This window comes from Pseudomonas sp. (assembly GCF_048269965.1).
Taxonomy (GTDB): Bacteria; Pseudomonadota; Gammaproteobacteria; order Pseudomonadales; family Pseudomonadaceae; genus Aquipseudomonas.
In genome coordinates, this window is sequence record NZ_JBLWTV010000003.1 from 1 (window position 1) to 55,692 (window position 55,692).

51 protein-coding genes and 4 pseudogenes (1 of these 55 only partly in view) are annotated in these 55,692 nt (G+C 62.4%); 30 read left to right on the plus strand and 25 right to left on the minus strand.

The window, feature by feature from the left end:
• The 6 genes and pseudogenes from ACN0X6_RS04140 to moaA form a co-directional block, all read left to right on the plus strand.
• Nucleotides 1–1,982 (plus strand): nitrate reductase subunit alpha (locus ACN0X6_RS04140; RefSeq protein ID WP_417702347.1); only part of this gene is annotated, 1,982 nt, incomplete at its 5' end.
• Nucleotides 1,983–1,993: 11 nt separating this feature from the next.
• Nucleotides 1,994–3,532, plus strand: a complete 1,539-nt coding sequence (narH, locus tag ACN0X6_RS04145) for a nitrate reductase subunit beta (RefSeq protein ID WP_280052275.1) — start codon at nt 1,994–1,996, stop codon at nt 3,530–3,532.
• A 2-nt stretch (nt 3,533–3,534) separates the two neighbouring features.
• Entirely contained in the window at nt 3,535–4,290 is a 756-nt protein-coding gene (gene narJ, locus ACN0X6_RS04150; RefSeq protein ID WP_280052276.1) for a nitrate reductase molybdenum cofactor assembly chaperone, read from the plus strand.
• Nucleotides 4,283–4,978 (plus strand): respiratory nitrate reductase subunit gamma, encoded by a 696-nt coding sequence (gene narI / locus ACN0X6_RS04155; RefSeq protein ID WP_280052277.1) that lies wholly within the window; start codon nt 4,283–4,285, stop codon nt 4,976–4,978. Before narJ ends, narI begins: the two co-directional genes overlap by 8 nt.
• Before the next feature lie 178 nt (nt 4,979–5,156).
• On the plus strand, nt 5,157–6,125 hold the full coding sequence (locus tag ACN0X6_RS04160) for a peptidylprolyl isomerase (RefSeq protein WP_417702350.1): 969 nt from the start codon (nt 5,157–5,159) through the stop codon (nt 6,123–6,125).
• 25 nt (nt 6,126–6,150) lie between these two features.
• Nucleotides 6,151–7,138 (plus strand): annotated as a pseudogene (moaA, locus tag ACN0X6_RS04165) (GTP 3',8-cyclase MoaA).
• A gap of 78 nt (nt 7,139–7,216) precedes the next feature.
• Here the strand turns inward: moaA and hemN are convergent.
• Nucleotides 7,217–8,602, minus strand: a complete 1,386-nt coding sequence (gene hemN / locus ACN0X6_RS04170) for an oxygen-independent coproporphyrinogen III oxidase (RefSeq protein WP_417702352.1) — start codon at nt 8,600–8,602, stop codon at nt 7,217–7,219.
• Nucleotides 8,603–8,804: 202 nt separating this feature from the next.
• Between hemN and ACN0X6_RS04175 the strand changes: the two are divergent.
• A pseudogene (locus tag ACN0X6_RS04175) lies at nt 8,805–11,006 on the plus strand (ribonucleoside triphosphate reductase).
• 68 nt (nt 11,007–11,074) lie between these two features.
• Nucleotides 11,075–11,797 (plus strand): anaerobic ribonucleoside-triphosphate reductase activating protein, encoded by a 723-nt coding sequence (locus ACN0X6_RS04180; protein ID WP_417702354.1) that lies wholly within the window; start codon nt 11,075–11,077, stop codon nt 11,795–11,797.
• Nucleotide 11,798: 1 nt separating this feature from the next.
• Here the strand turns inward: ACN0X6_RS04180 and ACN0X6_RS04185 are convergent, their stop codons facing one another.
• Genes ACN0X6_RS04185 through ACN0X6_RS04200 form a run of 4 tightly spaced genes read right to left on the minus strand, consistent with a single transcriptional unit; the run spans nt 11,799 to nt 14,910 of the window.
• Nucleotides 11,799–13,166 carry a 4Fe-4S binding protein gene (locus ACN0X6_RS04185; protein WP_417702356.1) on the minus strand — a complete coding sequence of 456 codons (1,368 nt, stop codon included), beginning with the start codon at nt 13,164–13,166 and terminating at the stop codon, nt 11,799–11,801.
• Nucleotides 13,163–14,011, minus strand: coding sequence for an FTR1 family iron permease (locus ACN0X6_RS04190; RefSeq protein WP_417702358.1), 849 nt, complete (start codon nt 14,009–14,011; stop codon nt 13,163–13,165). The genes ACN0X6_RS04185 and ACN0X6_RS04190 overlap by 4 nt, the downstream gene beginning before the upstream one ends.
• 9 nt (nt 14,012–14,020) lie before the next feature.
• Entirely contained in the window at nt 14,021–14,341 is a 321-nt protein-coding gene (locus tag ACN0X6_RS04195) for a cupredoxin domain-containing protein (protein ID WP_417702360.1), read from the minus strand.
• A 32-nt stretch (nt 14,342–14,373) separates the two neighbouring features.
• Nucleotides 14,374–14,910: an iron transporter gene (locus ACN0X6_RS04200; RefSeq protein ID WP_417702362.1), complete on the minus strand. Its 537-nt coding sequence runs from the start codon at nt 14,908–14,910 to the stop codon at nt 14,374–14,376.
• Between the two features lie 176 nt (nt 14,911–15,086).
• On the opposite strand from ACN0X6_RS04200, the gene ACN0X6_RS04205 reads away from it, so the two are divergent.
• The 5 genes from ACN0X6_RS04205 (at nt 15,087) to ACN0X6_RS04225 (ending at nt 19,098) form a co-directional block, all read left to right on the plus strand.
• The gene (locus tag ACN0X6_RS04205) at nt 15,087–15,287 is read left to right on the plus strand and encodes a hypothetical protein (RefSeq protein WP_417702364.1); all 201 of its coding nucleotides are present in this window, start codon (nt 15,087–15,089) and stop codon (nt 15,285–15,287) included.
• A gap of 202 nt (nt 15,288–15,489) precedes the next feature.
• The gene (gene mobA / locus ACN0X6_RS04210) at nt 15,490–16,107 is read left to right on the plus strand and encodes a molybdenum cofactor guanylyltransferase MobA (RefSeq protein WP_417702366.1); all 618 of its coding nucleotides are present in this window, start codon (nt 15,490–15,492) and stop codon (nt 16,105–16,107) included.
• Nucleotides 16,091–17,275 carry an NnrS family protein gene (locus ACN0X6_RS04215; RefSeq protein WP_417702368.1) on the plus strand — a complete coding sequence of 395 codons (1,185 nt, stop codon included), beginning with the start codon at nt 16,091–16,093 and terminating at the stop codon, nt 17,273–17,275. The genes mobA and ACN0X6_RS04215 overlap by 17 nt, the downstream gene beginning before the upstream one ends.
• Before the next feature lie 9 nt (nt 17,276–17,284).
• Nucleotides 17,285–17,725 carry a CopD family copper resistance protein gene (locus ACN0X6_RS04220; RefSeq protein WP_417702370.1) on the plus strand — a complete coding sequence of 147 codons (441 nt, stop codon included), beginning with the start codon at nt 17,285–17,287 and terminating at the stop codon, nt 17,723–17,725.
• A gap of 128 nt (nt 17,726–17,853) precedes the next feature.
• Nucleotides 17,854–19,098, plus strand: coding sequence for an acyl-CoA dehydrogenase family protein (locus tag ACN0X6_RS04225; RefSeq protein ID WP_280052289.1), 1,245 nt, complete (start codon nt 17,854–17,856; stop codon nt 19,096–19,098).
• A gap of 3 nt (nt 19,099–19,101) precedes the next feature.
• Here ACN0X6_RS04225 and ACN0X6_RS04230 read toward each other — a convergent pair whose 3' ends face one another.
• The 3 genes from ACN0X6_RS04230 to ytfE form a co-directional block, all read right to left on the minus strand.
• The gene (locus tag ACN0X6_RS04230; RefSeq protein WP_280052290.1) at nt 19,102–19,449 is read right to left on the minus strand and encodes a hypothetical protein; all 348 of its coding nucleotides are present in this window, start codon (nt 19,447–19,449) and stop codon (nt 19,102–19,104) included.
• 105 nt (nt 19,450–19,554) lie between these two features.
• A complete protein-coding gene (locus ACN0X6_RS04235) occupies nt 19,555–21,834 on the minus strand; it encodes a nitric-oxide reductase large subunit (protein ID WP_417702373.1) in 2,280 nt (759 codons plus the stop codon).
• Nucleotides 21,827–22,510, minus strand: coding sequence for an iron-sulfur cluster repair protein YtfE (ytfE, locus tag ACN0X6_RS04240; RefSeq protein ID WP_417702375.1), 684 nt, complete (start codon nt 22,508–22,510; stop codon nt 21,827–21,829). The genes ACN0X6_RS04235 and ytfE overlap by 8 nt, the downstream gene beginning before the upstream one ends.
• A 138-nt stretch (nt 22,511–22,648) precedes the next feature.
• Here ytfE and norR point away from each other — a divergent pair, with 138 nt between their 5' ends.
• The 5 genes from norR to ACN0X6_RS04265 all read left to right on the plus strand — a co-directional run bounded on the left by norR (nt 22,649) and on the right by ACN0X6_RS04265 (nt 26,097).
• Complete coding sequence (gene norR / locus ACN0X6_RS04245; RefSeq protein WP_417702377.1) at nt 22,649–24,178, plus strand: nitric oxide reductase transcriptional regulator NorR; 1,530 nt, start codon at nt 22,649–22,651, stop codon at nt 24,176–24,178.
• Nucleotides 24,179–24,192: 14 nt separating this feature from the next.
• A complete protein-coding gene (gene moaC, locus ACN0X6_RS04250; protein WP_417702379.1) occupies nt 24,193–24,660 on the plus strand; it encodes a cyclic pyranopterin monophosphate synthase MoaC in 468 nt (155 codons plus the stop codon).
• 66 nt (nt 24,661–24,726) lie between these two features.
• Nucleotides 24,727–25,380, plus strand: coding sequence for a pyridoxamine 5'-phosphate oxidase (gene pdxH / locus ACN0X6_RS04255; protein WP_280052295.1), 654 nt, complete (start codon nt 24,727–24,729; stop codon nt 25,378–25,380).
• 20 nt (nt 25,381–25,400) lie between these two features.
• Nucleotides 25,401–25,649: a molybdopterin converting factor subunit 1 gene (gene moaD, locus ACN0X6_RS04260; protein ID WP_280052296.1), complete on the plus strand. Its 249-nt coding sequence runs from the start codon at nt 25,401–25,403 to the stop codon at nt 25,647–25,649.
• 1 nt (nt 25,650) lies between these two features.
• Complete coding sequence (locus ACN0X6_RS04265; RefSeq protein ID WP_280052297.1) at nt 25,651–26,097, plus strand: molybdenum cofactor biosynthesis protein MoaE; 447 nt, start codon at nt 25,651–25,653, stop codon at nt 26,095–26,097.
• 2 nt (nt 26,098–26,099) lie between these two features.
• Here ACN0X6_RS04265 and ACN0X6_RS04270 read toward each other — a convergent pair whose 3' ends face one another.
• Nucleotides 26,100–26,321, minus strand: a complete 222-nt coding sequence (locus tag ACN0X6_RS04270; RefSeq protein WP_280052314.1) for a DUF3079 domain-containing protein — start codon at nt 26,319–26,321, stop codon at nt 26,100–26,102.
• A 174-nt stretch (nt 26,322–26,495) separates the two neighbouring features.
• Between ACN0X6_RS04270 and moaB the strand changes: the two genes are divergently transcribed.
• The 6 genes from moaB (at nt 26,496) to ACN0X6_RS04300 (ending at nt 33,248) form a co-directional block, all read left to right on the plus strand.
• On the plus strand, nt 26,496–27,050 hold the full coding sequence (gene moaB / locus ACN0X6_RS04275) for a molybdenum cofactor biosynthesis protein B (protein WP_280052298.1): 555 nt from the start codon (nt 26,496–26,498) through the stop codon (nt 27,048–27,050).
• Nucleotides 27,047–28,279, plus strand: a complete 1,233-nt coding sequence (gene glp / locus ACN0X6_RS04280) for a gephyrin-like molybdotransferase Glp (RefSeq protein WP_417702383.1) — start codon at nt 27,047–27,049, stop codon at nt 28,277–28,279. Before moaB ends, glp begins: the two co-directional genes overlap by 4 nt.
• Nucleotides 28,280–28,356: 77 nt before the next feature.
• Nucleotides 28,357–29,346 (plus strand): ubiquinone anaerobic biosynthesis protein UbiU, encoded by a 990-nt coding sequence (ubiU, locus tag ACN0X6_RS04285; RefSeq protein WP_280052300.1) that lies wholly within the window; start codon nt 28,357–28,359, stop codon nt 29,344–29,346.
• A gap of 7 nt (nt 29,347–29,353) precedes the next feature.
• A complete protein-coding gene (locus ACN0X6_RS04290; protein ID WP_280052301.1) occupies nt 29,354–30,241 on the plus strand; it encodes a U32 family peptidase in 888 nt (295 codons plus the stop codon).
• On the plus strand, nt 30,238–30,699 hold the full coding sequence (gene ubiT, locus ACN0X6_RS04295) for a ubiquinone anaerobic biosynthesis accessory factor UbiT (RefSeq protein ID WP_417702386.1): 462 nt from the start codon (nt 30,238–30,240) through the stop codon (nt 30,697–30,699). Before ACN0X6_RS04290 ends, ubiT begins: the two co-directional genes overlap by 4 nt.
• A gap of 587 nt (nt 30,700–31,286) precedes the next feature.
• The gene (locus tag ACN0X6_RS04300) at nt 31,287–33,248 is read left to right on the plus strand and encodes a methyl-accepting chemotaxis protein (protein ID WP_417702388.1); all 1,962 of its coding nucleotides are present in this window, start codon (nt 31,287–31,289) and stop codon (nt 33,246–33,248) included.
• A 337-nt stretch (nt 33,249–33,585) separates the two neighbouring features.
• Here the strand turns inward: ACN0X6_RS04300 and radC are convergent, their stop codons facing one another.
• The 3 genes from radC to ACN0X6_RS04315 all read right to left on the minus strand — a co-directional run bounded on the left by radC (nt 33,586) and on the right by ACN0X6_RS04315 (nt 35,197).
• Nucleotides 33,586–34,092 (minus strand): RadC family protein, encoded by a 507-nt coding sequence (radC, locus tag ACN0X6_RS04305; protein WP_417702724.1) that lies wholly within the window; start codon nt 34,090–34,092, stop codon nt 33,586–33,588.
• A 491-nt stretch (nt 34,093–34,583) separates the two neighbouring features.
• Nucleotides 34,584–34,931: a LasR-specific antiactivator QslA gene (locus ACN0X6_RS04310; RefSeq protein ID WP_417702390.1), complete on the minus strand. Its 348-nt coding sequence runs from the start codon at nt 34,929–34,931 to the stop codon at nt 34,584–34,586.
• The gene (locus ACN0X6_RS04315) at nt 34,928–35,197 is read right to left on the minus strand and encodes a hypothetical protein (RefSeq protein WP_037002022.1); all 270 of its coding nucleotides are present in this window, start codon (nt 35,195–35,197) and stop codon (nt 34,928–34,930) included. Before ACN0X6_RS04315 ends, ACN0X6_RS04310 begins: the two co-directional genes overlap by 4 nt.
• Before the next feature lie 509 nt (nt 35,198–35,706).
• Between ACN0X6_RS04315 and ACN0X6_RS04320 the strand changes: the two genes are divergently transcribed.
• Together ACN0X6_RS04320 and ACN0X6_RS04325 are read left to right on the plus strand one after the other, a co-directional pair.
• The gene (locus ACN0X6_RS04320; RefSeq protein WP_417702393.1) at nt 35,707–36,003 is read left to right on the plus strand and encodes a hypothetical protein; all 297 of its coding nucleotides are present in this window, start codon (nt 35,707–35,709) and stop codon (nt 36,001–36,003) included.
• 47 nt (nt 36,004–36,050) lie between these two features.
• Nucleotides 36,051–36,446, plus strand: coding sequence for a DUF4280 domain-containing protein (locus ACN0X6_RS04325; RefSeq protein ID WP_417702394.1), 396 nt, complete (start codon nt 36,051–36,053; stop codon nt 36,444–36,446).
• On the opposite strand, the gene ACN0X6_RS04330 is transcribed toward ACN0X6_RS04325, so the two are convergent.
• From ACN0X6_RS04330 to tssB, 13 genes and pseudogenes are all read right to left on the minus strand, one after another.
• A complete protein-coding gene (locus ACN0X6_RS04330) occupies nt 36,447–36,989 on the minus strand; it encodes a toxin-antitoxin system YwqK family antitoxin (RefSeq protein WP_417702396.1) in 543 nt (180 codons plus the stop codon).
• 7 nt (nt 36,990–36,996) lie between these two features.
• The gene (gene tssI / locus ACN0X6_RS04335) at nt 36,997–39,003 is read right to left on the minus strand and encodes a type VI secretion system tip protein TssI/VgrG (protein ID WP_417702398.1); all 2,007 of its coding nucleotides are present in this window, start codon (nt 39,001–39,003) and stop codon (nt 36,997–36,999) included.
• Between the two features lie 61 nt (nt 39,004–39,064).
• The gene (locus ACN0X6_RS04340; RefSeq protein ID WP_417702400.1) at nt 39,065–40,249 is read right to left on the minus strand and encodes a Bd3614 family nucleic acid deaminase; all 1,185 of its coding nucleotides are present in this window, start codon (nt 40,247–40,249) and stop codon (nt 39,065–39,067) included.
• Nucleotides 40,250–40,324: 75 nt separating this feature from the next.
• Nucleotides 40,325–40,426, minus strand: a pseudogene (locus ACN0X6_RS04345) (hypothetical protein); the annotation flags it as partial.
• A 477-nt stretch (nt 40,427–40,903) separates the two neighbouring features.
• Nucleotides 40,904–40,999, minus strand: a pseudogene (locus tag ACN0X6_RS04350) (hypothetical protein); the annotation flags it as partial.
• A 101-nt stretch (nt 41,000–41,100) separates the two neighbouring features.
• Nucleotides 41,101–41,895, minus strand: a complete 795-nt coding sequence (locus ACN0X6_RS04355) for a hypothetical protein (RefSeq protein ID WP_417702402.1) — start codon at nt 41,893–41,895, stop codon at nt 41,101–41,103.
• A 41-nt stretch (nt 41,896–41,936) separates the two neighbouring features.
• Complete coding sequence (gene tssH, locus ACN0X6_RS04360) at nt 41,937–44,486, minus strand: type VI secretion system ATPase TssH (RefSeq protein ID WP_417702404.1); 2,550 nt, start codon at nt 44,484–44,486, stop codon at nt 41,937–41,939.
• Entirely contained in the window at nt 44,486–45,505 is a 1,020-nt protein-coding gene (gene tssG, locus ACN0X6_RS04365; protein WP_417702406.1) for a type VI secretion system baseplate subunit TssG, read from the minus strand. The genes tssH and tssG overlap by 1 nt, the downstream gene beginning before the upstream one ends.
• The gene (gene tssF / locus ACN0X6_RS04370; RefSeq protein ID WP_417702408.1) at nt 45,469–47,256 is read right to left on the minus strand and encodes a type VI secretion system baseplate subunit TssF; all 1,788 of its coding nucleotides are present in this window, start codon (nt 47,254–47,256) and stop codon (nt 45,469–45,471) included. The genes tssG and tssF overlap by 37 nt, the downstream gene beginning before the upstream one ends.
• Nucleotides 47,240–47,680, minus strand: coding sequence for a type VI secretion system baseplate subunit TssE (gene tssE, locus ACN0X6_RS04375; RefSeq protein ID WP_417702410.1), 441 nt, complete (start codon nt 47,678–47,680; stop codon nt 47,240–47,242). Before tssE ends, tssF begins: the two co-directional genes overlap by 17 nt.
• A gap of 20 nt (nt 47,681–47,700) precedes the next feature.
• Nucleotides 47,701–48,204 carry an Hcp family type VI secretion system effector gene (locus ACN0X6_RS04380; RefSeq protein ID WP_017676971.1) on the minus strand — a complete coding sequence of 168 codons (504 nt, stop codon included), beginning with the start codon at nt 48,202–48,204 and terminating at the stop codon, nt 47,701–47,703.
• Between the two features lie 82 nt (nt 48,205–48,286).
• The gene (gene tssC, locus ACN0X6_RS04385; RefSeq protein WP_417702412.1) at nt 48,287–49,765 is read right to left on the minus strand and encodes a type VI secretion system contractile sheath large subunit; all 1,479 of its coding nucleotides are present in this window, start codon (nt 49,763–49,765) and stop codon (nt 48,287–48,289) included.
• A gap of 29 nt (nt 49,766–49,794) precedes the next feature.
• Nucleotides 49,795–50,388: a type VI secretion system contractile sheath small subunit gene (gene tssB, locus ACN0X6_RS04390; protein WP_417702414.1), complete on the minus strand. Its 594-nt coding sequence runs from the start codon at nt 50,386–50,388 to the stop codon at nt 49,795–49,797.
• A 209-nt stretch (nt 50,389–50,597) separates the two neighbouring features.
• Between tssB and ACN0X6_RS04395 the strand changes: the two genes are divergently transcribed.
• The 4 genes in view from ACN0X6_RS04395 to ACN0X6_RS04410 are tightly spaced (at most 53 nt apart) and all read left to right on the plus strand, a layout consistent with a single transcriptional unit that may run on beyond the window.
• Nucleotides 50,598–51,065 carry a type VI secretion protein gene (locus tag ACN0X6_RS04395; protein ID WP_247723538.1) on the plus strand — a complete coding sequence of 156 codons (468 nt, stop codon included), beginning with the start codon at nt 50,598–50,600 and terminating at the stop codon, nt 51,063–51,065.
• Nucleotides 51,066–51,118: 53 nt separating this feature from the next.
• Nucleotides 51,119–52,444, plus strand: coding sequence for a type VI secretion system baseplate subunit TssK (gene tssK / locus ACN0X6_RS04400; RefSeq protein ID WP_417702417.1), 1,326 nt, complete (start codon nt 51,119–51,121; stop codon nt 52,442–52,444).
• A gap of 30 nt (nt 52,445–52,474) precedes the next feature.
• Nucleotides 52,475–53,245: a DotU family type IV/VI secretion system protein gene (locus ACN0X6_RS04405; protein ID WP_417702419.1), complete on the plus strand. Its 771-nt coding sequence runs from the start codon at nt 52,475–52,477 to the stop codon at nt 53,243–53,245.
• Nucleotides 53,242–55,692, plus strand: partial view of a type VI secretion system protein gene (locus tag ACN0X6_RS04410; RefSeq protein ID WP_417702421.1) — the 5' portion only. The gene runs 1,374 nt beyond the window's last position; only the first 2,451 of its 3,825 coding nucleotides appear in the window; its start codon is at nt 53,242–53,244; its stop codon lies beyond the right edge, outside the window. Before ACN0X6_RS04405 ends, ACN0X6_RS04410 begins: the two co-directional genes overlap by 4 nt.

The window sequence follows — 55,692 nt, forward strand, 5'->3', positions numbered from 1 at the left end:
CGCTGGCCTTCGGCCTCGACTGGCACCGTCCGCCACGCCAGATGAACGGCACCAGCTTCTTCTACAACCACAGCTCGCAGTGGCGCCACGAGAAGATGAGCATTCACGAAGTGCTCTCGCCGCTGGCCGACAAGTCGCAGTTCCCCGAGCACATGCTCGACTACAACATCCGCGCCGAACGTGCTGGCTGGCTACCGAGCGCGCCGCAGCTCAACCGTAACCCGCTGCAAGTCTGCCGCGATGCAGAGGCGGCGGGCATGTCGACGGTTGACTACGTCACCCAGTCGCTCAAGGACGGTTCGCTGAAGTTTGCCTGCGAGCAGCCGGACAACCCGGATAACTTCCCTCGCAACATGTTCATCTGGCGCTCCAACCTGCTCGGCAGCTCGGGCAAGGGCCACGAGTACATGCTCAAGTACCTGTTGGGTACCAAGAACGGCGTGATGAACGAGGACCTCGGCAAGCGCGATGGCTTCAAGCCGCTCGAAGCCGAATGGCAGGACGACGGCGCCATCGGCAAGCTCGACCTGGTCACTACCCTCGACTTTCGCATGTCCTCGACCTGCGTGTATTCCGACATCGTTCTGCCGACCGCGACCTGGTACGAGAAGGACGACATGAATACCTCGGACATGCACCCCTTCATCCACCCGCTGTCGGCAGCCATCGACCCGGCCTGGGAAGCACGTTCGGACTGGGAGATCTATAAAGGCATCGCCAAAGCCTTCTCGAAGATGTCCGAAGGGCAGCTGGGTGTGGAGAAGGATCTGGTCACTATGCCGCTCTTGCACGACAGCCCCGGCGAGCTGGCCCAGCCGTTTGGCGGCACCGACTGGAAAACTGCCGGTGTCGATCCGCAGCCGGGCAAGAACTGCCCGAACATGACTGTGGTCGAGCGCGACTATCCGGCCACCTACAAGAAGTTCACCTCCCTTGGCCCGCTGCTCGACAAGCTTGGTAACGGTGGTAAGGGCATCAACTGGAATACCCAGGATGAAGTCGATTTCCTTGGCGAGCTGAACTACAAGGTGCGCGACGAGGGCGTGAGCAAAGGGCGTCCGCAGATCGAGTCGGCCATAGACGCCGCCGAGGTCATCCTCAGCCTGGCGCCGGAAACCAACGGCCACGTAGCGGTGAAGGCCTGGGCCGCGCTGTCGGAATTCACCGGCCGCGACCACAGCCACCTGGCGCTGCCCAAGGAGCACGAGGCAATTCGCTTTCGTGACATCCAGGCGCAGCCGCGCAAGATCATCTCCAGTCCGACTTGGTCAGGCCTGGAAGACGAGCATGTGTCGTACAACGCCGGCTACACCAACGTCCACGAGTTCATCCCATGGCGCACCATCACCGGTCGTCAGCAGTTCTTCCAGGACCATCCGTGGATGCAGGCTTTCGGCGAGCAACTGATGAGCTATCGGCCGCCGATCAACACCCGCACCATCGATTACGTGAAGGGTAAGAGGAGCAACGGCAACCCCGAGATCGTCCTCAACTGGATCACCCCGCACCAGAAGTGGGGCATTCACAGCACCTACTCGGACAACCTGATCATGCTCACCCTGAGCCGTGGCGGCCCGATCGTGTGGATGTCCGAAGTCGATGCCAAGAAGGCCGGTATTGAAGACAACGACTGGATCGAGTGCTTCAACGCCAACGGCGCTCTGACCGCTCGAGCGGTGGTCAGCCAGCGCGTGATGGAAGGCATGGTGATGATGTACCACGCCCAAGAGCGCATCGTGAACGTGCCCGGCGCAGAGAGCACCAAGAACCGCGGCGGCCACCACAACTCGGTGACCCGCGTGGTGCTCAAACCCACCCATATGATTGGCGGCTACGCCCAGCAGGCGTACGGCTTCAACTACTACGGCACCGTGGGTTGCAACCGTGACGAATTCGTCGTGGTGCGCAAGATGGCCAAGGTCGACTGGCTCGATGGCCCGAATGGTAACGACCTTCCGCAACCCCTGCCGCAAGATATCTGAGGAATAAGGCCATGAAGATTCGTTCACAAGTGGGCATGGTCCTGAACCTGGACAAATGCATCGGCTGCCACACCTGCTCGATCACATGCAAGAACGTCTGGACTAGCCGTGAAGGCATGGAATACGCCTGGTTCAACAACGTCGAGACCAAACCCGGTATCGGCTACCCCAAGGAGTGGGAGAACCAGGAGAAATGGAAAGGCGGGTGGGTACGCAACAAGGATGGTTCGATCAACCCCAAGATCGGCGGCAAGTTCCGTGTGTTGGCGAATATCTTCTCCAACCCGGACCTGCCCTCGATTGACGACTACTACGAGCCGTTCGACTTCGACTACCAGCACCTGCACACCGCGCCCCTGGGTAACCACCAGCCTGTGGCCCGCCCTCGTTCGTTGATCTCCGGCCAGCGCATGGAGAAGATCGAGTGGGGCCCGAACTGGGAGGAGATTTTAGGCACCGAGTTCGCCAAGCGGCGCAAGGACAAGAACTTCGACAAGGTGCAGGCCGATATCTACGGCGAGTACGAGAACACCTTCATGATGTACCTGCCGCGCCTGTGCGAGCACTGCCTCAACCCGGCGTGCGCGGCCTCCTGCCCGAGCGGCGCGATCTACAAGCGCGAAGAGGATGGCATCGTCCTGATCGATCAAGAGAAGTGCCGCGGCTGGCGTATGTGCATCAGCGGCTGCCCGTACAAGAAGATTTACTTCAACTGGAAGAGCGGTAAATCCGAGAAATGCATCTTCTGCTACCCGCGCATCGAGGCCGGCATGCCCACCGTGTGCTCGGAAACCTGCGTGGGCCGAATTCGCTACCTTGGCGTGCTGCTGTATGACGCCGACCGCATCCACGAGGTTGCCAGCACCCCGAGCGAGCAGGATTTGTACCAGAAGCAGTTGGAGATCTTCCTCGACCCGAACGATCCCAAGGTGATCGAGCAGGCGCTGAAGGACGGCGTACCGCTGTCGGTGATCGAGGCCGCGCAGAAGTCACCTGTGTACAAGCTGGCGGTGGACTGGCAGCTGGCCCTGCCGCTGCACCCGGAATACCGCACCCTGCCGATGGTCTGGTACGTGCCGCCGCTGTCGCCGATCCAGAACGCCGCCGCCAAGGGCAGCGTGAGCATGGACGGTGTGCTGCCGGACGTAGACAGCCTGCGCATTCCGGTGCGCTACCTGGCCAACCTGCTCACCGCCGGTGACGAGCAGCCGGTCAAGCTGGCCCTCAAGCGCCTGCTGGCGATGCGTGCCTACAAGCGCGCCGAGCAGGTCGACGGCGTGCAGGACCTCAAGGTGCTGGAGTCGGTCGGCCTCTCCGTGGCGCAGTGCGAGGACATGTACCGCTACCTGGCCATCGCCAACTACGAGGATCGCTACGTGATTCCGTCGGCGCACCGCGAGGAGGCCATGAGCGATGCCTTCGCCGAGCGTTCCGGCTGTGGCTTCAGCTTCGGCAGCGGCTGCAGTGGCTCGTCGGACACCAACATGTTCGGCGCCAAGAAGGCCAACAAGCGCGACATCCTCAAGACCGTGCAGATCTGGGAGGAATGACCATGCAGATTCTCAAGGTGATTTCCCTGTTGCTCGACTACCCCGAGGAGGCGCTGCGTAGTGCCCACAAGGAGCTGGATGAGGCCATCTGCAATGCTCGCGAGATTAGCCCGGACCAGCGCGGCTCGCTGCTGCGCCTGCTCGACGAGCTGGCCAGTGACGAGCTGATGGATGTGCAGGAGCGCTACACCGAGCTTTTTGACCGTGGCCGCGCCCTGTCGCTGCTGCTGTTTGAGCACGTGCATGGCGAGTCGCGCGATCGCGGCCAGGCCATGGTCGACCTGATGGCGCAGTACGAAGCCGCCGGGTTCGCCATCGGCGTGCGCGAGCTGCCCGACTACATCCCGCTTTACCTGGAATACCTGGCCAGCCGCGAGGACCTCGAGGCCCGAGAGGGCCTGGCCGACGTGGCGCACCTGCTGGCCCTGCTGGCGGCGCGCCTGGAGGAACGCGAGAGCCCTTACGCCGCATGCTTCCGCGCGCTGCTGCAGATCGCCGGCGAACAACCGGCGGTGGCGGTGGCCGAGGTGCGCGAGCAGGTGGCCGGCGAGGTGCGCGACGACAGCCTGGAAGCGCTGGACAAGCTGTGGGAGGAGGAGGCCGTGGATTTCCTCAAGGCAGAGCAGCAGGACCGCTGCCCGAGCCAGACCACGCTGCCGGGCAAGGCTCGCGAAGAGGTGCCGGTGCCGCTGCACTGGATCGATTTCAAGCAGGACGGGGCGGCCAGCGCGCCGGCCCAGGAGGTGCACAATGGCTAATCTGAACTTCCTCGCCTTCGGCGTGTATCCCTATATCGCCCTGGCGATCTGCCTGATCGGCAGCTGGGCGCGTTTCGATCTGTCGCAGTACAGCTGGAAGGCTGGTTCCAGCCAGATCTTCAACCGTACCCCGGCCGAACACCGCTACATGCGCATTGCCAGCAACCTGTTCCATGTCGGCGTGCTGTTCGTGCTGGCCGGCCACTTCGTCGGCCTGCTGACCCCGGCCTCGGTCTATCACCATGTGATCAGCACAGAGCACAAGCAGTTGCTGGCGATGGTCTCCGGCGGCTTCTTCGGCGGCCTGTGCCTGATCGGCCTGCTGATGCTGCTCAAGCGCCGCCTGAGCGACGCACGGGTCCGCGCCAGCTCCAGCTGCTCGGACATTCTGGTGCTGGTGCTGCTGCTGGTGCAACTGCTGCTGGGCCTGGGCACCATCTATGCATCGACCCACCACATGGACGGTTCGGTGATGGTGATGCTGGCCGACTGGGCGCAGTACACCGTCACCCTGCAGCCGCAGTTGGCCGCCGAGGCCATCGCGCCGGTGAGCCTGGTGTACAAGCTGCACGTGTTCCTCGGCTTGAGCCTGTTCGTGCTGTTCCCCTTCACCCGCCTGGTGCACATCGTCAGCGCACCGGTTTGGTATCTGGGACGGCGCTACCAGATCGTGCGTCAGAAGGCCTGAGGGAGCTTTTGGATTAGCTGCGCGTCGGCCGGTCGATCCAGACTTGAAGATTGTCGAGTGTTTGATTGCGTAGCCCGGATAGGCGCCAGCGCCATACGGGAGCGGACAGCATGAAGAGCTGGGTGGGTGGCGCCGTCAGCGGCGTACCCACCGCCAAACGAATGGGTGGAGGTGTGACATGGGTTGTGGATGCGGTGGTAACGGCAACGGAAGCGGCGGCTGCGCCGGTGGCGCCAGCCAGGTGGTGGTGCCCGAGCCGGCACAGGCCGGTGTGCAGGCGTTCGAACCGGTCGTCGAGCAGGCTCCGGCCGCGGACGACGAAGGCGAGGATGAGCCTTCACTGGAACTGATCGCCAGCAGCGAGCAGGAGTGGCCGCGGATCAAGGTCAATGGCGTCGGCATCGCGCCCGAGGCGATCGCCCAGGAGCTGCAGTACCACCCGGCGAACACCCGCCAGGAAGCCATCTTCCTGGCCAGCCAGGCGCTGGTGCTCCGCGAGCTGCTGCAGCAGCGGATCAACGCGCTGGATATCCGGGTGCGCGCGGCCCCGGGCGAGAGCGAGGAGGAGGCCGCCACCCGCACCCTGATAGAGCGCGAGGTGGCGCTGCCGCATGCCGACGAGACGACCTGTCGCGCCTACTTCGAGCGCAATCGCTCGCGCTATGCCAGCGCGCCGCTGCTGGCGGCCCGGCACATCCTGCTGGCCTGTCCGGCCGACGATGCCGAGGAGCGCAGCCGCGTGCGTGACCAGGCCCAGGCGCTGATCGCCGAGCTGCAGGCGCAGCCCGAGCGTTTCGCCGAGCTGGCCATGGCGCACTCGGTCTGCCCCTCCAAGGAACAGGGCGGGGCGCTGGGGCAGATTAGCCAGGGCCAGACGGTGCCCGAGTTCGAGCGCCAGCTGTTCCGTCTGCCGATCGGTTTGGCCGGACAGCCGCTGGAGAGCCGCTACGGTTTCCATGTGGCGCAGGTGGAACAGCGCATCGAGGGGCAGCCGCTGCCTTTCGAAACGGTGGAGAAAAGCATCTGTGCCGAACTGGATCAGCGTGTCTGGCAGGTGGCCGTGGCGCAGTATCTGAAGAACCTGATCGGCGAGGCGGACATTCAGGGCATCCTGCTCGAAGGCGCCGACAGCCCGCTGTTGCAGTAAACCGGCCAAGTGCCTGGAGAGTACCATGAGCAGCCTGCTGCAGGACGGCTTTGGCCGCAGCATCGATTACCTGCGCCTGTCGATCACCGACCGTTGCGATTTCCGCTGCGTCTACTGCATGGCCGAGGACATGACCTTCCTGCCGCGCCAGCAGGTGCTGACGCTGGAGGAACTGGAGCGCATCGCGCGGATCTTCGTCGCCCAGGGCGTACGCAAGATCCGTCTCACCGGCGGCGAGCCGCTGGTGCGCCCCGGCGTGGTCGGCCTGTGCCAGCGCATCGCTGCGCTGCCGGGCCTGCGCGAGCTGGTGATGACCACCAACGGCTCACAGCTGCACAAGCTGGCCAGGCCGCTGGCCGAGGCGGGGGTCAAACGCCTCAATATCAGCCTGGACAGCCTGCGCCCCGAGCGCTTCCGCGCTATCACCCGCACTGGTGAACTAAACCAGGTGCTGTCCGGTATCGAGGCTGCGCAGGCGGTCGGCTTCGCCAACCTCAAGCTGAACGTGGTGGTGATGCACGGGCGCAATGCCGACGAAGTGACGGACCTGGTCGACTTCGCGCTGAGCCGTGGGCTGGATATCAGCTTTATCGAGGAGATGCCGCTGGGGCAGGTGGGGCGTGAGCGCGGCGAGAGTTACTGCTCCAGCGACTGGGTTCGCGAGCGCATCGCTGAGCGCCACTGTGCTCGACAGCGCCGAGCACAGTGGCGGGCCGGCACGCTACGTGCGTGTCAAGGATTTCCCCGACAGCCGCATCGGCTTCATCTCGCCGCACAGCCACAACTTCTGCGCGACCTGCAACCGTGTGCGGGTCACGGTCGAGGGGCGCCTGTTGCTGTGCCTGGGCCACGAACATTCCCTCGATTTGCGCGGCCTACTGCGTCGCCACCCATGCGACAACGAGCCGGTGCTGGCGGCCGTTCGTCAAGGCTTGTTACGCAAACCGTTGCGCCACGAGTTCGATACCGGCGAGGTGCAGATCCTGCGCTTCATGAACGCCACCGGCGGCTGAATAACTCCCTCTGGCCCGTATCCTGGGCCTTCACCACTTGCCCGACAGGAGACTCCTGCCGTGGCGGGTGGTTTTTTACTAAACGGTGCGTGAGAAACGCCCGCTCTGGCCCTCACCAAGATAGGCATCGAATGCCATCGCCACGCTGCGCAGCATTAGTTGCCCGCAGGGCAGCAACACCAGCGCATCGTCATGGATCTGCAGCAGATCGTCGGCCAGGTGTTCCTCTAGCTTGGCCAGCGCCTCGGCGAAGTAGTCGAGGAAGCGGATGCCGTGGCGCGCCTCAATTCCCGCGAACTCGACCCGGCCACGGCACATCAATGCGGTGATCACCTCACGCCGCAGCAAGTCGTCGGCGTTCAGGTGGTAGCCACGGTGCACTGGCAGCAGGCCCTGATCGATGCGCGCGTAGTACTGAGAAAGCTCCTTGACGTTCTGGCTGTAGCTGTCGCTCACCTTGCCGATCGACGACACCCCGAAACCGATCAGGTCGCAGTCGGCATGGGTGGAGTAGCCTTGGAAGTTGCGCTGCAGCGTACCTGCCTCGCGGGCCAGGCACAGCTCGTCGTCGGGCAGGGCGAAGTGATCCATACCGATATAGACGTAGCCGGCTGTGGTCAGACGCTGGATGGTCAGCTCCAGCAGTTCCAGCTTGCGCTCCGGTGGCGGCATGTCCTCGCGGCGAATCAGCCGCTGGGCGCGCACCATTTCTGGCAGGTGCGCATAGCTGTACGCGGCGATGCGATCCGGGCGCAGGGCGATAATCTTGTCCAGGGTGGTGTCAAAGCTGGTGACGGTCTGCAGCGGCAGGCCATAGATCAGATCCACCGAGACCGATTTGAAGGCTGCCTCGCGGGCGGCGGCGACCAGCTCGTAGGTCTGCTCTTCGCTCTGCAGGCGATTGACGGCGGCCTGCACCTGCTGGTCGAAGTCCTGCACGCCGAAGCTCAGACGGTTGAAGCCCAGCGCACGCAGCTCGGCGATGCGTTCGCGGCTGATGGTGCGCGGGTCGACCTCGATGGAAAACTCGTGATTGTCGCTTTCATCGAAGCTGAAGTGCTGGCGCAGGCAGTCCATCAGTTCGGCGAGCTGCGCGCTGCTCAGGTAGGTCGGCGTGCCGCCGCCGAGGTGCAGCTGGGTCAGGCGTCGCGACGGGCTGAACAGCGCCGCCTGCAGGGCGATTTCGCGCTTGAGGTAATCCAGATACTCGACGGCGCGGTGGGTCTTCTGGGTGATGATCTTGTTGCAGGCGCAGTAGTAGCAGAGGCTCTTGCAGAAGGGGATGTGGATGTAGGCCGACAACGGCTTGGCGGGCGCCTGGTTGCTCCTGTCGATGGCGTGCCGGTAGTCGTCCTCGGCGAAGGCCTGGCGAAACTGGGGCGCGGTGGGGTAGGAGGTGTAGCGCGGCCCTGGGCGGTCGTATTTCTCTACCAGCGAGCGGTCGAAGCGCAGTGGACTGGCCATGGCAAGCAATTCCTCAGGAGCCTGATACACAGCAGGATACCCCCTGGCGACGGCTGGTGCGAACGGCCGCGAGGGATCTGCGTACTTTCGGGGGCAAACTTGATCATGGTCAAGTTGCATCCGGCCTCCTGACGTAGATTGCACACCATGTTGTGTGTATTTCTAATAAGCATAACTATATGATGTGTTAAGGAGGTTTTCGATGTATCTCGGTCAATCGCCGCACCGACCGCGTTCCCTGTTCAAACGAGATGGCAATGAAGTGCCTTTCGAGGCGTCCAAGATAGAGTGCGCGATTGCCGCCGCCGGCCGGGCCAGCAACCAGTTCGGAGCCCGTGAGGCCAGAGACCTGACCGAGGCGGTGCTTGCCCGCCTGCTGGAGTTCCGTAGCCTGGAGGTGGAGCAGGTACAGGACAAGGTCGAGCTGGTGCTGATGGAGGCCGGTTACTATGCAACTGCCCGCGCCTACATCGTCTACCGCGAGCGCCACGGGCGCCTGCGCCGTGAGCGTAAGCAACTGATCGACGTTGCCGCCTCGATGAACGAGTACCTGTCGCGCGAGGACTGGCGGGTACAGGCCAACGCCAACCAGGGTTACTCGCTGGGCGGGCTGATCCTCAACGTGTCCGGCAAGGTCACCGCCAACTACTGGCTGGACGAGGTGTACAGCAGCGGCATCGGCTGGGCGCACCGCGAGGCCGACCTGCATATCCACGACCTCGACATGCTCGCCGGCTACTGCGCCGGCTGGTCGCTGCGCACCCTGCTGCACGAAGGACTCAACGGCATCCCCGGGCGGGTCGAGGCCGGGCCGCCCAAGCACCTGTCCAGTGCCCTCGGACAGATGGTCAACTTCCTCGGGACCCTGCAGAACGAGTGGGCAGGGGCCCAGGCCTTCAGCTCCTTCGACACCTACCTGGCGCCCTACGTGCGCAAGGACAACCTGAGTTTCGAGCAGGTGCGTCAGTCGCTACAGGAGTTCATCTACAATCTCAACGTGCCGTCGCGCTGGGGCACCCAGACGCCATTCACCAACCTGACCTTCGACTGGGTCTGCCCGGAAGACCTGCGCGAGCAGGTGCCGGTGATCGGCGGGCAGGAGATGCCGTTCTGCTACGGCGAGCTGCAGGCCGAGATGGAGCTGATCAACCGCGCCTACATCGAGGTGATGATGGCCGGCGACGCCAAGGGCCGGGTGTTCACCTTCCCGATCCCGACCTACAACATCACTCACGACTTCCCCTGGGACAGCGACAACGCCACGCGCCTGTTCGACATGACCGCGCGCTACGGCCTGCCGTACTTCCAGAACTTCCTTAACTCCGACATGCAGCCCAATCAGGTGCGCTCCATGTGTTGCCGCCTGCAGCTGGACGTGCGCGAGCTGCTCAAACGCGGCAACGGCCTGTTCGGCTCGGCCGAGCAGACCGGCTCGCTGGGTGTGGTGACCATCAACTGTGCGCGCCTGGGCTATCGCCACCGGCAGGATCTGCCGGGCCTGCTGCGGCGCCTCGACGAGCTGCTGGACATGGCCTTCGAGAGCCTGGAGGTGAAGCGCAAGGTGATCCAGCACCACATGGATGCCGGCCTCTATCCCTACACCCGACGCTACCTGGGCACCCTGCGCAATCACTTCTCCACCATCGGTGTCAACGGCCTGCACGAGATGCTGCGCAACTTCAGCGGCGACCGCGAGGGCATGCACACCGAAGGCGGCCGCCAGTTGGCGCTGCAGGTGCTGGATCATGTGCGCGCGCGCCTGGTGCAGTTCCAGGAGCAGAGCGGCCACCTGTACAACCTGGAGGCCACCCCGGCCGAGGGCACCACCTACCGCTTCGCCAAGGAAGACCGCAAGCGCTTCCCCGACATCCTCCAGGCCGGAACGCCCGAGGCACCGTACTACACCAACTCCTCGCAGCTTCCGGTGGGCTTCACCGATGACCCCTTCGAGGCGCTGGCGCTGCAGGACGAGCTGCAGTGCAAGTACACCGGCGGTACCGTGCTGCACCTGTACATGGCCGAGCGGATCTCCTCGGCGCAGGCCTGCAAGCAGCTGGTGCGTACCGCGCTGTCGCGCTTCCGCCTGCCGTACCTGACCATCACCCCGACCTTCTCCATCTGCCCGGTGCATGGCTACCTGGCTGGTGAGCACGAGTTCTGTCCGAAGTGCGACGAGGCGCTGCTGCAGAAGCAGCAGTGCTGCGGCGACTGCGGTGGCTGAACCACTATTCCATCCACAGCAAGGAGCAACACCATGAATGCACCCATGCAACTTCCCGAAGCCCAGCGCCAGCGCTGCGAGGTCTGGACCCGCGTGATGGGTTACCACCGTCCGGTGGCGGCCTTCAATCTCGGCAAGCAGTCCGAGCATCGCGAGCGCCAGCATTTCGCCGAGCCACGCTGAGTCAGCCCGGAGCCCGGGCCATCGGTGATGGCCCGGGCTTCGCCATGTCCGCCATTGGAGCCACGAGCATGCCTTCAGTGCCTTCGCGTCATGCCTTTCGCCCGCTGCGCATCGGCGGGCTGCAAGCCATGACCACCCTCGACTACCCCGATCATCTGGCCTGCGTACTGTTCTGCCAGGGCTGCGCCTGGCGTTGCCGCTACTGCCACAACCCGGAGCTGATCCGCTGCGGCGGCCCCACCGAATGGAGCTGGAACAAGGTGCTGGGCTTCCTGCGGCAGCGTCAGGGATTGCTGCAGGCAGTGGTGTTTTCCGGTGGTGAGGCGACCCTGCAGCCGGCGCTGCCATCCGCCATGCGCCGGGTGCGTGAGCTGGGCTTCAAGGTCGGCCTGCACAGCGCCGGGATCAAGCCGGCCACCTTCGGCCGGGCGCTGGCGCACTGCGACTGGCTCGGTTTCGACGTCAAGGCGCTGGAGGAGGACGCGGCGCTGATCACCGGCGTCAGCGGCAGCGGCCAGGCCAACTGGACCAGCCTGGAGCTGCTGCTGGACAGCGGCGTGGACTACGAATGCCGCACCACGGTGCACTGGGATCTGTTCGACTGCCGGCGCCTGCAGCGCCTGGGCGAGCGTCTGGCGGCCCTTGGCGTGCGGCGCTTCGCCGTGCAGCTGGCGCGTCCGCAGCAGATGCTCGATGGCGAACTGGGCGCCGTTGCCACACCGGCTCAGGCCGCCGAACTCTGGCCTTACTTCGCCCAGCTGTTCGAGCGTTTCGAGCTACGCGCGGCCTGACTCACCAGCCCCAGAACTGCAGCCACCAGCCATAGCCGATCAGGGCGTTGCCCAGCAGCAGCGCGCCGACCGGTAAGGTACGGGACCAGCCGGGCAGGGCGGCGCTCACCCGCCAGCCCAGCCACAGGCTCCAGGCCATGGCTAGGACCAGCAGGCCCCCCCGCGCCGGGCCGACCCAGAGCAGTTCCAGTCCTTCGTAGCGCAGCAGTTTCACCGTGGTCGCCGAGAGGCCGAGAAACAGCCCGGCGGCGCCGGTCGGTACCAGGCACAGCGCCAGATGGCGGGTGAACTGCAGCGAGCGTCCGGCCAGGCGTGCGCCGGCATACAGCAGCAGGTGCAGGCTGCCGCCCAGCAGCAGGGCGCTGCCACCCAGATACAGGCAGATACCCAGGCCGTCGAGCCAGGTGAAGGAATCATTGAGTTGCGGGTAATGGGTCAGCAGCCACCAGGGCGCATTGGCCTGCAGCAGCCACAGCTGCCCGTGTTCTACCAGCCATTCGGCCAGCGTCTGCTTGAGGGCGATGAACCAGGGGCTGAGCGTCCACTGGAAGGCGCCCATGGCCAGGCCGATCACCCCGTACAGCAGCAGGATGACTTCCCAGTGGTTGTCCGGGGTATTGCCGAAACGCACGATCTCCTCGCTGCCGGAGCGCGCGATCAGGCGCACCGCGTCGCGCTGGCCGCTGCAGCGCCCGCAGGCATGGCAGGCTGAGGCGCCGCGCATGCGGCGGATGTCCAGCAACGGCGCGCAGTTGGGCGGCGGCAGGTGCGGCGGCGGGTTGGCCTGCCAGCGTTGTTCATCCACCCGGAAGTGCATGGGCGTGAGCTTGGCCAGCAGGGCGAACACGCCACTGACCGGACACAGGTAGCGGCACCACACGCGCTTGCCGCGGCCATACAGCCAGCCGACCAGCATGGCCGCCAGGGTGGAGCCGCCGAGGATCAGCAGCGCGGCCTGGGCGTAGTCGTACACGCTGATCAGCTGGCCGTAGAGCGTGGTGAGCAGAAAACCCAGGGTCGGCCAGCCGCCCCAGCGCATCCAGCGCGGCACACCGCCGCCGCGGCCGTGGCGACTGGCCCACTCGCTGAGCGCCCCCTCGGGGCACAGCAGGCCGCACCACAGGCGGCCGAACAGCACCACCGAGAGCAGTACGAAGGGCCACCAGAGCCCCCAGAAGACGAACTGCGCCAGCAGGGTCAGGTCGTCCAGCAGGCGCGCCTGACCATCCGGCAGCGGCAGACAGGCGGGAATCACCAGCAGCACGGCGTACAGCAGCACCACGGCCCATTGCAGGCGGCGGATCAGGCCAGCATGGCGCCGCAGCGCCGCGCCGAAGGCGTCGAGGCAACGATCCAGCGCGGCTTTCATGCCACGCTCCGTTCGCCCTCAGCCTGCCGGGGCGCGCGTCGCCAACACCAGGCGAGTAGCCAGAAGCCGCCCAGCAGCAGTGCGGCGGCGGCCGAGGGCATGGCCCGGTAGCCGGTCAGGCCGGCGATCAGCCCGCCCAGGCGCGAGCCATCGTCGAGCCAGGCCGAGCTGTCCCACAGCGGGTCGCCCAGCCAGGCATACAGTTGCTCGGGCAGATCCATGTCCATCAACTGGCCGCTGGCGCGGTCCAGGGCGTTCATCAGCATGGCGCCGCCGAGCAGGAGCAACAGGGTCTCGCTGATGACGAAGAAGCGTCGCCAGTCGAGCAAGCGGCTGCCGGCCTGTAGCAGGGCGAAGCTGGCCGCACCGAGCAGTCCACCGAGCAGGGCACCGCCAAGCATCTGCGAGGCGCTGGCGGAGCCGCTCGCACCATAGAGGAAGAGGGTGATCTCGCTGCCTTCGCGGGCCACGGCCAGGGCCGCCAGCAGTGCCAGGGCGGCATGCCGGCCCTGGCTCATGGCCTGTTCGGCGCGGCTTTCCAAATCGTGGCGCAGCTGGTGGCCGTTGCGCGCCATCCACACCACCATCTGCAGCACCAGCAGGCTGGCCAGGGCGCTCATGGCCGCCTGGAACCATTCGCCGGTCGGGCCGCTCATCCAGCTACCGGCCACCACCATCAGGGTCGCCAGCAGAGCCGCGAGGGCTGCGCCGCCAGCCACGCCGGCCCAGAGCAGGCGCAGATGCCGGCGCCGCTCCGGCTGGCGACTCAGCCAGGCATACAGCAGGCCGATGACCAGCAGGGCCTCGACGCTCTCGCGCCAGACGATCAGAAGAGCCTGTTCCATAACTGTTCCTTAATGCGCCTCGATGAAACCGCCGGGCAGATCGAGGTGGAATTCGTCGAAGAAGTCATAGCGCCCCGGCTTGAGCGGGTGGATCACCACGAAGGAGCTGACGCCGGGGCCTAGCACCTTTTCCACCCGCAGGGGCAGGCTCTCGAACTCCACCGGCCCCTGGCCGCGGTTGTGCACGATGACCTTGAAGCGCTGGCCGGCGGGCACCAGCAGGCTGGGTGGGGTGAAGTGGCCGTCGCGTATCTCCAGCTGGTAGCTGGGCAGCGACGCTCCCGAAGCCGGCAGGGCCAGCGCTAGGAGGAGGGCGGGGAGGGTTCTCATGGTCGGTCTCCTGCGAAGGCGCGCCGGCGGCGTCAGTAGCCGCCTTTCTTGCCGATGCCGGCGTAGGTGAAGCTGTAGGTCAGTTCGCAGGGCTCGAACCAGGCCGCTACACCGGTCTCCTTGTCGATGTGGCGGCCGAAGGCGTGCTGGTGATGGCCGCCGGGCGGCGCCACGCGGTAAGTCAATTGGTACTGTCCGGGGCCGTCCAGCTTGACGTTGTCGCCGTAGTGCGGGCCGTCGCTGGCGACCATGGCGTGGAAATCGCCCTGGATCGTCTTTTCGCTGCCCACCCGTTGCAGGCTGTAGGAGATCGACAGATAGGGCACGAAGCTGCCTTCCTGGAAGCCGTGGCGGTTGTTCTCTAGGGCGCTGATGTCCGCCTCCATGTGCACGTCGGACTCTGCGGCCGGGCGCATCATGCCGGGCGGGTCCATCTCGATCGGCTGCAGGTACACCGCGCCAACCTCCATGCCGGCGCACTGCTGGGGTTCGCCGATGGGGTACTCGCGGGCCGAGGCGAGTGGGATGGCGAACAGGGCGAAGAGCGGGAACAGGGCGAGTGCTTTCATGCTGCGGACTTCCTTAGCGGGGAATGTTGGCGGCACCTTAGGGCTTACGAAACTAATAGATAATGATTCTCGTCAATTTTTTGCCCGGCGCATAAGTGATACCCAGATGGAGGTATGGCTCTGTGCGGCGGGATGGGTGATCTTGCCGAACCACCCAATAGCGCGGAGCCCGCCCCGTGACGGACCAGGATGCATTGCTGACGGCAGTTTTGCTTACCCACCGCAACCAGGTTGCTCTGGCAGAGTCGGTGCAACTGATCTCCCGCTGGTTCCAGCAGAACGGGCTGCCTACCATGACCGAGGAGCTGCAGGTGCACATGGAGCAGGTGGTAAGTAATTCACTGCATATCAACCAACTGCTTGAAGAGCTTGAATAGACGACCGTTTTTGATCCAGCAGCCTTCAGGACCTTATGGCCTCTGCTTGTGCAGGCTTACAGCAGTTGCATCTGATCGATGCCGGTCTTCGCTGATGTCAGGGCGACTGAATACGCAGCAGAGGCTTCTCTCCTGACCTGGATCATGCAGTCCCATGCTGCACAAGACAGCATGTATTCGAGAGTTCGCTGGAGAGGCGCAGATGCGAGATGGGTGTTCCGGGCTGGTTCTGAGCGGTGGTCAGGGTACGCGCATGGGCGGGGCGGACAAGGGGCTGATGCCGTGGTGCGGCAGGCCTATGGTCGAGTGGGTCTGCCGGCAGATGCGCCCCTTGGTTGGTGAACTGGCCATTTCCTGCAATCGCAACGTGGCGAGCCATGCCGCGTTCTGTGACCGTACGCTGAGCGATGCTCACGCCGGCTATCCGGGGCCCCTGGCCGGTATCCTAGCCGGGCTGCGCTCCCTGTGCGGTACGCATCTGCTGGTCGCCCCCTGTGACCTGCCCGCCATCGAGCAGGAGCTGCTGCGCGAACTGCAGCAGCTCGCACTTGCGCATCCCGGGCGGATCGCCGTGGTGCGTCAGGGTGAAAGGCTGCAGCCGCTACTCTGCGTGCTCCCCCGTACCCTGCTGGCTGCGGTCGACTCCGCGTGGGCAGCTGGCGAGCGCAGCCCGAGCCGCTTGTGGCAGCGCCTGGGTATCTGCGAGCTGGCCTGTCGGGAAGACGATCCGCGTCTGCTCAACTTCAATTGTCCCGAGGTGCTGCTGGCGGCCTGCCAGTCGGCACACGGTGAATGGGGAAGCTATGTTGATCATCGATAAGCGCAAGGCCATGGCCGTTGCGCCGATTCTGCGCCTGGGTTTCCGGCCCTTTTTTCTGCTCGGAGCAGTGCTGGCCGTGCTGGCCATTCCGGTGTGGATCGCCGCGTTGCAGGGCTGGGCGTTACCGGCGCCGGTGGGAGGCTGGCTAGCCTGGCACCGGCATGAACTGGTGTTCGGCTTTGCCGGTGCCATCATCGCCGGCTTTCTGCTCACAGCGGTGCAGACCTGGACCGGCCGGCCGAGTCTTTCCGGACGGCCGCTGGCCCTGCTGGTCGGGCTCTGGCTGCTGGGGCGGCTGAGCTGGTGGATACCCTCGGCCTGGCTCTTGCTGCTGTTCAATCTGGCGTTTCTGCTCGCGGTGGCTGGTGTCATGGCACGGCTGCTGTGGGCTGTGCGGCAGCGGCGCAACTATCCCATTGTGCTGGTGCTCATGCTACTGGCCGCGGTCGACCTGCTGAGCCTGCTCGGCGTGCTGCTGCAGTACGACGCCTGGCAGCGCCAGGGTAGCCAGGCGGCGATCTGGCTGGTGGCGGCGATGATGACGCTGATCGGCGGGCGAGTGATTCCCTTCTTTACACAGCGTAGCCTCGGTCGGCTGGAGATGGTGCAGCCCCGGGCCTGGCTGGATCTGGCGCTGCTGGTCGGTACGCTTCTTCTGGCGCTGCTGATGGGTTCAGGCCTGCTGCTGCAGCCGCACTGGGGCGGCGCGGTTCTGTTGCTGGCCCTGGGGCTGGGGCACGGCATCCGCCTGGGGCGCTGGTTCGATCGTGGGCTGTTGCGAGTACCGTTGTTGTGGTCGCTGCACCTGGCCTATGCCTGGATGGTGCTGGCCTGCCTGGGCCTGGCGCTCTGGCATGCCGGCGTGGCAGTACCCTTCAGCCAGGTGCTGCACGCGCTGACGGTAGGGGCCATGGCTGGGCTGATTCTGGCCATGCTGGCGCGGGTCTCGCTGGGCCATACCGGCCGGCCGCTGCAGTTGCCGCGAGGCTTTGCCGTCGCTTTCGCGTTGCTCAACCTGGCGGCGCTGCTGCGGGTGCTGGGCGTTTCCTTCGCCTATCAGCCCGCCCTGTGGTTGGCCGCGCTGGCTTGGGTGTTGGCCTTCGCGCAGTTTCTCTTCTGCTACGGCCCCATGCTCTGTCGCACGCGTGCCGATGGTCATCCAGGCTAGGGAGGCAAGATGCTCTACCTGTTGTTCAAGTTCGTGCACCTGAGCGCCGCAGCCTTCTTCATTGGTGGGGTGTTCTTCGAGGTGATGATCCTCAGTGGCGCCGCCAGGCAACTGGACGAGGCGCCGCGCGCGCAGTTATCCAAGGCGCTCGGACGGCGCGCACGGCAGGTCATGCACTGGGTGGTGTTGGCGCTCTATGGCGCGGGCATCGGCCTGGCCTGGCATTACCGCGCCGCGCTCGCGCAACCTTTCGCCAGCAGCTTCGGCACCCTGCTGACGCTGAAGATCTGCCTGGCGCTGAGCATTCTCGGGCACTTCCTCTTCGTGGTTTTCCTGATGCGCACCGGACGCATGACGCCCCCGCGCTCGCGGCTGATCCACCTCAGCGTGCTGGTGCAGATGCTCGCCATCCTGTTTCTGGCCAAGGCGATGTTCCTGCTCAGTTGGTGAGTGCTGTCGATGATCATGGTCAAGAAGTGGCGGGCCTGATGCAGGGCCATCCGCGCCATCCAGCTTGGTTCTGATACGCGGCCATCGCGCCTAGCCTATGGCTAATTACCTGACATGAGGATGCTCCAATGGATTTTGCCTTCAGCCCTAGAGTGGAAGCGCTGCGACGGCAGTTGCAGGATTTCATGGATGCCCATGTGGTGCCGGGCCATACGCAGTGGCTGGCGGAGGTGCAGGCCGGGTGCGTGCCGGTATCTTTCATGGCCGACCTCAAGGCCCTGGCGCGCAGCGAAGGGCTGTGGAACTTGTTCCTGCCCGGTCTGCGTGACGATGAGCCGGGCACGCGCCTGAGCAACCTCGAGTACGCACCGCTGGCGGAGATCATGGGGCGCATTCCCTGGGCCAGCGAGGTGTTCAACTGCAGCGCGCCGGATACTGGCAACATGGAGTTGCTGCATCTGTTCGCCAGCCCCGCGCAGCACCAGCGCTGGCTGCAGCCGCTGTTGGCGGGCGAGATCCGCTCGGCCTTCGCCATGAGCGAGCCGGATGTGGCTAGCTCGGACGCCGGCAACGTGCAGACGCTGATCCATCGTGACGGCGAGCATTACGTCCTCAACGGGCGCAAATGGTTCATCACCAATGCTTGTCACCCGCAGTGTCGTCTGCTGATCGTGATGGGCAAGACTGATCCCGAGGCCTCACCACATCGTCAGCAGAGCATGGTTTTGGTGCCTTTCGACACGCCGGGGGTGCAGGTACTGCGCAATATTCCGGTGCTCCACCATGTTTCGGCAGAAGGTCATGCGGAGATTTTGTTGCGCGAGGTGCGGGTGCCGTGCGATCACCTGCTCGGCCAGGAGGGCGACGGCTTCATGATGGCCCAGGCGCGCCTGGGACCGGGACGAGTGCACCACTGCATGCGCGCCATCGGCATGGCCGAACTGGCCCTGCAGCTGCTGCTGGAGCGCTGCCAGGAGCGCCGCACATTCGGCCGCTATCTGGCGCAGTATGCCAATATCGGCGACTGGATCGGCGAGTCGAGGCTGGATATCGAGCAGGCGCGTCTGCTGGTGCTGAAGACCGCCTGGATGCTGGATGAAGTAGGCGCCAGGGCGGCGCGCCGGGAGATCGCCATGATCAAGGCGCAAGTACCGCGTATGCTCAGCCGGGTGGTCGACCGCGCCATGCAGGTGTTCGGTGCCATGGGCCTGAGTCCGGATACGCCGCTGGCGGACTTCTACACCCAGGGTCGCGCGCTGCGCTTCGCCGACGGTCCCGATGAGGTACATCTGCGCAGCCTGGCGAGCTGGGAGCTGGAGGCCAGCGCCCAGCAGCGCGGGCAGACGGCGGCCTATCTCACGCCGCCGGGTTGAGCCTCAGAACGGCAGGCCGTGGCCGAACGGCTGCAGGTGGGCAAGCAACAGGAAGAACGAGGCCAGCACGGCATTGATCGACCAGGCCACGGTCAGGAAGCGGGCGATCTCGCCGTAGATGGGCTCGCGCACGTTGCCGGCGTTGCGCCAGACCGCGTTCAGCACCCAGGCGGTGTAGCCGACGAAAGCCGCCAGCAGCAGGGCCAGCGTTACGCTGTCGACTTGCCGGTAGAGCAGCAGGATGGCGCCAAACAGCAGGTGGCTGAGCAGCACGCCCCGCAGCCAGAACACTTGCCATAGCGGGCGACTGCCGGGAGTGTCGAGGCACGTGAGAATCTTGTGTGTATGCATGGTGCGACTCCGTTCGGGAAACTTCATGCTTCAGTCTAGGCGAGGTCAACAACGACTCGACCCGCGTATCGCGGGCCGAGCCTAGCCAATACACATCCAACGTATTTAATTAATCGTTCGGGCACCTCCTTGCGCGCGCAGCGGCACGCTCCTGGGGACAGGTGAGAAGAAGCCAATGACCACCTGCCAGGCCATGGCCAGGGCGCCGACGATGAACACCACGTCGCCGAAAGTACGCACCCAGCGCAGGGTCTGCAGCAGATCCTGTTGCATGAAGGCCTCGCTGCGGGCGTACCACAGGCCCTCGCTGACGCTGGCGTGGAACTGGATGATGCCGATGGGCAGCAGACTGGTGGCAATCATCAGCACCAGGCCTGCGTTGAGCCACCAGAAGGCGACCTTCATCAGTCCCTGGTTGAACTGCATCTGCGGGCGGATATAGCGCAGCACCAGCAGCGTGAAGCCCAGGGCGAGGAAGCCGTAGACCCCGAATAGCGCGGCATGAGCATGTACCGGAGTGGTGTTGAGGCCCTGCACGTAGTACAGCGAGATTGGCGGATTGATCATGAAACCGAACACCCCGGCACCGAGCATGTTCCAGAAGGCCACGGCGACGAAGCACATCAGCGGCCACTTGACTCTTTCCATCCAGGCCGCGCGGCTTTTCAGACGCCAGTTTTCCCAGGCCTCGTAGCCGAGCACGATCAGCGGCACCACTTCCAGGGCGCTGAAGGTGGCACCCACCGCCATCACCGGGGTGGTGGTGCCGGAGAAGTACAGGTGGTGAAAGGTACCGGGCACGCCGCCAAGCATGAACAGCGAGGCCGAGGCCAGGCTGGCGGTGGTAGCCATGCGCTTGGAGACCAGCCCCATGCTGGAGAAGATGAAGGCCAGCGCCGTGGTGGCGAACACCTCGAAGAAGCCCTCCACCCACAGGTGCACCACCCACCAGCGCCAGTACTCCATCACCGACAGGTGGGTGCGCTCGCCGTAGGCGAAGCCGGCACCGTAGAACAGGCCGATGGCGATCACCGAGGCCGACAGCAGGGCTAGCAGGTTCTTGTCCCCTGGCTGGCGGAAGGCCGGCAGGATGCCGCGCAGCATCAGCAGCAGCCAGAAGGCCACGCCGGTGAACTTGCCGATCTGCCACAGGCGACCGAGGTCGACGTACTCGTAGCCCTGATGGCCGAGCCAGAAGCTCCACTCCGCCGGCATGATCTGGGCGATAGCCAGGTAGTTGCCGACGAAGGAGCCGAGTACCACCACCATCAGCGCCCAGAACAGCACATCGACGCCGAGCTTCTGGAATTTCGGGTCCTTGCCGCCATTGATGATGGGCGCGAGGAACAGTCCCGCTGCGAGGAAACCGGTGGCGATCCAGAACAGCGCACTCTGGATGTGCCAGGTACGCAGCAGCGAGTAGGGGAACCACTGCGACAACGGGAAGCCATAGAAATCCTGGCCCTCCACCGTGTAGTGGGCGGTGGCGCCGCCGAGCATGACCTGAAAGGCGAACAGCCCGACCACCAGCAGCAGGTACTTGCCCAGCGCCTTCTGCGACGGTGTCAGGCCTACCAGGCTGAGCGGGTCGTGGGCCGGCGCGACCGGTTCGTCCTCCTCGTTATCGCGCAGGAAGGCCCAAGCCCAGACCAGGAAGCCGATGCCGGCAATCAGCAGGATCACGCTGGTGATGGACCAGATCAGGTTCTCTGCGGTCGGTTTGTTGTCGATCAGCGGCTCGTGCGGCCAGTTGTTGGTGTAGGTGGCATCATGTCCCGGACGCTCGGTGGCGGCCACCCAGGCAGTCCAGAAGAAGAACTGGGTCAACTGCCCGCGCCGTGCGGCGTCGGGTAGGGTGTTCTCCTTCATGGCGAAGCTCTTGCGGCTGCCCTGCAGGACCGGGTCGTTGCCGAACAGCGCCTTGTAGTAAGCCGCAGTCAGTTCGACAGCGGCGACGCGGCGTTCGCTGAGCACCAGCACCTCGCCATGCACCTGGTTGCCGCGGTATTCGCGCTTGAGTTGCTGGCGCAGCAGGGCCTGATGGTCTTCGTCCACCTCAGCATAGGGCACACCGTAGGTTTGCTGTGCGGCCAGGTCGAGCCAAGCCGTCAGTTCACGGTGCAGCCAGTCGGCGGTCCAGTCCGGCGCCTGGTAGGCACCGTGGCCCCAGATCGAGCCGAGCTGCATGCCGCCCACACTCTGCCAGGCGGTCTGGCCGTCGAGGATGTCTTCATCGGTAAATAGCAGGCTGCCGTCGGCGCTCTGCACCTGTTGTGGGATCGGTGGTGCCTGGCGATAGACCTCGCGCCCAAACCAGCCGAGCACACAGAAAGTCACGCCGAGTACGGCGATCAATGCCCACCAGAGTTTGCGATACTCACCCATGCTGCACCGCCTCGCCGAGGGCGCGTGGGAACAGCAGATTGTTTTCCAGATGGATGTGCTGCATCAGGTCGCGACGCATCTCATCCAGTCCGCGGTACAGCGCGCGCCAGGTGTTGCAGGCATTGGCCGGCGGTTGCATGTCGTCGGTCATTTCGACGACACGCTCCAGCGCATCGCCGTGCTGGTCGTGCTCGTACCGCATCACCGAGATCGGACCACCAGCCATCGTGCCGCCACCACGCAGGATCATCGGGAAGAGAATCTGCTCTTCCTTCTGCATGTGGCTTTCCAGCTCCTGCTGCATGTCGATCAGCAGATCTGTCAGTCCCACTGGGCAGTGCTCGCGGCCGCCATGCACCTGCTCGACTCTCGCCGCGAGACGAATCAACTCCGGCAGTTGCTGACGGTGCACGTCGTGGTAGCGCTGCAGGATGTGTTCAATCAACTGCTCGTCCGGGAGCGTACGCCAATCCTCCGCGTCTTGGGCTTCGCCGCTGAGTGAGAGCAAGCGTTCCTGTATCTGGCTGGCATCGATGCCGTGCTCCTGCGCGGCCTGGCGTAGGCTCTTCTGACCGCCGCAGCAGAAGTCGAGGTGGAATTCGTGGAACACCCGGGTCGCACCGGGGATGCTGCAGGCAATATTGCCTAGGGTGCTGTCAAGCAGTTGGCTGGCCATGGAGGTCTCCTATCAGACATATTGGTCTGCATGCTCCATCGCAAGCCCTGTGCCGCTTTCCAACTTGACGGAAATCAAGGACTTGCGCGCTGACAGGGTCTAATCTACCCCGAAGAAATCAGGTAGCGGATACCCGAAATGGTAGATTTCACCCCTCTGCAGAACACCTTGCTCGCCGATCTGGTCAGCGAGCTACCATCCGCCGTACGCCTTCAGCGTCTGGTTGTCAGCCTGCGCGAAATATTCGCTTGCAGCGCGGTGGTGCTGTTACGCCTGGATGGCGAAAGCCTACGACCGCAGGCGGCAGTCGGCTTGGCCCACGAAGCGCTGGGGCGCAGCTTCGTAATCGCCCGGCATCCGCGCTTGGCGCAGATCTTGGCACAGCGTGAGCCATTGCAATTCGCCGCCAACAGCGAGTTGCCCGACCCTTACGACGGCCTGTTGCAGGACAGTCCTGATGAGCCGTTACCTGTGCACGATTGCATGGGCATGAGTCTGTTTCTCGACGGCCGCCTATGGGGGGCTGTGACCTTGGATGCCCTACGCCGCGGTACCTTTGACCGCACCGCCACCCAGCGCCTGCAGCGTTATGCCCTGCTAATAGAGGCAGCGCTGCGGATGTGTCGTCTGGAAAACGAAATTCGCAGCCTGCGCCTGGCCCGACGGGAGGAAGGCGAGGTTGGTGACCAGACTGGCGGCACCATCCTCGGCGACAGCTCGGTGTTATGCCATTTACTCGACGAGCTGGGCGTCGTAGCGGACTCCGAGCTGCCGGTACTGCTGCAAGGTGAGACAGGCGTAGGCAAGGAGCTGTTTGCCCGCTGGCTGCATGCCCACTCGCCGCGCGCGCGCAAACCGCTGGTTTACGTCAACTGCGCCGCACTCCCGGAGACTTTGGCTGAGAGTGAACTGTTCGGCCACGTAAAGGGTGCGTTTTCTGGTGCCGCGCATGAGCGCCCCGGCCGCTTTGAGGCGGCCAATGGTGGCACGTTATTCCTCGACGAGATCGGTGAGCTGCCGCTGTCGATCCAGGCCAAGCTGTTGCGCGCCCTGCAGAATGGCGAGATTCAGCGCTTGGGCGCTGATCGCCCAAGGCATGTCGACGTACGAGTGATCACTGCGACCAACCGGCGCTTACACGAGGAAGTGCGTGAAGGGCGTTTCCGCGCCGACCTCTACCACCGCCTTTCTGTCTACCCGGTGCACATACCTCCGTTGCGCGAGCGCGGCCGGGACGTGCTGGTGCTGGCCGGGCATTTTCTCGAACTCAACCGCGCCCGCCTGGGTTTGCGCTGCCTGCGCCTGTCCGCCGATGCTGAGCGCGCCCTGTTGGCCTACTCCTGGCCGGGCAACGTGCGTGAGCTGGAACATGTGATCAGCCGCGCCGCGCTCAAGGTACTCAGCCAGGCCGAGTCACGCACCGCACTGCTCAGTATCGAGGCAACTTGGCTTGGGCTGGACGGCCTAGTACCAGCGCCGAGCAGCGTCCCGTCGGCTGTGCCGCTGGTACCTAGCGAAAGCCTGCACCAGGCTATGGAGCGCTATCAGCGCGAACTAATCCAGAACACTCTGGCGCAGCATGCCGGCAAATGGGCCACCGCCGCACGGGCGCTGGCAATCGACCCGAGCAATCTGCGTAAGCTGGCACGGCGGCTCAACTTAATCTGACTATGGAGAAACCTATGCTGACCCATCTCGATGCCCACGGCCGTGCCAGCATGGTGGATGTCACCGACAAGACGGTGACCTGCCGCGAGGCCGTAGCCGAAGCCCGCGTGCGCATGCTGCCGGCGACACTGGCGATGATCGCCGATGGGCATCACCCCAAGGGCGACGTTTTCGCTGTGGCACGCATCGCCGGCATCCAGGCTGCAAAGAAGACTCATGAGCTGATCCCGCTTTGCCACCCGCTGCTGCTGACCACCATCAAGGTCGAGCTGGAGGCCGAAGGCGAAGACTGCGTGCACATAGTTGCGCGCTGCAAGTTGGCCGGGCAGACCGGTGTGGAGATGGAGGCGCTGACTGCCGCCAGTGTCGCCGCGCTGACCATTTACGACATGTGTAAGGCGGTGGATCGCGGTATGACCATCGAGCTGGTACGCCTGCTGGAGAAGAGCGGCGGTGTTTCGGGGATATACAGGGCGCCTTGACCAAACGCAAGGTGTGGCCAATACCGGAGCGCCAGACTGGCGGAGTTTCATCGAGGAGCACTCGCCATGCACGAGCGTTTTCATTTGAGCGGCATGCGCCGCCAGTATCAGGTTAGTGAGTTGCTGGAACGCCAGGCTCCCGAGTCAGCCTTGCAGTTATTGCATGAGTGGCTCGATCAGGCGATTGCTAGCGAGGCCCCGCCAATCGAGGCCAATGCCATGACCCTGGCAACGGTCGATGCTAAGGGGCAGCCGCATTGCCGTGTGGTTTTGCTCAAGGGCATCGATGAGCGTGGCCTGCTGTTCTATAGCCACTATGGCAGCGGCAAGGGTCAGGAGCTGGCCAGCAATCCGCGAGCAGCCTTGCTTTTCCACTGGCCCACATTGGAGCGTCAGTTGCGCATCGAGGGTGAAGTTGAGCGGGTTGTGGCGCAGGAGGCTGACATATACTTCGCCAACCGCCCATTGCCCAGTCGTCTGGCCTGCTGGGCCAGTGAGCAAAGCCAGGTCATAGGTGGGCGGGAGGAGCTTGAAGCACGCCTGGAGATCGCGCAGAAACGTTTCATGGAGGTAGAACCATCTCGCCCGGCAGGCTGGGGCGGCTTCAGGGTCGTACCTGCCAGCCTGGAGTTCTGGCAGGGCAGACCGGATCGTCTGCATGACCGATTGCGCTACAGGCGTGACTCCAAGGGCTGGTGCCGCGAACGTTTGGCCCCCTGAATACGAAGGAGAGAGCAATCATGCTGGAGGTTCACTATTTTGCCGGTTACCGCGAGCGTCTGGGGCTGGACCGTGAGCGCCTGGACTGGCAGCCGCAGCTGGCCAGTGTCGAGCAGTTGCGCCAGAGCTTGGTGGCGCGCGGTGGCGCCTGGTCGGCGCTGGCCGCGCAGAACCTGATGTGTGCGCGCAACCAAGAGCTCTGTGGCGTGCATGAGCCCCTTGCGGATGGCGATGAGGTTGCCTTCTTTCCGCCCGTGACAGGAGGTTGAGATGAGCGTGCAGGTACAGGCGCAGAGCTTTTCCGCAGCGCAGCTACTCGACCAGCTGCAGCGTCGCTGCGCCGGCGCTGGTGCGGTAGCCAGCTTTGTCGGCTTGGTTCGCGACTATAGCGACGAAGGCGAAGTGCGAGCGCTATTTCTCGAGCACTATCCCGGTATGACGGAGAAATCCCTGGCCGTCATTGAGGTCGAGGCGCGAGCCCGCTGGCCGCTGGAGGATGTGTTGATCGTGCATCGCCATGGGCTGCTGCAAGCAGCCGAGCCCATCGTCTTCGTTGGCGTCGGCAGCGCCCACCGCCAGGCAGCATTCGAGGCTTGTGCCTACCTTATGGATCAGCTCAAGACTCGCGCACCATTCTGGAAGAAGGAAATGGACGGGCAGGGTGGGCAATGGGTAGTGGCGCGCAGCAGCGATCAGCAGGCAGCACAACGCTGGTAGCGTTAACTCACCAAGCGAACTGGCTGCTCATCTTCTGTCGTTGGTTCTGGCACCTCGATACCCCAGTCGCCATGCAGGTACCAGTCATCGCCGATCATCTCAGCAGGGTGCATGGTGCGATCGGCGCCATTGCCGCAGGCTAGCGAGTTTGTCGGGCAATAGCGGTCACACCCCCAGCAGATGCGTTCTGGGTGGCTGGGGTGCAGGGGGAATTTTTTGGCCATGTCTGCGCTTCCCGTCTCGCTATCAGTTTGTATCAGGCTAGCGCTGTAATACGTATCAGCCTTGACCGGGGTCAAGATCAGTTGCATTGACGCCTGGTGGTACCTCCATTGGGGAATGGGCTTAGCTGGCCGTCAGGCTCAGGCTGCATCCATTCACACCATGGAGGCGCCAGCATGGCTCACCTGTCCAATCCAGAGTTTCAGTCATTGCGTATCGCGGTAATGACCGTCAGCGATACCCGAAACCTAACTACTGATGGCTCCGGTCAAGCGCTGATAGGCGCACTGGAGGAGGCCGGGCATGCCCTGTACGAGCGGGCCCTGGTGCCCGACGATATTTGGCAGATCCGTGCTTGCCTAAGCATCTGGATCGCTGATCCGCTGGTGCAAGTAGTGCTGATCACCGGTGGTACCGGATTTACTGCGCGCGACAACACACCACAGGCAGTGACTCCGTTGCTAGATAAAACCGTGGATGGATTTGGCGAGCTGTTCCGGCAAATTTCCCTGAGTGAAATCGGCACCTCTACCGTGCAATCGCGCGCATTGGCCGGTTTTAGTAACAGCACTTTGGTGTGCTGCTTACCCGGCTCCCCAAGTGCCTGTCGCACAGCCTGGAATGGCATCCTCCTTGAGCAGTTGGACAGCCGTACCAAACCCTGCAATTTCGTACCTCATCTCAAGCGTTTGCCCGAGCAGGCGCCGGCATTGTGCGGAGCACGTTCATGAACGCCTGCGGCTGCGACCAAGCCGGACTGCGCCCGGCCGACGAAGCCATTGCCGACCTTTTAGCACAAGTACCAAGTCCGCCCCTGGCTGAGTGGGTGCCTCTGGGCATGGCGTTGGGTAAGACCCTGGCCGAGCCCGTGCATGCCCTGCGGCCGATGCCGGCCTGGGACAATAGTGCGATGGATGGCTACGCCTTGCGTGCGAGTGATCTGCCGGCGGAGGGTGGGTGTTTGCCGCTGGCTGGGCGGATTGCCGCTGGCGATGTGGCCTCTGAGGTCTTGCCGCACGGGCATGCAGTCCGCATTTTTACTGGCGCACCATTGCCGGATGGTGCCGACAGCGTTGTTCCTCAAGAGCTGGCTCGGCTGGAGGGGGAGGGAGTCTGGCTGGCTCCATGCCACCTCGGCGATCACGTCCGTCGGCGGGGTGAGGAGTACGAGCGAGGGGCCCGTGTGCTGGAAGCCGGGCAACATTTACGTGCACCGGAACTGGGCTTGCTGGCCAGTCTTGGGATTCCCGAGGTCGCGGTGCGCCGGCGTCTGCGAGTTGGCCTGCTGAGCAGCGGTAACGAGCTGCGCGAACCTGGTGAATCGTTACGCCCGGGACAGATCTATAACGCCAACTGCTACAGCCTGTTCGGTGCCCTGCGCGCTTGGGGGGTCGAGGTGGGTGATTGCGGCGTATTGGTCGACGAGTTGAGCGCAAGTCGTGACGCGTTAAGCCTGGCGGCATCTGAGTGGGATGTTTTGATTACCTCTGGGGGCGTCTCGGTTGGTGAGGAAGATCACCTTAAACAAGCTGTGCGCGATCTCGGCGAACTGCACCTCTGGCGCCTAGCCATCCAGCCAGGCAAACCGTTCGCTTTTGGACATGTCTGCGGCACTCCGTGGATTGGGCTGCCAGGAAACCCGGTGGCGGCATTACTCACTCTTTTGGTTATAGCCCGTCCATTCCTCCTAGCGGCGCAGGGGCGACGTGAGGTATTACCACGCGCACTGCCTGTAGCGGCCGGGTTCGATTGGCCCAAGGCTAACACTCGGCGCCAGTACCTGCGTGCACGTTTAGAAGGTTCAGATGATGGGCTGCTTGTGGTTCCGCACGCTCACCAAGGCTCGGCCATGCTGACAGGGATGTGCTGGGCGGAAGGCCTTGCGGTGGTTGAAGCGGGGAGAACTCTGGTTGCCGGTGAAACGGTGGGTTTTCTATTGTTGGATAGTTTGTTGGCATGAGTGGCTTGACCACAATCAAGGCGTTTAGTTTCACGATGCCTAGAGTGGCGCATCGTCGTTGAAGTAGGAGTCGACTCATGCATCTTGTCTGTCCGGCAGGCAGTCTACCCGCCCTCAAGGCTGCCCTGCAGCAAGGCGCGGATGCCATCTACGTGGGCTTTCGCGATGACACCAATGCCCGTCATTTCGCCGGGCTCAACTTGGACGAACGTCAGTTGGAGACGGGACTACACCTGATCCGCCAGCGTGGCCGACAGCTCTATGTCGCCGTCAATACCTATGCCCAGCCTCAGGGCTGGGCGCGCTGGCAGCGCGCAGTGGATCAAGCCGCCGCCCTTGGGGTGGATGCTCTGATCGCTGCCGATCCTGGCGTACTGGCCTACGCCAGTCGGCGGTATCCCGATCTCAACCTGCACCTCTCGGTGCAGGGCTCGGCCACCAACATCTCCGCCCTGGCGTTCTACCAGCAGCGTTACAACATCCGTCGCGCCGTGTTGCCAAGGGTGCTGTCGCTGGCTCAGGTGCGCCAGGTGGCTGAGAAAAGCACTGTGCCGCTGGAGGTATTCGCTTTTGGCAGTCTGTGCATCATGGCCGAGGGCCGTTGTCATCTGTCGTCCTATGTTACCGGCGAGTCGCCCAACCTCTGCGGCGTGTGCTCGCCGGCCAAGGCTGTGCGCTGGCAGGAGGATGCCCAAGGGCTTAGTTCGCGCCTGGGCGGCGTACTGATCGACCGCTACGCGCGCGAGGAGCCGGCCGGCTATCCGACCCTGTGCAAGGGCCGCTTCCTGGTCGACGGCCAGCGCTTCCACGCGCTGGAGGAGCCGACAAGCCTCAACACCATCGACCTGGTTCCGCAGCTGGCCGAGATGGGCATCGCTGCGGTGAAGATTGAGGGGCGCCAGCGCAGCCCAGCCTATGTCGAGCAGGTCACGCGGGTCTGGCGCGAAGCGCTGGATGCCCATGCTAGCGGTCGCTTCGTCGTGCAAGAGCGCTGGCGCAAGGACCTGGCGGGACTGTCTGAAGGCAGCCAGACGACCCTCGGTGCATATCACCGATCCTGGCAGTGAGGAACCTATGAAACTGAGCCTGGGACCCGTGTTGTTCTACTGGAGCCGCAGCAAACTGCTGGATTTCTACGCCGAGATGGCCGCCCAACCGCTTGACATCATCTACCTGGGCGAAACCGTTTGTTCCAAGCGGCGTGCCCTGTCGCTGGACGACTGGCTCGGTCTGGCCCGAGAGCTGCGAGAGTGCACTCGCGCCGAGCTGGTGCTGTCCGGGTTGGCGCTGGTCGAGGCGGCTTCCGAGCTGTCCAGCCTACGCCGCCTGTGTGACAACGGCGATTTGCTGGTGGAAGCTAACGACATGGGCGCGGTGCAACTGCTCGTCGAGCGCGGCCGGCCTTTTGTCGCCGGGCCGTCGCTTAACCTGTACAACGCCCATGCCCTGCGCGAGTTGCTGGAGTGCGGTCTGGAACGCTGGGTGCCGCCGGTGGAGTGTTCCGGTCGCCTGCTGCAGGACTGCCTGCAGCAACTCGATGCACTGCAGGTTGGTCGGCCTAAAGTGGAGCTGTTCGCCTACGGCCATCTCCCGCTGGCCTACTCGGCGCGCTGCTTCACCGCGCGGGCGGAGAACCGGCCAAAGGACGACTGCCAGTTCTGCTGCCAGAACTACCCCGAGGGCATTCCGCTTCTCAGCCAGGAGGGGCAGGCCCTGTTCACTCTCAACGGCATCCAGACTATGTCCGCCGAGGTCGGAAACCTGCTGGCCGACTATCAGGCCATTGCCGCGTGTGGCGTGGATGTGCTGCGCCTGAGCCCGCGCAGCGAGGGCATGGGGCAGGTGATCGACGACTTCGCCGCGGTGCGCGACGGGGCGCTGCCACCACTGGCGGTCAGTGGCTGCAACGGCTACTGGCATGACCGACCTGGCATGGTGACGATCGAGGCTGTGGGCCTATGAGCATGGCGCGGTGGCTGGTGAAATTCGGTGAGCCGTTGTTGCCGTATGGACGGCACGTTCCTTTCGTCGTGCAGCGCCTGGTCATCGAGCAGGCGGCTAGGCGGCTGTTCGCTGCGCCGCTGGCCGAGGGCGCCTTCGACCTTCTGCATAATCGTTGGTTGCGCCTGGAGATCATCGACCTGGGTCTGACTTGGTGCCTTAGTTACGAGGACACGCAGTTGCGCGTGACCCGGCGCCATGCAGTGGACGTGTGCATCCGAGGGCAGTGGCGCGACTTCTTGCTGCTGGCCAGCCGTCAGGAAGATCCTGACACTCTGTTCTTCCGCCGGCGTCTGGTGATTGAGGGCGACACTGACTTGGGCCTGGGTGTAAAAAACCTGCTTGACGGTCTTGACCCCGATCAGTTGCCACCTCGGTTCTGGCAACTGGTACGAGAGATGGGGGCGGCGGTGCGCTAAGACGGATTTCAGGGGGAGTAGGTCGTAGTCTTTCTCATGGCCTCATCTTCTCAAGGGTTGAGGCCTCCACGAAATCCGTGGCGATTAAGCTTGCTCACCGCCAAGAATGACATCGGTCGGCGTTTCAGCGTCGGTTCATAGGCTCCTGCGTTATGCCGGAATCTACCGGCTTAGCGGCTATTGAAAATGACGCGTCGAAATTCGTATGCGTCAAGGCGTACTGCGCGATCGCGCTAGATGGCGAGAGACTGGTGGCATCTGGTTGGGACCGATTATTTGTCCGCTTCACGCCAATTTATGCCGCTGCATCTCGTCCGATGAGCGGCGTTGAGTCGGCGGTATTTTGTTGACTTAGGTCAGGTGAGCGGCACCAGAAAGCACCAAGAATCCCCACCTGCCAAGACTGTGGCCGAAACTCTACGGAGCGGGTGTTTGCCGGCAATGCCCCAGCCCACATACCAGAAGTCTAGCGGCTCGAAACAAACATATTAAACGCCCCGGCGCGCTTTCCTATCGGCGACGCCGAACGTGAGATGTACTTGCCTTCTGCAACTTCCAGCTCCGCAGAGCGGAGCATTGAGGTCCACATGCTTAGAAATATTCGCTTGAGCCTGAAGCTCATCTTGATACTCGCCTGTCCCATGATTGGTTTTCTCTGGCTGGCGGGCTCATTCACAAGTGATAGCTATAACACCGTAAGGCAGATGGAAAAGACAGTGGAGGCAAGTGAGGCGGCGCAGACCGTCAGCCATCTGATCACCGCTCTGCAGCGCGAGCGAGGTGCGAGCGGCGTCTATCTGGGGAGCCAAGGGCGGATCATGGGTCGTCGGTTGCCGGAGATGCGGCAAGCTACTAACAAGGCGTTAGATGACGCACGAGCATTATCCGTACGCAACGGCGCTCTGATCGGTGCCGCTTTGACAGCACTCGATGAGCTTCAGCCCCTGCGTGCGCAGGTAGATAAATTAGCAATCAGCAATGTTGAGTCCGGAGCTCGCTTTACCGGATATATCAAGGCGTTGATCGGTTTTACCCATGCGGTGGAGCGTAGCGTTGAAGACGTGGGGCTTGCGCGAGCTCTAGGTGGATTGAACCAGTTCATCGAAATGAAGGAACGGGCCGGTCGTGAGCGCGCAATGCTTGGGGTCGTCTTTAATCAGGGGCACTTCGATGCTCCGATGCTTGCATCCTTCAGCCGGAACCTGGGTGAGTTTTCGGCATATATGGACGGCTTCCGTCGCACTGCTGACGCACAATTCGTCCGCGCGCTAGACAAGAAGTTACAAGATCCGAGCGCGCTAGAGGTAGAAAGACTCCAGCGCCTTGCCTTTGACGTACCGATTGGGCAACGCCTGGATGTCAACAGCGAGAGTTGGTTCGAGACGGCGACCAAGCGGATCGACTTGATGGGGGAGTTGGAGCAGGAGCTGGCGCAGGATGTGGGGCGGTTGGCCGGGCGTGCTCGCGATGGGGCTTACGAGGCGTTGTGGCTCACACTGGCGGCGGTGGTCATTGCGCTCTCGGTAGTAGCGGGCCTTTCCTACCTCATCATTCGGAACATCAAGCTGGCCGTGCGGGACGTCAATCATGCGCTGGTAGCACTTTCAACACGAGATCTGACCTCTAAAGCGCTGTACGAAGGCAGCGACGAATTTGGAGAGATATCGCGCAACTTGAATGCGATGGCAGTTGAACTGCGACATGTCATAGGAGAGATCAGCAATGCCACCGCGCAAGTAGCCACAGCTGCCGAGGAGTCGTCAGCCGTGACGGTGCAGACGAGTCAGAGCATCGACAAACAGCGCCAGGGAACAGAATTGGTCGTGACGGCCATCAACGAGATGAGCGCGACCGTAAGGGATGTCGCGAGAAGCACCAACGATGCCGCCGAGCTGTCGCAGCAACTCAATGCTAACACCGTGCAAGGACGTGCCGAGATAGAAAGTACCATCGGCCTCATTCGTCAGTTGTCCACCCAGGCGGATGAAACCGCCGACATTATCGCCGACCTCAAGAGAGAGAGTGATTCGATCTCCTCCGTACTGGATGTGATTCGGGGCATCGCCGATCAGACGAACCTGCTCGCCCTCAATGCTGCGATTGAGGCAGCACGTGCCGGTGAGCATGGACGAGGCTTTGCCGTGGTTGCGTCCGAGGTGCGAGTGCTTGCCCAGAAAACCCAGGAATCGACGGGCAGCATTCAGGAAATGATCGCTACTTTACAAGGAGGTGCCGACAGAGCTGCGCGATCAATGCAGGAGACGTTGTCGAAGGCGCAGGCCGGGGCCAGCAATATCGGGCGAGCGGGTGAGTTGTTGATCGAAATTGCTGAAGGAGTCTCGGCGATCAGTGATCGCAACCTTCAGATTGCGACGGCAGCTGAGGAGCAGAGTGCAGTGGCCGAAGATATCAACCGCAACATCGTCGAAATCAGCGACGTGGCGATTCAGGTGAGCGCCGGTGCAGAACAGACGGCGATGACTAGCTTGGAGCTGGCGCGCCTAGCTGAATACCAACAGCAGCTGGTTGGCCGGTTCAAAGTCGCTTGAGGTGCTGCGCTTGCCATAGGCTTAACAGCCATGCAGCGTTATGGCTTGGGCACCCTTGGTGCGCTTGGAGTTTTCCAGCCGTTACCTGCCGTGCCGGCTTGGGTTATGCGCCGAGATTTTGAGCCAGCGCTTTCGCCTACCTGTGTCGCAGGCCGAAAGAGCGCGGCGCTTCCGCCTGCATCGAAACCAAGACACCCGATGCACTGCGCAGTGCCAGCGACCAGTTCTTTAAGTGGTGCCGTGAGTAGTACTTTTAGGACCCGGTTACGGAGCATGGCGACAACACGCTACGCATGTCTGAAAGGGCGCAGCAAAAAGGGGGCTCAGCCCCCTGGGTTCATAGTAATCCAAGCTCGGCGAAAGATACGGTGCGTTGGCCTGCCACGATGATGTGATCCAGCGAGCGGACATCTACCAGCGCCAAGGCTTCTTTCAAGCGTTGTGTGAGAACCTTGTCAGCCTGGCTTGGCTCTGGATTTCCGCTTGGATGGTTGTGCGCGAAGATCACTGCAGCTGCATTCAGACGCAGTGCTTCCTTCACCACCTCACGCGGGTACACAGATGCACTGTCGATGGTGCCGCGGAACATCTCGACGTACTGGATCAGGCGATGCTCGGCATCCAGAAACAGTGCTGAGAAAACCTCGTGCTCAAAGCCACCCAGCTTCGCGATCAGGTACTCCTTGACCAGCTCCGAAGACGTGAAGGCTGCACCTCGCTGAACCTTCTGATCGATCACCTTGCGAGCAGCGTCCAGGATTTGGTCTGCAGTGGCAGGCAGATAGCGACCTTGCTCGTCGCGAATCATCAGAGAAGCGTCAAAGACGAGAGAAGGCTGCGAGATGATCATGCTCCAGTTGCTCGGGCGGAATTGCCCGGAACCGGCCCAGCACGGCGCAGCGCAGCAGTCAGGGGGCGATAGCCGGCCTTGCCGCAAATGCGCGAAGCGCATGCAGCCTTTGACGGCGAGAACGCCGTGATAGGTTGATAGGAAACAGCAAGACCGCCATTCCAACGATCTCTCAGGCGCCACCAGCAAGCGCAGCGCGCAGGCTCTATCGACCGGCATAAACGTCCAGAGGCGTTGTGAGCGAGCAGCAGAAAGGCGGCCATGGCGTACAACAGCCAGTCTGAGAGACAGGAGAAATATCGCGCTATGTGACCAATGGCCCATCCTGCGGGGTTGGCAGATGGCCGCTACCAAAATATTCTCCGGTCTCTGGGCTAACGAAGTGCGAACAGGCAGGATGCTGACCCCATGCACTCCGTTAGCTCAGAACCTTCCTTCCGGTCTGTTTTAACAGGCCACTTCATTGGCATTTGCCATGGCTCAGGTCAGCCCTGACACCTCGCCTCGGCGAGAGTCAGGGTCTTTCTGTGGCCAAAACAATCACCCGCGGTATAGATCTCGGCCTGCTCACCGCAGCGAAGATGCGAGCACATACGCTGGTGGATACGACTCAGGAAACCCACCTCAAAAGCTCGCCTTTCAATAGCGCAGGGCAGCAGATCGCGCTCCGCGATCATCACTGCCCATAGCCATCCAGTGCGGGCGTTATCGAGCCAAGTCTGTGCCAGCTTCACGCCTTGGTCGAATGCCTCTCTGCAATCGCCAGCCCAGGTGATCTCCATACCTGGATGGCCATCTTGAGGTGGAAGGTAGGTCATCACACCCTTGCTCATCTGGCACCTCCTCGAGCATCAGAGAGGGCGCGGCGATAGAGCACGACCATTTCATCGAGCAGAGCCAGCGCTGAATAAGCAGCGATACGTACGCGCAGATCCGCAGGCTGCAAACCTTCAGGTTCAGCCAGTTGATCGAGCAGATTGCCGAGCATGACACCACGCAGTTCGGCTGCGGCTTCAGAGGGTAGGGGAGAGCGTTCGGACTCATGTAGCGGGCTTCGCTGCAATGGGAAAGGTACAACGCAGGATTCGAACTCAGCCATGGCGCACCTCCGGATCAGAGGTGGACAGCAAGACCTGAAGCCCAAGGCGGAGCTCTCGAGTAAAAAAGGGGTAGCGCATTTTCCTTATGCTCCTTGGTTCGATTAAGGAGCCGCCACCAATCGTTGCTACACAATATGGAGGCGGACCGCACGGGGGTAGCAAACCGGGAACCAAGGGAACCGGCCAGGCAAAAGCCTGCCCCGTACGGCCCGCCATAGAGACGCGATAACGCAGTGCCGAGGCACTGGCTATGCGCTATGACGCTGCCGCATCTTGGTTTCCTAGGTTGCTACACCCGGCCGTGGGATTTACCACGACGGGCGCACTCTAGCCCGAGGGTTTCAGGATGGCAACCTACTGTGGCGTAGTTGATCGGGAGGGGACAGTCATTCTCGTTGCAGGTAGGGCTGAGGTCGTACTCCATCTATGGCTATTGGCTTACAGCCTTACCTCCGTATTCAGCGTGTCTATCAGCTACGCTGGTAATCAGCCGTTGTAGGAGTAAGCCATGTCTGCCAAGGAAGAGCAGTTGATACAGTTGCTGGGCCTCATGGCTCGCAGCATGACCCACATCACCGCATCCGTAACCGCAATGGCCTTCGAACAGCTGCGAAGCCAGGATGCAGCACTGCAGAATTCAGCCAAGCGCATGATTGAGCGCATGCAGGCTATCAATGAAGAGCTGGATCAGCAGTGGGAGCTGGTAGGTCAACTAACCGGCCAGCGGGACCAAGAAGCGCTTGTGGAGGAGTTGGATATCTCTTCGGTTCGAGTGCATCGGGAAGCGGAGACTTCGAATCGTTGATGTGAGTTTCAACTAGCCGAAATAGAGCCGTACCAGGAAGGGTATCAATGGGCTGTCCACAGGTATGCAGCGGTGCCACACTGCAGTGCAGTTTTGGTATCGCCCCTAGCATGTTGAACGTGTTGCCGCAGAACCGTACGCTCACGGCGGGTATGCCTGCGGCGAACATCATGGATCACATCCCGCTGGTGAATATCCTGCCTTTCGGCATGTGCCAGAGCCTTGCCAACCCCATGGTCGCTGCCGCGACTGCATCAGCCTTGGGTGTGTTGACGCCCATGCCTTGTATACCGGCAACCGCGACACCTTGGATCCCGGGCGGACCACCGACCATGTTGCTCGGTAACATGCCGTCGCTCGATTCCAACAGCACCCTGATGTGCAATTGGGCCGGCGTGATCAAGGTCGTTATGCCCGGCCAGGTGCAGATGCTGATTCCCTGATCAGGCCTCGGCCGATTCCTGCCAGCGCCGCCACCACCAGCGTAGCCGCGAGATGGGTTTGCCTTCGACGTTCAGTGGGCGGCCGTCTTCGGCGAAGCCTTGGCCTTCGTCCAGCGGCTTGCCGTTGAGGTAGCGGCTGCGATGCGATACCTGGCCGTTGACATGGAAGCGTTGGTAGAGACCGTCGCGCACGCCATCGCGATACAGCTCCAGTTCGGCCAGGCTGCCGTCCGGGTAGTAGCTGCTCGCTTCGCCGTGCATCAAGCCTTGGCGGTAGGCGACCTTGCGCTGTAGCCAGCCTTCTGCGGCGAAGTACTGGGCCACGCCATGCAGGCGCCCGTCGGCGTAGGGCAGTTGTGCCGACACCTGGCCGTTGGGGTGGTAGAGGACGCTGGGGCCGTGCAGCACGCCGTTGGTGTAGCCGAGCCGGGCCTGCGGGCGACCGGCTTCCTGGATGCGTACCGGGCCGTTGAGGGCGCCGTCCTGCAGTGTGCCCTGGAGGCGGCTGTCGCCACGGGTGAGGTCGAGATTGCCGTTGGACATGGGCGCCTCAGTTGACCTTCACCAGGCCGCCCTTGATGGTCAGCATGCCGCCGCCATCCACGGTCTGTTCGGCAGCGGCCTTGTTGGTGAGGCTGACGCCGGCGTCGTTGGTCAGGGTGGTGCCGGCCTTGTTGTCTAGAGACGTGCCCGCCTGGTTGGTGAGCGAGGTGCCGGCCTTGTCGGTGAGGGCCATGCCGGCCTGGGTGGTGAGGTTCTTGTCGCTCTTGGCGGTGAGGTCGCCGCTGCTTTGCAGGGTGAGGGTGCCGGTCACCTTGATGGTGAGGTTGCCGTCCACGGTCAGCTCGTAGTTGCCGCTGACGGTGTGGCTGTAGTCGCCGCCGGTGCTGTGGGTCTGGTCGGCACCGACGCTGACGGTGCGACTGTCCTTCACATCGAGGGTGTCGCTGCCGGTCTGGATGGTCACGGTGCGCTTGCCTTTCTCCAGGGTGATGGTCTCGTCGCCTTCCTTCACCGTACGGGTGCGGGCGTTCTGCACCGTGAGAGTTTCGTCGTGGCCGATGGTGGCGGTGCTGTCGTTGAGTACGTTGACCTTCATGTCCTTCTGCGCCTGGAGGAAGACTTCCTCGGCGTCCTTCTTGTCCTCGAAGCGTAGCTCGTTGAAGCCGCCACCGCCCTTGGAGGAGTTGGTCTTGATACCGGATTGGGTCTGGTTGTCCGGCAGGGCGTAGGGCAGGGTGTTGTCGCCGTTGTAGACGCAGCCGGTGACCAGCGGGCGATCCGGGTCACCGTCGATGAAGGTGACGATCACTTCCTGGCCAATGCGTGGGATGAACTGCATGCCGAAGCCCTTGCCGCTCCAGGGCAGCACCACGCGCACCCAGCAGGACGAGGTTTCGTCGTTCTTGCCGTCGCGATCCCAGGGGAACTGGATCTTGATGCGGCCGTACTGGTCGGTCCAGATCTCCTCGCCGGATTTGCCCACCACTTGCGCGGTCTGGGTGTGCATACGCGGCTTGGGTGTGAGCCGTGGCGGACGGTAGGCGGTGGCTTTGGGGATGGCCTCGAAGCGATTGCGGTAGTGCTCGTGGCTGGCATCATGGGTGACCGAGGTCAGCACCCAGTCGATATTGAGGCTGGTGTCGTCGTGTCCGGTGAGGGTGAACCAGTGGCCGGGCACCAGACAGCGGCAGTCGCTCTCGCCGATCAGGCGCTTCTCCTGGCTGCGCAGCCCGTCTACGCGCTGCTTGGTCAACGCATCGCCGCGCGCCTTGGCGATATAGCCGCCCGGGTGCTCGTACGTCGACAGCGGCCCTGCCACCGCCTCGGCCTGGCTGTAGAGCGAGGTGGTGGGGGTGGTGAAGGCGTAGTCCGTGGCGCTGTACACCCCGCTCACCGCCTGCACGCTGTACTGCGCCGAGCGGATGCCATGCAGCTCGCGCACACCGATGCCCTGGCCCAGGTAGGGCACCTTCGGCCCGTTGGGGATATGCACGAAGGCATCGCTGCTGTCGCCCAGCACCAGCGTGTGCTTGCCGTCTTCGTGGGTGAAGAACCAGAAGATGCCTTCTTCCTCCAGCAGCCGCGAAACGAAGGCGAAGTCGGTTTCGCCGTACTGCACGCAATACTCGCGCGGCTCGTAGCTGCCGGAGAGTGACAGCTTGAAGTCGGTAAAGCCGTGGGCCTTGAAAATGGTGGTGACGATATCGCTGGTGGACAGGTTCTGGAACACCCGGTTGTTGCTGGCCAGCGTCAGCCACCAGAGCCAGGGGCGCAGCACCACTTGATAGCGGTCTGCCGTAGCATCGGCGGGGAGCTGGCGGATCTCCGCGACCAGCGCATCGAGAGGGCGCTGGTTGGCGTCGTTGTGCAGAGTGGCGGTGATATGTGTGGCCACGGCACTGCTCAACGTCAGCGCAGTGGCGCTGTCGCCGTGGAGGGTCAGGCTGCCCAACTCATTCAACGCTTCGTCCCCGGAAAGCGTCTGGGGGTAAAGATCCGTCAGGGCGGAGGCGCTGAGGGAGAGGCTGGCGGTGGTGTCGGTGGGGCGGGGCATTGAAGCCTCTCTGTGGTAACCGATATGCAGGGATCATTTTTCCCGTAATAGAATATTCCGCTCACACGAGATTTGGATGGATTGAATTTATGATGGTTTGGCACTGTGCCCAGAGTAATGTGTCTTGAGGGGTCGTGATTTCATATTTGAGTCGCCTGAATTGATGTATAGCCTCGGCGGAAAAAAGTTTTGCTGTATCACTGTTCAATGCGGTTATGGTGTTGTTCCAGCCGCCGAGTGCTGTGTCGAGCTGGTGGGTAAAGTTGACATAGTTTCTTTCAATTTCACTGCTTCCGGATACACCGCGAGCGAGAGCATTGTTGTTCATCGCGATATCCGGTTGTCCGTAATGCGCAGTAGCGCCATTCCCCGCTGTGACGATTAGTCCTGCGCACATATGGCAACACTGTAGAGTGGTGAAGATGTTGCAATTTAGCGGTAGTCCAGCAAATCCATTGGAGGCCAGATATTGCATGACTGCCAGGGTTTCGGCGTGGTATGTGCTATTTGTCGAGACACTGTTCAACGAACAGCCTAGAATTGCGCTATTGGTATCGACCAAAACGCAGCCTATTGCGTGCCCATTGTTAGCATTGCCAGCAAAGTCTCTCGCCGCGACTAGCGCGTATGCCGTGATAAGGAACAGTCGCCTGCGAAGTGGCGTTATCACTCCGCCAATAGCGCCACCAGCCGGTGGGATTGGAATAGCAGGAGGAGGTGTCACTCTGTCGTGAACCCTAGTGGTCAGGATGGACTGACGGATATTCATCGTTGCTATTGGGTCTGGGGCGGTGGCTGCCCGGATTGTACTCAACCTTGCCGAGGCGGCGATTCTCATTTGCGCAGCATTCATACCTGCAAATCCTGGAATGACATTTCCGGGGGTGCTGGGAAGTACGCCGGGAAGAGGTGTTAATGCCCATGGGGGAGCACCGTTAAGCCCTCGGCGTTGGAGGCCCGCGCCAGTCATTTCGTATATGTATCGAACTCTTCGTATCTTTGCCATTCCTTGGCAGGCTTCGGTAGGTGCATAGGTCGTGAATAGGTCGTATTGTCCGCCGAGGTTGGGGTTGTTCTGAAGTAGATTGACTATTGGGGTGGAGATGTCGTTAGGGCCTGCGCGTGTATCTCGGGCGATTGAAATTATTGTGCCGTTTCCACGTGCGGCAATGGCAATGTCATGCCCGAGTTGCTGGTTCAGGCAATACGCTCCATACATTAAATACTCGGGGATTGGGATGGGCATGACTTGGTCTTTCCTTATACGTTGGATTAAATTCAATTTAAGATGTATTGGTAAATTGTTGCTTTCGCAGAATGCTCACTCCAACACCCATTCCGCCAACTTGCCCGTCACCTGCGCCATCAGCTCATTCTCGATATCCCGCGCGCCCGCTGCGCTGCATTTGGCGAGCACGGCCTTGAAAGGAACTAGACAGGATCCAGTGCCTGTGGTGCCTGGCGTATCATACGAGTTGCCGTTATTATAATGAAAGACGTACCAGGGAGTGCTGTCGGCAGAGCCATTGATTTTAATGGAAATTGCATTCCTCATAAGATATTCGACCGTCACCCCTTTTCCATTTGGTTTTTCTGAAGTATTTATAGTCTCCATGGCAGTTGGTGAGCGCTCTTCTGGTAATCGAATAAGAACAAAGGCGTTGCTCCTAGGCAGGCTCTCTACTGTTTCGTTTTTTTATCTTTGCGGAACAGATTAAAGAATTTAAAAGATTTTTTGCATTTATGTCTTTTAGGTTTTCTTTGATGTTGATCATGCTCAAAAAACTCCTTCTGACTTGGTGGGGCAATAGTTGTGCTCTTTTATAAAGAGGTCACGCATTTTGATTCATTATTTGGCGAGTCATAACATTTGCTTTTTGTTGTGGATGTGTTGCTATTCCTACTCCAGCACCCACTCCGCCAACTTCCCCGTCACCTGCGCCATCAGCGCATTCTCGATATCCCGCGCGCCTGTCGCGCTGCATTTCAGCAAAAGGGGACAGATTTATTTTGGATCAGTGGGGACGCCAATAAATAAATCTGTCCCCTTTTCGCTCTTTTTCGCTCTGGATCAGGCAGGTTCTTCTGGGCTCGGTTTCAGATGATGGGCTTTACCCAGTCTGACTTGACTCTATTGCATTCTCCGCAGAGAGGAACGAGGTTCAACAAGGTATTTTTGCATATCCTCTGCAAGTCGCCCAATGCGCCGATGCTGGCAAGCATGCTCAGAAACGCAGTCCCTTTGTCATTGGTCGTCCACTTCGCAGAAGCGGTTGCGTTGGCTAGATGATCATAATCCCCAATATTGCGTGCAATAGGATGAATAATCAGGCCGGCAAGGTTCGCGGCGGCCTGTCCTTTACTTCCTGACGGAGCAGCTGTCGTGAGTCCTTGCGCACGTGCCATTTTAAGCGTGTAAAGATCCTCGCCATCCTTTTGAGGCATGTGATGGTCGATCTGAATCTGGCTTTCTGGAACTACCATTCCACAATTGTGGCAGGGAATGGTGGAGAGTAGCCAATCGGCAATCTGGCCGTTGATATCCATGAACGGATAGTCGCGATCCTCCATCTGATATAAGGAGCGCCATACTACATTGTTTTTTACTTCAAGATGGTCCGAGCCGATCGCAAGCGCATCGATGCTTTTGGCCAGGGATTTTGCATCGGTATAGGTGAGGGCATTGATGTGCGACGCAACACCGCCGACAAGTATCTTTATCCCGTTCTGGTCAAATGGAAGTGAAGCACTGGAGGTATTGTGAATCTTCCCGGAAATTCCTTGCCATGTGTCAATCCAGCCAAATACTTGAGTCATCGAATTTTTTGTGTGTATATATTTTAGTGATTTTATCGCTGCATCAATGGCGGTCGTGACTTTGTTGTATGCCATAAAAGTTCCTCACGTGTTTCACTTTGCTTTTGTCGCCCGCATCATTCCAACACCCACTCCGCCAATTTCCCCGTCACTTCCGCCATCAGCACATTCTCGATATCCCGCGCGCCCGCTGCGCTGCATTTGGCAAGTACGGCCTTGACGATGGCGGGGTCGAAGTCGAACTGCTTGCCAGTCGCTGCCTTGTAGCGCTCCCGCAGTTTTTCCAGCTTGGCCAAGACGATGCTTTCCAGGGTCGCCTCGTCCAGCGGGCGGTAGGGCACGACGGTCATGCGGGCGAGGAAGGCGGGGCGGAAGGCCTGTAGCAGCACCTTGCGCAGACGTTCGGTGAAGGCGTCGCTGCCGAGTTGGTCGGTGGGGGTGTCCAGCACCAGTTCGGCGCCGACGTTGCTGGTGGCGAGCATCACGGTGTTCTTGAAGTCCACCACCAGGCCGGTGCCGTCTTCCATCACGCCCTTGTCGAAGACGTTGTAGAAGGCTTCCAACACGTCGGGGTGGGCCTTTTCGATTTCGTCCAGCAGCACCACGGAGTAAGGGCGGCGGCGCACCGCTTCGGTAAGCACGCCGCCGCTGCCATAACCGACGTAGCCGGGCGGGGCGCCCTTGAGCTGGCTGACGGTGTGGGCCTCCTGGTACTCGGAGAGGTTGATGCTGATGAGGTTGCGTTCGCCACCGTAGAGGGCGTCGGCCAGGGCGTAGGCGGTTTCGGTCTTGCCGACGCCGGTGGGGCCGACCAGCAGGAACACGCCCACCGGCTTGGCCGGGTCGGTGAGGCCGGCGCGGTAGGCCTGGATGCGCTGGGCGATGGTGCCCAAGGCGGTGTCTTGACCCATGACCCGCTGGCCCAGGCGCTGGCCGAGGGTGCGCACGGCGTAGGCTTCGTCGGCGAGCATCTTGCCGATGGGGATGCCGGTCCAGCCGGCGATCACCGCCGCTACGGTGCGTGAATCCACTTGTTCGGGCACCAGAGGGTCATCCTGGCGGATGGCGTCGAGGCCGGCCTCGAGTCGCGCCAGTTCGGCAGCCAGGTAGTCGCTGCGTTCATCCAGGGTTTCGTCGGGCTGGCTGGTATCGGCGCTTTCGCTCAAGGCCAGCAGTTCGCGGCGGGTCTCCAGCAATTCGCGCACGGCTTCGCGTTCTTCGCCCCAGCGGGTTTCCAGTTCGCGAATGGCGCTGCGGTTGCTGATGGACTCCTGCTCCAGGGTGGTGATGCGTTCGCGGTGGTCGAGGCCGGTGGTCTGTTCGCGGCGCAGGCGTTGCAGTTCTTCGCTCACCGCCACTTCGCGGTGGCGCAGGCTTTCCAGCGGTGGCGGCACGTCGTGTTGGCCGAGGGAGACGCGGGCGCAGGCGGTGTCGAGCACGCTGATGGCTTTGTCCGGCAACTGGCGGCCGGAAATGTAGCGATGGGAGAGCTTGACCGCGTCCTGAATGGCGCTGTCGAGCACCTGCACGCCATGGTGCTGTTCCAGTTTGGCAGCGACGCCACGCAGCATTTCCACGGCGGTGGCTTCGTCAGGTTCTTCCACCTGCACCAGTTGGAAGCGGCGGGCCAGGGCCGGGTCCTTTTCGAAGTACTTCTTGTATTCCAGCCAGGTGGTGGCGGCGAGGGTGCGCAGTTCGCCACGAGCCAGGGCAGGCTTGAGCAGGTTGGCGGCGTCGCTGCCGCCTTCGCTGCCTCCGGCGCCAATCAGGGTATGGGCCTCGTCGATGAACAGGATGATCGGCTGCTCGCTGTTGCGCACCGCGTCGATCACGCCCTTGAGGCGCTGCTCGAACTCGCCCTTGACCCCGGCGCCGGCCTGCAATAGGCCGAGGTCGAGCACGCGCAGGATGACGTTCTGCAAGGGCGGCGGCACGTCGCCAGCGGCGATGCGCAGGGCCAGGCCTTCGACCACGGCGGTCTTGCCGACGCCGGGGGCACCGACCAGGATCGGGTTGTTCTGCCGGCGGCGCAGGAGGATGTCGATGCTCTGGCGGATTTCGCCGTCGCGCCCGACGATGGGGTCGATGCGCCCGGCGCGGGCGTCGGCGGTGAGATCCTGGGTGTATTGGTCGAGCACGCTGTCCTGAGACGCTTCCTGGGCGGGGCGAGCCTTGCCTGCCGGGCCTGGGCCACCACTGTATTCGCGGGAGGCTTGTGTCCATTCCAGCAGGTTGGCGCGCAGGGCCTCGCGGGGGATGCGCAGCAGCGAGGAGGCGCTGTTGAGCAGCAGGCTACGGCGCTCGTCGCGGTCGAGCAGGGCGAGCAGCAAGAGGCCGGAGCGGATGCTCGCCTGGCCCAGCACGCTGGCCTGCACCACGGCGTCTTCGAGCAGACCGATGGTCTGGGCGGAGAGGGCGGGGGTGCGGGTGCTGCCGGCCTTGAACAGCTCCAGGGCGCGGTTAATTTCGGTGGCCAGGTTGTCGCGTTCCAGGCCGAAGCGGGGCAACAGCCAGGCGAAATCGCCGCCTTCGATGTCGAGCAGTTCCAGCAGCAGGTGCTCGATCTCCACGTAATGGTGAGTGCGTTGCAGGCAGCGCTGCGCGGCGTGCTCGAGCGCACGGCGGCTCTCGGCGTTGAGGCGACCGATCAGCGCGGCGAGTTCCATCAGGGCATCTCCTTGAACCGCAGGCGGGTGTCGATGCGTTGCAGGGAACTGCCGGCGGCCAGGTGCAGCCCGCCGCTCCAGCGTAGACGCGGCGGTTGGCGGCGATCCAGGCGCAGTGGCGCGCCGGGGCGCACCAACAGGCGCAGGTGGCAGTCCATGTCGGGGCCGAGGTAGAGCCCGGCGAGGTCGGCAAGCTGCTGGTGCTGCGCGCCGCCGGGTAGGTAGGTGTTGGCCTGCTCGGTATTTAGCGGGCCGAGGGTGAGACGGATGCCGGCGTGCTCATCCCAGACCCGGGTGCCGGCGATGGCGTCGCGGCCCAGGCCGAGGTTGCGCCCGCCGCGTTGTAGACGACTGCGGCTGGCTGGCGGGATCTCCCGCCAGGCGCCCTGATAGGCCTCGTAGTCCACTGCCACGCCGAACTGGTGGCGCACCAGCACGGCAAAGCCGGCCATTGAGCGGCGCGGGCCGTTGAACAGCGTCGCGCGGGCGGTCAGGGCTGCGTCTGGCAGGTCCATGCGTTGCTGCAGGCTTCGCGGCAGCAGACCGGCCAGAGCCAGGAGGGGTTGGTGGACGGGGGCCCGCTCGGGTGGCTGGAAGCCGAGGGCCAGGCGATGACGACTCAGCACCCGATAGAGCTGAGCGAGCAGTCGGTTGTGGAACAGGTCGAGGAATTCCGCCGGGGCGTGGTCCTTGTGGCGCGCGCGCTGCTGCAGCCATTCCTGGTAGGCATAGGGCAGGGGGCCGTCCGGGCCACCGAGGCCGAACACGGCGGTGCTCAGCACCGGCGGCTGCCCAGGCTGTTCCTCCAGGCGTTCCACCTGACTGGCGGCGAAGGTCGGTGTGAGCGGCCCGCGCAGGCGCAGGGCCTCGTCGTCCGGGCTGCTGCCCTGACCCAGCGGTGTGGCATCGGGGCGTTCGCGCTCCAGCAGCAACAGGGCCTGGAGGAATTCGAAGGCCTGGGGCTTTTCGCGCAGGAGCCGGCTCAGAGGCTGAGGGGCTTGCCGGCCTGGGGCTGCCATGTCCGGATCTCCTTGTCGGCGTCTACCAGCACCGTGCGCACGAAGCGGTTGGGCGTGGCGTAGAGGGAGAAGAACTGCGCCAGTACGGCGGAGAACAGTACAGAGCTGGTGCCGGCGAAATGCTGCGGGTCCAGGCGGATGCGCACCTCCAGGCCGTTGCGCCAACCACGCCACGCGTCGTCGCCGACTCGCGCCACCACCCGCTCGCAGGTCAGTTCCATTAGGCCTTCCACCTGTCGTCTTGGCCCTGCCTCGTCCCGCAGGTTGTGCAGGTGCAGCAGTTCGCGCAGTGCGTCGAGGGCCTCCGGGCCTTCCACCAGAGACAGGTGATTGAGGCTCAACTGGGACACCAGTCGCCAGCGCGAGGGCCCGGATAGACGCGGCAGGCTCTGCGGTGTCGGCGGGGTCAGCAGGCTGGCCAGCGCCACCGGGCCGGGGCGCTCGAAGCCCAGGCGGGTGCCGGCGGGTAGATTCTCGGCAAGGTGCCGGTTGGTACAAAGCAGCTCGGCGGTGAGGCTGTATTCGGGGGCGTCTTGCAACGGGTCGAAAGCGGTGTCCACCAGGCTGAGCAGCAGGTCGCTACCGGGCCGAGCCGGATTCAGGCCCTGGACGCGACGGGCATGCCAGTACAGACCTTCGCCGATGTGGCTGTGGCCGTAGTAGGCCGGCACACGGCGCGTGCCCTGCGGGGTGGCGGCACGCAGGTTACGGATGCTGTGGATCTCCACGCTGTTCTCGCGGTGGGCGTCGGCCACCAGTCGATACTCGCTGCGGGTGCCGTCCGGGCGCAAGGGCTCAGAGGTGCGCGGGAACAGGTTGATTGCTGGCGCGCAGCCCAGGCGCAGTTCGCTGGCCTGCAGGTGCGGCCTGCCCAGCGGGGCGCGATCGAAGGCGATCAGCACCTGGCAGTCACGCCCGCCGTTGATCGGTGGCAGCAGCGGCAGATCGAAGAACGAGAACTTGTCGGGGAAGGCGAAGTACTCTGCCAGCAGGCGCAGACCGGGGTGTTGGCCGTCTTCGTCAGGCAGCAGCGTCTGGTGGTCGCCGAAGCCCACCGGGACTACATCGCCAGACACTGCTTGCAGCGGGGCTTGTGGCGCGCCGCTCCAGACCCCGAGGCCGTGGGCAGCCATTAGGTCGTATAGGGTGGCGTTTGTCATCGGTGCAGCGGCGAGGTGAATCCGCAGACGGCTCACCGCTAGCTCCGCCCAGTCGAATTCGCCCAGGCATTCCAGCGTCAGGCGCAGTGCCGAGCGCGCGCGCGGGTGGCCGGAGAAGGCCACGGCGGCGTCGCCATCCAGCAGGGTTGCCTCGCGGATGCGCAGCGGCCAGAGCACCGCCTCGGCGCTGGTTCGCAGGTGCACGCTGGCACCGTCTCGGGTGGTGACGAAAAGTGGTGTGTCACGAGGCAGGGTATAACCCTCGGCGAGGTTGCCCTGAGTCGGGTCCGGCTCGAACTGTACGATGCTGCAGGAGGGAATGGGTCTCAGGGCCAGTGGATAGAGTTGCTCCAGCAGGGCGTCGCTAAATTCGGCGTAGTCATCGTCGAGACGCCGGTGGAGCCGTGCGCTAAGAAGCGCGAAGCCCTCCAGCAGCCGTTCGACGTGGGGGTCCGGGCATTCGTCCGGGGCCAGCTCCAGACGTCGCGCCACTTTAGGGTAGCGCTGGGCAAAACCGGCACCGGCGTGGCGTAGCCACGTGAGTTCGCGTTGGTAGTAGTCCAGCAGATCGGCATCAATCGAGTCGCTCATGGCGTACCTCTAGACCGTCGTCGCCGGGGGCGAGGAGGAACAACACAGGCCAGGAGCGGCGACCACCGCGTAGGCGCCCGGCCAGGCGGATGCCGAGGCGCTGGGGTTGGTCGGGCAGCGCCTCGACATCGATCTCGCTCAACTGCAGGCGTGGTTCAAAGTACTGAATGGCAGCGCGTAGTTCTCGCAGCAGAAGACGGCGGTCATCGACCCGCAGGGCTTGCAGGGCAGTCCAGTCGGCGATGCCATAGTCGAGCAGCGTGAGCGGCCGGCCGGGCGCTCGTCGCGGGCGACGAGTGTTGAGCAGGCGCGCCAACTCCAGGCGGACGGACTCGGCCAGGGCGTTGCGGTCGAAGTCCGGTGCCTCGTCCAACTGGGTGGAGAGGCGCTCGAACAGTGGGGGTAGCAGTCCGCTGTGCGGCATTGAGCGGTGGTGTCCTTAACTTAGCTGGACTTGACGAGTTTGTTGGCGGCCAGGTCCCAGGTGGAGGCGGCGGTGCCTTCCTTGGTGCCGTCGTCCTTCTGTGCGGTGAGTTCCCATTTAATCTTGGTAAAGTTCAGCGACAGGGTTTCCACCGGCTTACCGCCCGCACCACCACTGACGCTGACGTTGGAAAGCACCACGTTATCGAGGGTGTAGATGATGAACGGCAGCAGCTTGCCGTCGCCTTCGGCGGCGTTGCGGCCGATGGTGATCTTGGCTGTGGTGATGGGTTTGCCGGCACAGCAGTATTCGTTGAGCGAGGGGGTGGCGGTGTCGACGAACTTGGTAACGGTGAACTCGCCGATGTGCGGTTTACCGGAGGTGCGCTCCGAGTTGCTGACATCGTTGGTGACCTGCATTGCCACGTTGTGGCTGTAGGACATCAACTCGATCTTGTCGGTGTAGCCCTCGAGCAGGCTGTCGCCTTTGATGTCGTCGCCGAGGTCGAGAATGATGGCATCCATCGCGGATAACTCCTGGGTCTGGAAACAGGGTGGATCGTGATATGGGCGAGCCCCCGTCGGAACGGCCGGCGGGGGCGTCGGGTCAGGCCGCTACCGGCGGCGGTAGGCTGGCCACCAGACGGATCGACGCGGTCAGCTCCTCCAGCTGGAAATGCGGGCGCAGGAACACCGTGGCGCGGTAGACGCCCGGCTTGCCGGCGACTTCCGAGACGTCCACGCGTGCTTCACGTAGGGGGTACTGGGCCTTGATCTCCTGGGGCGCGTTGTCGTTGATCAGCACGTAGTCCGCGATCCAGTTGTTGAGGTAGGTCTGCACGTTGTCGCGAGTCATGAAGCTGCCCACCTTGTCGCGCATGATCACCTTCAGGTAGTGGGCGAAGCGCGATGCTGCCAGCACATACGGCAGCATGGCCGAGATGCGGGCGTTGGCGTTGGCTTCGTTGGTGTTGTAGAGCCTGGCCTTGTTGGTAGTCTGACCGCCGAAGAACACCGCCATGTCGGTGTTCTTCTTGTGACACAGAGAGATGAAACCGAGGTCGTTGAGTTCCTTCTCGCGGCGATCGGTGATCGCTACTTCGGTCGGGCACTTCAGCGACAGGTCGCCGGACAGGGTGCGGAAGGTGTGTGCCGGCAGGCCCTCCACCGCTCCACCGCCTTCGGCGCCGCGGATAGCCGCGCACCAGCCATACTTGGCGAAGGCGTTGGTGATGCGCTGTGCCAGCAACCAGGCGGCATTACCCCAGAGGTACTTGGAGTGGTCGGTGCCGTTGACGTCCTCGACGTAGTCCATGCCCTCCACCGGATTGGTGTCCGGACCATAGGGCAGGCGCAGGAGGAAATTCGGCAGCACGAGTGAGACATAGCGCGAATCCTCGCTCTCGCGGAAGCTACGCCACTTGATCAGCTCCAGGCTCTCGAAGATCTTGCTGAGGTCGCGAGGCACGGCCAGCTCGGTGAAGCTGTTCATGTCGAACAATTTGGGGTTGGCGGCGGCGATGAATGGCGCGTGGGCAGCGGCCGCGACGTTGGAGAGTTTTTCCAGCAGGGCGACGTCTTGCGGATGGCGGCCGAATGCATAGTCGCCCACTAGCAGGCTGAATGGGTGTCCACCAAAGGTGCCGTATTCCTCTTCATAGATCTTCTTGAACAGCGAGCTCTGGTCGAACTCGACGGCTTTCTCCAGATCGTTCTGCAATTCCTTCTGAGTGACGTTGAGCAGGCGCAGCTTCAGGCGGCTGCTGGTCTCCGTCTGGTCCACCAGCATGTGCAAGCCTCGCCAGGAGGCCTCCAGCTTCTGCATGTCAGGATGGTGCAGAACCTCGTTGAGTTGGTCGCTGATCAGCTTGTCGATTTGGCTGATGCGGTCGTTGATCATGGCCACGGTGTCCTTGTCGATGGCCATGCCTTCGTCAAGCACCTGAGTGGCGAATTCCGCGAGCATGTCGCGGGCGTAGTCCTGCTGGCTTTCGTCGTGGGCCATTCGGCCCTCGGCAATGATTCGGTCGAGCAGCGTCAGGGTCTGGGTCGTGCTCTCGCTGGAAGCACCGGCTTTGGTGGCCATTGCGTCATCTCCGGATGTTCAAGGGGCGCTCAGGCCTGGGGTTCGGTCGGTGCTTCACCGTCGTCGGAAGCAGGGGTATCGACTGGTGCTTCGACGTCGGCGTTGACTGCGGCTTGGGCTGGAGATTCGCTCTCTGGGCGTGAGGACTTGATCTCCTGCAGGCCTTCGGTATTGCTCACTACGTCCTGCAACAGTTTGTCGAGGTCATCGTTGCCGTCGAGTTTGGTCAGCAAGTCACGCAAGCGCTGGCGCGCCTCATACAAACGGCGCAGTGGTGTGATTTGATTGACGATGTTGACTGGGTCGAAGTCGTCGAAGTGGCGGAAGCGCAGTTCAACGTTGAGCTTGCTGCCGTCGCCGCTGATGGTGTTTTCCACCTGCAAAGTGCTGCGCGGCTCGATGGAGGCGAGTACTTCGTTGAAATTGTCGCGGTCGATCTCGGTGAAGCGGCGGTCGATCAGCTTGGGTAACGGTGTTTCCGGTTTGCCGGAGAGGTCAGCGAGGATACCGACCACGAGAGGCAGTTCCTTTTTTTCGATCGCGTTACCGATTTCGACGTCGTAGGTGATCTGGACCCGTGGCGGACGGATCCGGTCCAGCTTGTGTTGCGTGCTCTCAGCCATGTTGGTTGGGCTCCGGGGCAGTACCTGGAGCGCAATGCAGCGGAAGGATCCTATGCTCGCACTCCCTTGCTGGACCGCTACTGCAACGGGGTAGCCGAACACCGAGCCCGTCCTTGACGATCCATCCACATCCGTCATGAAGACGAACTTTCATAGACGCTAGATCAGGTCTATAAATTTGCAAATGTGAAATTCAAGGTGAAGTCTTCATGACACAGGGACGTCCGATTTCCTGCTTTCCTGCTCTGCTGCTCCTGATTCTCATGCTGACCGGATGTGGTTTTCGGGGCGAGAGGATCGGACTGGATAGCCTGACGCTCGATGTAGCAGAACGCGCCAATGACGACACGCCTATCGCTGTGGACTTCGTTGCAGTGCACGATCCAGACCTGCTCAAGCTGCTGTCGGAGATTCCTTCCAAACAGTGGTTCACCGAGCGAGATCAGTACCGCCGTGACTATCGGCAACTGTTTTCGGTGTGGAGCCTGGAGCTGGTGCCCGGCCAATTTCGCGACGTTCGCGACTTCCCTTTCTCTGGTGACCAGGCTGCTGGACTTTTGGTATTCGCCGGCTATAACACTCCTGGTGCGCACCGTTTGCGCCTGAGCGAATCAGGTCGTGTGTGGCTTCGCTTCGATAGCAGGGAAATGCGTCTGCTGACGGATCGGGATCGCTAGCCAGTTGCGCACGCTGCGTGCATGCCAAACAGCGGATGTCGAAGGGGAGTGGTATGAAGGTGTTGCCGGATGCAGTCTGCTGGCACGAGGGCATGCAACTGTTGCCTCAGCATTTCCAACTGCAGGGGATACGCGCTGAGGTTATCGCTGCGCTCTGTGCCAGAGCCGGCAATCCTTGGTTCTGGGGGGTGGCCGAATTGGAGGTCGACCCTGCCGCACTGAGTACCGGCCTGGTACGTATCCAGGCCCTTGAGGCAATCCTGCCAGATGGCTTGCCCGTTAGTGTGCAACCTGGCGGCGGCAAGGTTCTGGAGTTGGATGTGGGACCTGCTGTGGCAGCTTCAGCCAATGCCAGCGTGACCGTCTACCTGGCCGTCAACCCTCTTGGCCGCAGCGGCCAGGTACTGCCCCTCAACGGACGATTGCAATCACATCTCGCAGAGGCGGTGCCTGATCTGGCCAGCGGCGAGCATCCAGAGCCGATTCTCGTCTGGCGCCCCAATCTACGTTTGGTGACTGATAGCGACAGGGCTGATTCTATTTGTCTACCTCTGTTGCGGATCTCCAACGAGGGTGGTGGATTCGTCAGGCAACCCTACGTGCCACCTATGGGATTGATCCTGCCCGAGTCTGACTTGGGTCAGATGGTCTCTGCGCTATGTGCAAGAGGGCGAGAAAAATGCCTGTTCCTCGCCGGGCGGTTGCGTCAAGCCGAGCAAGCGGGAAATCGTGATGACGCGCAGGAGCTCAGACGGCAACTGACGGCACTGTGGGCCCGTCTCCCGGAAGTTGAAGTCGCTTTGAACAGTCGAGCGGTTACTCCAGCGAATCTGCATGGCTTACTGGCCGGGCTGGCGGGGGCTTGGAGTGCATTGAATCCATTGAACGGCGTACCTGCGTTTGCACCCCTTGACTTTCTTGAGCTCAAGCGAGGCTTCGACGAAGTAATCGAGTGGCTGCACCGGAATCTGGACAGCATCCGCGTCGGTTACCGTTGCTTGGTGTTCGAGCATTCCGAGCAAGGGTTTTCGATTGATTTGCCAGATACCCAGGCAGGTCGTCAGCGCCTTGTCGTGGGGCTGCGCATGCCGGCGGGCACTGGACAGGAAGCTGCGCAGTCATGGCTGGGGCAGGCAGTGATTGCCTCGCGACAACACGTACCTACGCTCATACAGCAGCGCATGAGCGGTCTGCCTCACCAGCCCATGAACCGTCACGAACGGGCCGCGTACGGTGTGGGTGAGGAAACTCACCTTTTTCTGATTCAGGCTTCCGGTGATTGGTTCGACCCGGAGCAACCGCTTTGCCTGGCGGTTACCTCTCAGAGAGTGAATTCAAGTCCCTGGCAAGTTCTTCTATTTACGACCGATAGCCACTGAAATCAGCCTTCCCAAGCCAAGGATGCATAGATGTCGGAAAGGAGCGTTTCTCTTTACCCCCCAGAGTTCGGAGAGGCACCTCTGAGCCAGGCTTTTCGGGAAGCCTGGATCGAATGGCGAGAGGTTTGGGATGGTGTGGCAGGACTGAGCAATCCTGGCAACGAACAGATCGAACGCATGGCAGAGGCCACGATCCTCGTGGTTCGTCGTCTCTGGCGCAGCGCATTCGCCAGTGTCGGAGCATCCTCCTCGAGCCAGGTCAAGGCTATGGTCTATGCATTCGTCGCCCTGGTAGATGAACGTCTCTTGTTCGATGACTGGCCAGGCCGGACAGCATGGCAGCCACGTCCGCTTGAAACTCGTTTGTATGGTTCGCGCAATGCAGGTGAGCGACTGCCACGCGCTATTCACAAGCTACTCAAGGAGCGTGCTCCGGCCTCTCGTGATCTGGCTAACGTCTACCTCCAGTGCTTGATTCTTGGCTTCTATGGCGGCTTGCGTAGCGACCGTGGTCGGGCGCTGCATGCGCGCTGGCGGCATGCACTTTTCACCTTCGCCTGGCAACGTGAGCCAGTGGTGAATGGCGCGATGAGCAGCCTGGCGCGGCCGAGCCGTGCTGCGCCTTTACGTCTACCCATGAGGCGAGTGCTGCCAGATGGTATGCGCCTGGGGCTGGCTATCTGCGGATTGCTGCTGGTTCTGAGCACGGTCGGACACTGGATGTGGAGTGATATTCAGTCGGAGCTGACTCCCTTGATGCACCTGATCACCATGGACGAAGGTGGGAGCCCGGTTGAATGAGCACCCTCGCGATCGTTCTCAGCGTGGTAGGCATTCTCCTGGTGATTGCAGCCCTGGCTGCTTTGTTCTGGTGGTTGCGTACTCAATCCGGTATGGCGATTCGTAGCTTCTATGCCGCGGTACGCAGGATGGAACAGGAACAGGGGATCGAGTCGCGCTATCAGGTTCCTTGGCTGATGCTGCTCGGCGATCCGCGTGAGGGTAGCCAGCTTTGTAGCGATTGGCAGCTCACGCCTGTTGGACGTCCAGCCTGGTTCGGCCGGTGGTGGGCCGACCAGGATGGCGCCGTACTGGTGGTGCCTCAAGGCGTATTCCTGCCCAGCGATGGCAGTACTGCCTCCACCTTCGTCTGGCGTCGTCTGCTCAGTATGCTGCTGAGGCTGCGTGGCCAGCGTCCTTTGGATGGCGTGATCTGGAACATCCCACTTGGCCAGTTGCAGGACGGAGCCCAGAGTGCAACCGACGTGGTTATTCTGCGTCGTCGTTTCGGTGAGTTGCTTCAGCGTCTTGGCCTGGGGCTTCCGGTGTATGTCCTGATTACGGGCTTCGAGGAAATGCCGGGTTTTCAGGAGCTGGTAGCCGCACTTCCTGAAGAAGGCCGTGAGCGTCTGTTGGGGTGGTCATCATCCTACGGGCTGGATGCCGGCTGGCAGAGCTATTGGCTCGATGATGCGCTGGAATCTGTAGTGCAAAGCATGCAGGCGGCCATCATTGAGGTCGGTGCTTTGAAAGGCGAGTTGGCTGAGGATCTATATCGCCTGCCTGATCTGTTGCTGGCTCTCAAGGGCAACCTGCGTAACTTGCTGGAACCCGTTTTTCAGGGCAGTACCCAAGGCGAGGCCCCCAGATTGCGCGGCCTCTACCTGGGGGCCTCACAGGCACGTGAAGAATCGAATGTTGAGCAGCTCTATCCTGGTGAGCTGCCTTCGATGCAAGGGGCATTCACTCAGTTGCTCTGGCGGCAGCGGCTGCTAGCCGAACAGGGGTTGGCACAGGCTCTTCCGCGCGTGCTGCGCTTACGTCAGCGTTGGCAGAGAACGGTGGGTGGTGTTGCCGCGGTACTGGCTCTCTGCTGGCTGGTGGGCATGCTGTGGGTATGGCAGGCAAGACAGCAGGATGCACGTGAGTTGAGTCGCCTATTGGAGGAGGTGCATGCCGGCCATGCGAGCTTGCGAGCCCCCGAGCGTAGCCAGGAGCAAGCCCGGCTCAATGTTCAGGGGTTCTGGGCGTTGCTGCAGCGAGCCCCCCGCTGGCATTTTTCATCGTTGGTCTACCCCACCTCCTGGGGATCTTCACTGGATACCCAGATGGACCTGCTATTGCGTGGTATGGCTCGCCGCGAGGCGCTGGTGCCGCTGCAGCAACTGCAGGAGTACCAACTCAAGACGTTGCTGGATATCCGCAATGAGCAACGTCGCCCCGATGTCGAAAGTGCCCAGCCGGATCAGTGGCCGAACTACGTGAAGGCTCGCACCTTGGCTGAGGGCGTTGTAAGCCTGGAGCGGCACAATCGTCTGCTCAACGATGCCCTAAGCGGCCAGGAGGGCTTTATCGAGTCACTGACTCAACTGAGCAACGATGCACTGGGGCTTAGCCTCGACCCCTCTAGCTTGGCCCGGAGATCCTTTTACGACCAGACCTTGCGCAACCTTGCTGCACCTGGACTGCGCCCTGTGGATCTGGAACCGAATCGCAGGCAACTCTCTGGACAGTTCCAAACGCTGATGAAGTTTTGGCTGGCGCAGTACTTCCTGGCAGGAAACTTCGTCACGCCTGCCGGTTATCTCAAAAGGAACCTGAACGATCTGGAATATGGCAGGGATACCTCGCTGAACAAGCTTGAGGAAATCAACGGCCTTATCGGGCATCTCGAGGATCTGATCATTCTTACTAACTCCGCATGGAGTCATGGTAGCGGTGAGGAGTTGGTGCCGGGTTACCGCGACCTGATGAACGATGTGAAGCAGAGCCGACTTCTGGGACCAAGCGTTGAAGCCTCCGTTACGCTCGAGGCTGAGCAACTGCGCAAAGGTTTCCACAGTCAATGGATCGAGGGGGGCGCTAGCCGCGACAACCTGCTACAGCGGCAGGCTGGCGGAACGCTGGTTTTGCAGGAGCACATCAGCAAGCTGTCGAGGAGTATCGATGATCTGCTCAAGCGAGATTTTGCGGTAAGCGCAATGCGCCGCACTGACAGCGCCGCTGATACGCGTGCGGTGATCAACTTGACCGAACAGCAAATGGCTCAGGCACTTGTTTACCAGCAAAGCTACCAGAGCTTCGTGGCTCAGGAGTTGGCACAGATCTCGCCGGTTTATCGTCCCGGTATGCTCAAGGCTGCTGAACAAGCCGCCGCTCTCGCCATGTGGTCAGAGCTGACCTCATCTGGTGGACGATATGTCTACGGTTCTTCAGAGAGCCGGTTCAATGTCTCTGTCGAAAAGGCC

Excerpts from the sequence above, each read along its gene's own strand:
- ACN0X6_RS04395 (WP_247723538.1), top strand. The coding sequence starts at position 50,598 with ATGACACAGGGACGTCCGATTTCCTGCTTTCCTGCTCTGCTGCTCCTG.
- tssF (WP_417702408.1), bottom strand. The coding sequence starts at position 47,256 with ATGAGCGACTCGATTGATGCCGATCTGCTGGACTACTACCAACGCGAA.
- tssB (WP_417702414.1), bottom strand. The coding sequence starts at position 50,388 with ATGGCTGAGAGCACGCAACACAAGCTGGACCGGATCCGTCCGCCACGG.
- moaC (WP_417702379.1), top strand. The coding sequence starts at position 24,193 with ATGCTGACCCATCTCGATGCCCACGGCCGTGCCAGCATGGTGGATGTC.
- narH (WP_280052275.1), top strand. The coding sequence starts at position 1,994 with ATGAAGATTCGTTCACAAGTGGGCATGGTCCTGAACCTGGACAAATGC.
- ACN0X6_RS04200 (WP_417702362.1), bottom strand. The coding sequence starts at position 14,910 with ATGAAAGCACTCGCCCTGTTCCCGCTCTTCGCCCTGTTCGCCATCCCA.
- ACN0X6_RS04270 (WP_280052314.1), bottom strand. The coding sequence starts at position 26,321 with ATGGCCAAAAAATTCCCCCTGCACCCCAGCCACCCAGAACGCATCTGC.
- tssC (WP_417702412.1), bottom strand. The coding sequence starts at position 49,765 with ATGGCCACCAAAGCCGGTGCTTCCAGCGAGAGCACGACCCAGACCCTG.
- ACN0X6_RS04325 (WP_417702394.1), top strand. The coding sequence starts at position 36,051 with ATGGGCTGTCCACAGGTATGCAGCGGTGCCACACTGCAGTGCAGTTTT.
- ACN0X6_RS04190 (WP_417702358.1), bottom strand. The coding sequence starts at position 14,011 with ATGGAACAGGCTCTTCTGATCGTCTGGCGCGAGAGCGTCGAGGCCCTG.
- ACN0X6_RS04290 (WP_280052301.1), top strand. The coding sequence starts at position 29,354 with ATGAAACTGAGCCTGGGACCCGTGTTGTTCTACTGGAGCCGCAGCAAA.
- ACN0X6_RS04405 (WP_417702419.1), top strand. The coding sequence starts at position 52,475 with ATGTCGGAAAGGAGCGTTTCTCTTTACCCCCCAGAGTTCGGAGAGGCA.
- narI (WP_280052277.1), top strand. The coding sequence starts at position 4,283 with ATGGCTAATCTGAACTTCCTCGCCTTCGGCGTGTATCCCTATATCGCC.
- narJ (WP_280052276.1), top strand. The coding sequence starts at position 3,535 with ATGCAGATTCTCAAGGTGATTTCCCTGTTGCTCGACTACCCCGAGGAG.
- ytfE (WP_417702375.1), bottom strand. The coding sequence starts at position 22,510 with ATGGCCAGCCAACTGCTTGACAGCACCCTAGGCAATATTGCCTGCAGC.
- ACN0X6_RS04355 (WP_417702402.1), bottom strand. The coding sequence starts at position 41,895 with ATGGCATACAACAAAGTCACGACCGCCATTGATGCAGCGATAAAATCA.
- hemN (WP_417702352.1), bottom strand. The coding sequence starts at position 8,602 with ATGGCCAGTCCACTGCGCTTCGACCGCTCGCTGGTAGAGAAATACGAC.
- ACN0X6_RS04300 (WP_417702388.1), top strand. The coding sequence starts at position 31,287 with ATGCTTAGAAATATTCGCTTGAGCCTGAAGCTCATCTTGATACTCGCC.
- ACN0X6_RS04225 (WP_280052289.1), top strand. The coding sequence starts at position 17,854 with ATGGATTTTGCCTTCAGCCCTAGAGTGGAAGCGCTGCGACGGCAGTTG.
- ACN0X6_RS04185 (WP_417702356.1), bottom strand. The coding sequence starts at position 13,166 with ATGAAAGCCGCGCTGGATCGTTGCCTCGACGCCTTCGGCGCGGCGCTG.
- ACN0X6_RS04235 (WP_417702373.1), bottom strand. The coding sequence starts at position 21,834 with ATGGGTGAGTATCGCAAACTCTGGTGGGCATTGATCGCCGTACTCGGC.
- ACN0X6_RS04265 (WP_280052297.1), top strand. The coding sequence starts at position 25,651 with ATGAGCGTGCAGGTACAGGCGCAGAGCTTTTCCGCAGCGCAGCTACTC.
- tssH (WP_417702404.1), bottom strand. The coding sequence starts at position 44,486 with ATGGAACTCGCCGCGCTGATCGGTCGCCTCAACGCCGAGAGCCGCCGT.
- ACN0X6_RS04180 (WP_417702354.1), top strand. The coding sequence starts at position 11,075 with ATGCCTTCAGTGCCTTCGCGTCATGCCTTTCGCCCGCTGCGCATCGGC.
- ACN0X6_RS04310 (WP_417702390.1), bottom strand. The coding sequence starts at position 34,931 with ATGAGCAAGGGTGTGATGACCTACCTTCCACCTCAAGATGGCCATCCA.
- ACN0X6_RS04320 (WP_417702393.1), top strand. The coding sequence starts at position 35,707 with ATGTCTGCCAAGGAAGAGCAGTTGATACAGTTGCTGGGCCTCATGGCT.
- tssI (WP_417702398.1), bottom strand. The coding sequence starts at position 39,003 with ATGCCCCGCCCCACCGACACCACCGCCAGCCTCTCCCTCAGCGCCTCC.
- glp (WP_417702383.1), top strand. The coding sequence starts at position 27,047 with ATGAACGCCTGCGGCTGCGACCAAGCCGGACTGCGCCCGGCCGACGAA.
- ACN0X6_RS04330 (WP_417702396.1), bottom strand. The coding sequence starts at position 36,989 with ATGTCCAACGGCAATCTCGACCTCACCCGTGGCGACAGCCGCCTCCAG.
- mobA (WP_417702366.1), top strand. The coding sequence starts at position 15,490 with ATGCGAGATGGGTGTTCCGGGCTGGTTCTGAGCGGTGGTCAGGGTACG.
- moaD (WP_280052296.1), top strand. The coding sequence starts at position 25,401 with ATGCTGGAGGTTCACTATTTTGCCGGTTACCGCGAGCGTCTGGGGCTG.
- ACN0X6_RS04340 (WP_417702400.1), bottom strand. The coding sequence starts at position 40,249 with ATGCCCATCCCAATCCCCGAGTATTTAATGTATGGAGCGTATTGCCTG.
- ACN0X6_RS04220 (WP_417702370.1), top strand. The coding sequence starts at position 17,285 with ATGCTCTACCTGTTGTTCAAGTTCGTGCACCTGAGCGCCGCAGCCTTC.
- ACN0X6_RS04230 (WP_280052290.1), bottom strand. The coding sequence starts at position 19,449 with ATGCATACACACAAGATTCTCACGTGCCTCGACACTCCCGGCAGTCGC.
- ACN0X6_RS04215 (WP_417702368.1), top strand. The coding sequence starts at position 16,091 with ATGTTGATCATCGATAAGCGCAAGGCCATGGCCGTTGCGCCGATTCTG.
- ACN0X6_RS04315 (WP_037002022.1), bottom strand. The coding sequence starts at position 35,197 with ATGGCTGAGTTCGAATCCTGCGTTGTACCTTTCCCATTGCAGCGAAGC.
- tssK (WP_417702417.1), top strand. The coding sequence starts at position 51,119 with ATGAAGGTGTTGCCGGATGCAGTCTGCTGGCACGAGGGCATGCAACTG.
- norR (WP_417702377.1), top strand. The coding sequence starts at position 22,649 with ATGGTAGATTTCACCCCTCTGCAGAACACCTTGCTCGCCGATCTGGTC.
- ACN0X6_RS04160 (WP_417702350.1), top strand. The coding sequence starts at position 5,157 with ATGGGTTGTGGATGCGGTGGTAACGGCAACGGAAGCGGCGGCTGCGCC.
- pdxH (WP_280052295.1), top strand. The coding sequence starts at position 24,727 with ATGCACGAGCGTTTTCATTTGAGCGGCATGCGCCGCCAGTATCAGGTT.
- tssE (WP_417702410.1), bottom strand. The coding sequence starts at position 47,680 with ATGCCGCACAGCGGACTGCTACCCCCACTGTTCGAGCGCCTCTCCACC.
- ACN0X6_RS04195 (WP_417702360.1), bottom strand. The coding sequence starts at position 14,341 with ATGAGAACCCTCCCCGCCCTCCTCCTAGCGCTGGCCCTGCCGGCTTCG.
- ubiT (WP_417702386.1), top strand. The coding sequence starts at position 30,238 with ATGAGCATGGCGCGGTGGCTGGTGAAATTCGGTGAGCCGTTGTTGCCG.
- tssG (WP_417702406.1), bottom strand. The coding sequence starts at position 45,505 with ATGGCAGCCCCAGGCCGGCAAGCCCCTCAGCCTCTGAGCCGGCTCCTG.
- ACN0X6_RS04380 (WP_017676971.1), bottom strand. The coding sequence starts at position 48,204 with ATGGATGCCATCATTCTCGACCTCGGCGACGACATCAAAGGCGACAGC.
- ubiU (WP_280052300.1), top strand. The coding sequence starts at position 28,357 with ATGCATCTTGTCTGTCCGGCAGGCAGTCTACCCGCCCTCAAGGCTGCC.
- moaB (WP_280052298.1), top strand. The coding sequence starts at position 26,496 with ATGGCTCACCTGTCCAATCCAGAGTTTCAGTCATTGCGTATCGCGGTA.